The following is a 54,162-nucleotide window of genomic DNA, read 5'->3' as shown; positions in this document are numbered from 1 at the left end:
ACCCGCTTAAGAATTAGCGGTTTGAGCCGCTTTCTCTTGCTTACTTCTCTTTGCGGCGGCAAAGAGAAGTAAGTGCCTGCCCCGCACAGGGGCGACGCTAATAGACCAATAAGAAATCAAGGAAAGGCCAACACCATAAAACCGCAGACAAACAAGCGCCGCGCAGGCAAAGAAGTCAAAGAAGTCAAAGAAGTCAAAGAAAGTCCACTACCTTAGGCAAACCACAATGCCGCCGCCAAAGGCAAAAAAAACAAAAAAAAACTCCTACTTAATCCCCAAAATCCAATGCGCAAACCGCTCCGCATCAGCGGCCGAAATCGCATTAGGCGGCATCGTCGCCCCGGTATTCCACTTCCCCGAGCTCCCTTCCAACATACTCTTCTCAAGCTTCGCGACCGCATCCGAATCTCCCCGATACCGCTCGGCGATAGCTCTAAAAGCAGGCCCCACCTTCGTCGTATCGATCGAATGACAAGCGCGACAAGTCTGCTCGCTAGCCGAAATCCCACCCGTGGTAACCGCGTCACCACCCGGCGCCGCAGCAAAAGAACTCCCGCACGACCCAGCAACAGCAACAAAAAATCCAACCCGTAACATCCCTCTCACAATTTCACCCCAGAAAAAAACAAAAAACCCCACCGACGAAAACCGCCGGCAGGGCAAAGCGCTCAACAAACCAACATGAAGAAATGAAGAAACCCAAAGACGTTACCGCGGTGGCCACGGCTTGGCCGGAGCGCCAATCACAGGCTTCCCAAGCAACGGCGTCGACAACGCATAAGCCCCATTCTCCGTAAAGGCCCAAATGATATTGCGGTCGTACTCGGTATAAATCGCCAGCACACCCTTGCCGAGGGTATAGCTCGGCAGCTCGCTCTCGTCCGCCAGCGCGGGCACGAAATAGCCGGCGATGGTCGGCTTCTCCGGATTGCGCACATCGAAAATCTGCACGCCGGCGTTATAGAACGAGTACGGAATCACGCCCTGACGCGAGCCACCCGGTTGACCGATCGCGTTCGAACGCTTCGGACCGAAGTTGCCGCCACGCTGGCAGAAACTCGTGAAAGGCGCGCCTTCAGGCGGTGTCGGCTGCGGCAGCTTGCCCGCCACCTTCAGATGCGACGGATCGCGGGCATCGACGACGAAAATGTCCTTGTACGGCTCGTAGCAATCGCGGTTCATCGGATAGCCGCTCGTCAGCACGAAGCCCGTGCGTTCGTACTGGCTGACGTCGGCATTGTCGTACTCGGTGCCCGCAAAACTCGGTGCCGTGTTGACATTGCCGAGCACCTTTGGCCTGGCCGGGTTGGACAGATCGAACGAATAGAGACCCAAGCCGCCCATCGCGCCGAAGCCAATCTTGCCGCCTTCTTCCAAAGGCTTCGGCAGGAAGATTGGAATACGCGAGCCCATCCACGAGGTACGATTTCCCGCGCGCGGATTCGTCAGATAAGCTTGTTCGTCGGCTTCATTGCCGAGTTTCTGTCCCGGTACCGAGATTTGCGATACGAACTTCGGATCTGCAGGGTCCGACATGTCCCAGACCTGATAGCCCGGCGAATACAGATAGTTCGGGTACTCGGTCAAACCGTAGCTGTCGTCCGGTGCAGCCGACAGGATCATGTACTTGCCGCCGTAATATTCAGGCGCATCGAGCGAGCCCGAACCCTGTTGCTGGCCGATCGGCGCGTCGGGGTGCCGATAGTCGGTCGTGCGTGTCGCGATCAGCTTCCATTGGCTCGGCAACGGGCCGTCCATTTCAAAGACCTTGAAGCCCTTGAGCGAGTTGTAGTGGCGCTGTGCTTCAACTTTGTCAGGCTGCTCGCTCTTGTCAGTCATCAAGCCATAGCGGCCAATTTCGAACGAGGCGACCAGCACCGGTTTGCCGAGCTTCTTGCTCCACACGATGGTGGCGCCGCCGAGATAGTCATGCACATTGTTCGGGTCGAACTTCTCGGTCGGTCCCTTCGGCCCCCACGTGCCGCCCTGCGAAAATACGACCTTGCCGTTGGCGGGATCGGTAACGTCCATGATCCGCAAATAGTCGCGGTCGTGGATGTAGAGATAGCGGTGCCCGTCGAAGTCGGCAATATTGTTCCAGGCGTGGAAGGGCGAATCGACGAGGGGATAGAAAGCCAGAACCTTGACGTCCTTGGCATAGCTCTTTTTATCCCAGGTGGTCATTTCGCCGGGGAAGTGCTTGCCCTGGTGCACTTCAGGGGTGGCCTTCGGCCATACGAACTGGCCGGTTGCCGGGTCCATGCCGTAGTCGACACCCGGTTTGAGCGGGACAGGCCGGCGATCCGGCGTGAGGCGCAGCCACTGGGCGAGATAGGGATCCTTGACATTCGGTGTGCCAGGCGTCACTTGTGTCGCGGACGCCGCGTCGGCCGATGCCGCGGCATTCGATGCGGCTGTAGCCGAAGCGCCTTCCGCGGCCGCACAGGCCGCCGCGGACATGAAGGTCAACAGGACGCCTGTTGCGAGAGTTGATTTCAGATTGTGTTTGCGAAGCATTAGCTTCCTCCTTTTTATACTAGAACGCGTGACGAATCCCGAACTGGAAGCCGCTCGGATTCTGTCCGCCGTTCGGATACTCCTGGAACGTCACAGGGTAGGCGACCGGCACATCGTGCTGGCTCTTCACGTGAGCGAAAGTGGCATACAGGTCGGTTCGTTTCGACAAACCGTAGATGTAGCCGATCACGCCGCCGGTGGCGCTGGAAATGCTGGTGTTGTTGTCGTCGTGACGGTGCACGATGCTCAGATACAGGCGGTTGCGTCCGTCGATGTTCCAGCGCGCGCCGATCTGCGCATCCCAACCCTGCGAATTGAACGCGACGTACGGCGGATACGCGTAGTAGCCGTTATACGTGTGATAGATCAGCGTCGGCTCGAAGCCGCCGAACTTGTAGACAGCAGCGAAATAGTTATCGCGCGACGAATGGATCTGTGACGACTTGAAGATATCGCGCGTGTACTGCAGCTCGCTCACGGCGCCGAGGAAAATCGGCCCGTGCCGGTAGTCGATACTGGTGCTCAGGAAACGCCCGGCACGGGTGCTGTCGCCCACGCCGGTTGTCGCCATGATCCGGCCGGTGAAACCGTAGAAGGTGGGCGTCTTGTACTGGATCGCGTTATCCACGCGATACGACGCGTAGAAGAACTCCATGTTGTTGACCATACTGAAGTCGGCGGCCCAGCTCGGATCGGCATAGCCCGCAATCCAGTACGACGGCGTGAACTGGCGGCCCATCGTCACTTCACCCCAGTTGCCTTTCAGGCCTACGAACGACTGCCGGAACTGCGTCGACTGCACGCCGGTATTCGCGGAGAACATCGGCTCGACGGTGAACACCGCCTTGTTGCCGCCGCCCAGATCTTCGACGCCGCTCAAGTTGAAGCGCGAGTTGTTCAGACCGCCGCTCGACATGCGGGTCATGTTTCCGCCGGAACCGGAAGAGATCAGATGTTCGATGTTCAGGTCGACATAACCCGACAGCCAGACGCTCGACTGAGCGTGTGCCCCGGCGCATGCGAGCATGACGGCGCCTGACACGAGTGCCTTCTTTTTCATTCAATCTCCAAACAGGTCGTTGTTGTTTTCGTGTGGTAGAGAGTGCTGTCGTCGCGCGCGACAGCCGCGGTTACGTCCTTTTCTGTCGTGTATACACAAACTAGAAAAAATTATACCCACGGCAAAATTTGGATTCCGAGCTTTATTTTTTTATACAAAACAACGGTTTGGTTATAGCGGGTTGACCCTGATGGCATCGCGCTTCAAAACAGATGCCGGATTCCGGCTGCATACGTCATCGCGGTGCCATAGCCAGAGAGCTTGTCGTAGACCGTCACCAGGTACAGGTCGGTGCGTTTCGACAGGAAGTAGTCGAGCCCCGCGGAGCCCGTATTGCGGGCGCTGACGGCGTTCTTCGGCGCTGTGCGGCGCGTATACGCCCATTCCGCCAGCGCAGTGAGCTGGGAGGTCAACGGCACCGAGAGGCCGGCTTCGTAGGTATGCGCACCAATACTGGTCGAATCGGTACGCAGGCCTTGCATTGCGGCATACAGCTTGAAGAGCGAAAAATCATAGGCCGCGCCGACGATGTACGCGTTCTGTGTCGGTGACGCCACACCGGCGACCACGCGTGTGCGTTGTACGGTCGCGACAGCGGTGAGCGACCCACCTGCATAGAGTGTCGAAAGCGCGGCGTTGTACGTGCCGTCCGAGCCTGCGAAACCGCCGGGCGCATATACCGCGGTGGTGGTCAGCCCGTTCAGATTGGGGCTGGTGTACTGGATGCCGTTGTTCCAGACGGTGTCGCCCGCAATTGCACCGCCGTACGGGGCGGTGAAGGTCTGCATCACAAGCGGCGAAAACAGGATCGACGCCTGGAACGGGTTGACGGCCTGCTCGGCGAGGTAGAGGAGATTCGTGTGCCGTCCAAGCGTCACGCGCCCGAATGGCCCGGCGATGCCGACGTAGGAATTGCGTCCCCAGAACGGATCGGCGGCGGTGCGGCCGACGCCACCGTTAGTCGGCTGAAAGAAGCTCTCGAGCACGGCGATCGCGCGGTAGCCGGCGCCGAGATCTTCGTTGACACGGATGCCCCAGTACGGCGCTGTCAATCCCGGGCTCTGTTCGGCTATCGCGGCGGGGGGGCCGTTGCTGCGTTTGCTGCTGGCGACATCGACCCCGACGAGCCCATACAGCGTGACAGACGTTTGCGCTTTGACGGCATGGGACGCGAGTCCCCATGCGGCGGCGCAACTGAGCGCGAGCGCGCCCAACGATCGAACGTTCATGGCGGATCCTCTTGTGCGGTTGGGAACAGCGAGACAACGACGAAGCATCAGCGGGACATCAGCGAGGCGGCAACGGGACAGCAATGAAGCGGCAGGTGGCGGCGCGAAGCTGCGCCGCCACGTTTCAGGCGGCGCGCACCGCGAATTCGACGGGTGCTTGTGCGAAGTGCTGGGACAGACTGGCGAGCAACGCGTCGCGTTGGGCAATCGACGAAGCGGGGGAGCGTCCCGCGATGTGCGGCGTGATGAGCACGTCGGGATGATCGAGCAGCGCCGGCGGCACCGCGGGTTCGTCTTCGATGACGTCCAGTCCCGCGCCGGCGATCGCGGCGTGAGCCAGGGCGTCGATCAGCGCCTGCGTGTCGAGCACCGAACCGCGCGAGACATTCACCACATAGCCGGTTGGCCCCAAGGCTTGCAGCACCTTGCGGCCGACCAGGTGTTTCGTCGACGGGCCGCCGTTGCAGGCAATGACGAGGAAGTCGCTGTCGGCGGCAAGCTCGGTGAGATCCGCGTAGTAACGGCCTGGCGCATCGGCATGCGGCTGCCGCCCGTGATAGCCGAGCGTCATGTCGAAGCCCTGCGCACGCGTCGCAATCAGCCTGCCGATACGTCCCATCCCGACCAGCCCCAGGCGCGCGCCCGTCAGCGTCGGACGCTCGGCACGCGAGGCGCGCCAACGGCCGGCGCGTACCGCTTCGGTAAGCGGCGCGTAGCCGCGTGCGAGCGCAAGCAGCAAGCCGATGGCGTGATCGGCGACGGTTGCCGCATTCGCGCCGGGCGCATGGGTGACGACGATGCCGCGTCGCAAGGCGGCGGCCACGTCGACGTTCTCGTAGCCCGCGCCGAATGCACTGACAATCTCGAGCGCGGGCAGCGCGACCATCTGCGCGTCGGACAGACCGGTCGAGCCATTGGTCACCACCGCGCGCAGACTCACTGGATCAATGCCGGCGGGCAACGCATCGCCCCAACCGTCGGGATGATAGTGAAGCGTGTAATCGCGCCGCAGCGCGTCGAGCGTTGCGTCGGGCAACGCGATCAGCGCTAACACATGCATGCCGCTCATGCTTGTGCTCTGAACCGGACTCATGGCTGCGGATCAGCAGCTTGCGCGGCAGGCGCCACCTCCTTCACCGCGCCTTTCCAGCCGTTTTCGGTGATGTCGAACACGGTGCCGTCGGGCATCCGGTACTTGACTTCATAGAACACATTCGGATCTTTTTCGTGGCGTCCCGTCAGGTACGTGCCGCCCGCCGCGACCACGCGCGCCGCGGTGTCTTCGACGCTATCGACCCACATGCCGAAGTGAATCACGCCGCGCACATCCTTCAGCCCTGCATAGCCGGGAACGGTTTCGTCCTTGAAGTTGAGAAGCGCCACATTCATCGTGCCGTCCGTCATATAGATGCCGCGCATCGCGTTGCCCGCGCGGCGCATGCCGAATGCCTGCTCGAAGAATTGCGCGGCGGCTTCCGGATCGTCGACCGAAAGCGCGATGTGGCGGAGCTTGTCCATGAGATGTCCTTGAGTTGTCCTGGAGATGAAATGCCAATCGGCGAAATGAGGGTTGTCGTGACTGTGAATCAAGTGTGTCCGTAACTTCACCAGGTATACTACGTATAACAAATGTATACACAAAATCAAATTGATATACCAGAATGGTTCTCATACACCGGTCGCCGCCCCTCGCGCCGACTCGCCGCACTGTTTGAGGACCACCGATGCACACCTCGCAGGAACCGTTAGGTAGTCTTTGCGCCACGCTCAGGCAGCGCTTTGCGCAGATCGGGCCAGTGTGGGGGCGCGATATCAATACGCATCGCGATCTGGTGATCGACGCGTATTCGCCGTTGGTGGCTGCATCGCGGGATGTGGGGGAGTCGTTCGAAGTGGCGCGCGATATTGCCTACGGCGGGCATGAGCGGCAGCGTCTGGATGTGTTTGCCGCTCCAAAGACACGGAAGGAGGGCAATGCCGACGTCGTGCTGTTTGTCCACGGCGGCGCGTTTCTGCGCGGCAGCAAGAGCTTCAACGGACTTATTTACGACAACGTGTCGCGCTGGTTTGCGCGGCAAGGTTGCGTCGCGCTGAATGTCGAGTACCGGCTCGCGCCTGAGGCGCCGTATCCCGCGGGCGCGGACGACGTCGCCGCCGCTTTGGCGTGGGCGCTGAAACATGTCGCCGAATTCGGTGGTAATCCGCAGAGGATCTTTCTGGTCGGACATTCGGCGGGTGGCGCACATGTCGCCACGTACCTGTGCGATCCACTCTTTGCCGAGTTGCGTGAGAGCGCTTCGACAGCCGCCGGTGCCGTACTCATTAGCGCGCGGCTCGCCGCCGACGTGCTTCCCGACAACCCGAACGCAGCCGGCGTGCGCGCCTATTTCGGCGCGGATGAAACACGCTACGCCGCGCGTTCGCCATTGACTCATGCGGCGCACTTCGACGCACCGCTGATGGTGGTCGTGGCCGAATACGAAAATCCTTATCTGGACGCCTATGGTGCGGCTTTCTTCGAGCGCGTGCTGCAAGCGCGTCAACGCGCCGGTGACGCCGCGCCCAAACGCGCACCGCGTTTCATGCAGATGCTGCGGCACAACCATACATCGGTCGTCGCGCATTTCGATTCGGGCGAGACGCTGTTAGGCGACGCGATGCTCGATTTTTTCAGCGCGTGATCGTCCACGTTTATCCGTCTAGCCAATCAGGAGATCCGCATGTCCGTCAGTCGTCCGTCTGCTTTTGCAAAGCCGCGCGTATTCGCGCCGGTCGTTACACCGTTTAGCGCCGGGCTGGGCGTCGATGCACCGCGTTTCGTCGCGTTCTGTCAGTGGCTGGTCGGGCAGGGCGCCGGGCTCGCGCTGTTCGGTACGAATAGCGAAGCCAACTCGCTAAGTCTCGCAGAACGTCACGGGTTGTTGGACCAGGTCATCGATGCCGGCATCGACCCCTTGAAAATGCTACCGGGAACGGGCGCATGCGCGCTGCCTGACGCGATCGCACTGACGCGTCACGCCACCGAAGCCGGTTGCGCCGGCGCCTTGATGCTGCCGCCGTTCTTCTACCAAGGCGTTAGCGACGACGGACTGTTCGCCTACTACTCCGATGTGATTCAGGCAGTCGGCTCGGATCAGCTACGCGTGCTGCTGTATCACATCCCGCAGTTCACCGGCGTGCCGATCACGCACACGCTGATCGAACGCCTGATCGCGGCGTATCCGCACACGGTGGTGGGCGTCAAGGACAGTTCGGGGGATTGGGCCAACACCCAGGCAATGCTGGAAAAGTTTCCCGGCTTCGCGGTGTTTCCCGCATCCGAGGCGTTGCTCGGCAAAGCGCTGCCGCTCGGCGCGGCCGGCTGCATTTCGGCGACGGCGAATATTCAGCCGCATGCGATTGCGAGCCTGCTGAATGCGGCTTCGCAGGAAGAACGGGTGGTGTGGGAGGGCAAGGTCGCGACGGTTCGCCTGGCGGTGCAAGCGCAACCGATGATCCCCGCGTTGAAAAGCATCGTCGCGCACTTCGCGAACGATCCCGAATGGACCCGCGTGCGTCCGCCACTCACGCCGATGAATCCGGCGCAGTCCGGCGCGCTGTTGCAGCAGCTTCAGGCATTGGATTTTTCGATGCCGTCGATGGCGGCGGTGGCTGCGTGAGCATGCAGCCACACCGCGCGCGCAACGACTCAGGCGTTCTCGCGCTCGGTGCGTTGGCGTTTGAGCCGGCCGAGCACGACGATCGACAGCCGCGCCGTGTGGTCGCGCATCGCGTTGTACGCGCGTTCCGGTTCGGAGTTGAGGATCGCGGAGACGATCTCGCGATGCTCGTCGGTCGCGGCTTCGAAGCGCGACGGCGAAGCCGGCTGCGCGGCGCGAAAGCCCGCCAGACGCTGCCGTTGTACGGACATGATCGACGCCAGCGATTTGCTTTGCGCGCCCTTGCAGATCAGTTCGTGGAATTCGCGATTGAGCTGGAAGTACTCCGTTTCATCGCCGCGCGCGATCGCGGCGTTCATTTCGGTCTGGAGCTCTTCGAGCTGCTTCTTCTCGACGAGGCTCATACGTTGCGCGCTCAAACGGCAGCACAGCGCTTCGAGTTCACACATCGCCTCGAGCATGTCGGCCAGTTCGTCGATGCTGAACTTCGCGACCACCACGCCTTTGCGCGGGGTCAGCTCGACCATGCCACGCGCGGCGAGTTCTCGCAGTGCTTCGCGGATCGGTGTGCGCGAGGCGTTGAAGCGCTCGGCGAGCGCGGCTTCTTCGAGCTTCTGGCCCGGTTCGAGCGTGCCTTCGATGATCTCGTCGCACAGGAGTCGGTAGATCTTGGAGGAGAGCGTCGTCATCGTCATGGTGGTGGGTTGAGCGAAACCGTTAGCAAGCGGCCCCATTATGCGCCAGCGGCTCAACCGCCTCAATCGCCACTGCGCATATCCGGCCTCTGCAGGCCCATGCAGTGTACGCGTGAACGTGTTCGCTCCCCGATTGGTGTATACGATTATTCTAATAAAAATACATAGATGACTGAATGTATACGAATTATTGACTCCTCGACAACCGCTAACTAACACCCTACAAACACAAAAAGCGAGGCAATACGTGATCTGGTTTGGTATCGCAACTTATGAATTGAATGGCCGCACCGCCACCGGCCTGGCGGTCGGCGGCGAGTTGTACGACGCACACGCGGCGCTGAAACACACCGCTTCGGCGGCGCCGCTCGCCGATGTCGGTTCGCTGATCGCCGGCTGGGAGGCCGACGGCACGGCGACCGTCGAACGGCTCGAAGCCGCGGCGCGCGCAATCGAGGCGGGCACGCTCGATGTCGCGCCGCTCGCCGGCCACACACTGTGTGTGCCCTACCAGCCGCGGCGCATTTTCGCGGCGGCATCGAACTATTACGAGCACGCGCGGGAGATGGGCACCGAACTGGCGCCGCGTGAGGAAAGCACGCCGTACATGTTCATGAAAGCGGAAACAAGCGTGGTGCCGACGCTTGCCAACGTCGTCATCCCGCCGCACGCGGAACGGGTCGATTGGGAGGTTGAACTGGCCGTGGTGATCGGCAGGAGCGGCCGCCACATCGCTAAAGAAGACGCTTACGACTACATCGCCGGCTATACGATTCTCAACGACGTCAGCGCGCGCGACCTGAATCGCCGCACCGACTATCCGTTCAAACACGACTGGTTTCGCGGCAAGAGTTTCGATACCTTTGGTCCGCTCGGCCCCTGGTTTGTGCCGCGCGCGTGCATCGCCGAGCCGCAGAATCTGCGCATGCGCCTCGCGGTGAACGGCGAAATGATGCAGGACGGCAATACGTCCGGGATGATCTTCAATATCGCCGAGCAGATCGAATATTTGTCGACGATTCTCACGCTGCAGCCGGGCGATCTGATTGCGACGGGCACCCCGACCGGCGTCGGCATGGGGCGCGGCATTTATCTGAAGGCGGGCGACGTGATGGTCGCTTCGATTGATGGGATCGGCTCGATCGAGAATCCGCTGGTCGCCGGCTGAGCGCAATCAGGCTCGCGGCGCGATCCACTCACTCCACTCAAAGACGGGGAACACGACATGTTGCAGCGGGTACGGCGCGCGATACGACGGCTGGTTCAGCCATTGAAGCAGCAGGCTGCGTTGAGCGCAGTTGCATTGGCCGCTACGGCGCTCTTCACGAGCGCCCATGCGGCCGATGCGGTGCGTGTCAATCTGGCGTGGCTGCCGCAGGGCAGTACCGGCGGCATTCTGCTAGCGCAAGCGAAAGGCTACTACCGTGAGGCCGGCCTCGACGTCAGCGTGATGCGCGGTTACGGCGGTCAGCGCACCGTCAATGAAGTGGACGAGGGCCTGTTCGAATTCGGTTATGGCGACCCCGTTAGCGTGATGCTGAACCGCGCACATGGCGGACATGCCGTGATGGTCGGCGCGATCAATACGCGCTGGCCGGGGGCGATGTGCTATCTCGAGCGGCCCGGCTTCAAGGTGAACACGCTGAAGGATTTGTCGGGGATGACGCTCGGTGGCGGTGGTGCTTCGCCGGTGCAGAACATCATGCCCGCGTGGCTCAAGCAGAACGGCATGGCGCCCGACGCGATCAAGACCGTGCGTCTCGACCCGGCTGTGATCAACACCGCGCTGTTGCAGAAGCGGATCGACCTGTCCGAGTGCTGGGAAGGCGCGAGCCTGCCGGTCCAGGCAGCGTTGGCGAAGCGCGCGGGGCAGCAGCTCGGCAAGGTTTACTACCGGGATTTCGGTCTGGATATGATGGGTAACGGCATCGTGACCACCGATACATTCGTTGCTCAGCATCCCGACGTAGTCAAACGTTTTGTCGCGGCGACGTATCGCGGTTATGCGCTGATGCGCGAGCATCCGCAAGAAGCCGCCGACGCGATCGGTGGGCTTTATCCGGTGCTCGACAAGGCGATCCTGTTGCAGCAGATCGTCGAGACCAATGGCCTGATCGCCGACGATCCCGCGCAGCACAAAACCGGCTGGCTGCGTCCTGCGCGGATGGATGCAACCGCTGCTTTTGTAGCGCGTGCGTTTGGTACTGGTACGAAGGTGAAGGCGGCTGATTTGTATACGAATCAGTTTGTTGAATAGACCCGTTGGGAGTGAGCGTATCGTTTAAACGACGCACTCACTCCCGTCGACCGCCACTGCGTGGCATGGGACGGGAGTAAGCGCTAAAGCGCTAACTCTGGTCGACCGCCACTGCGTGGCATGGGACGGGAGTAAGCGCTAAAGCGCTAACTCTGGTCGACCGCCACTGCGTGGCATGGGACGGGAGTAAGCGCTAAAGCGCTAACTCCCGTCGACACAGGAGACAGGTAATGAATAGTTTGCGTCCGAAGCGGCTTGGACACATGGTGCTGATGGTGCGTGACATCAAGAAGTCGACGCAGTTTTATACCGACGTGCTAGGCCTCAAAGTGTCGGACTGGATCGGCGACCAGATGGTGTTTCTGCGCGCCGGCAGCGATCACCACGATCTCGCGCTCGCGCAGCTGCCGAAAGATTCCGCCGACTTCAACGATCTGCCGCGCTACTCGCGACCCGGCCTCGAACACTTTTCGTATCTGATCGACAGTTATGAAGAGATGGAGCGTTCGGTGAAAGTGTTGCAGGAACATGGTGTCGAGATCGTCCGCGGCATCGGCCGGCACGGACCTGGCAATAACCTGTTTCTGGTCTTCAAGGACCCGGACGGCAATAACGTCGAGGTGTACTGCGAGATGACGCAGATCGGTGAACGCGACGCGCACGAGCCGCAGGTGTGGGAGCGCACCATCGAATCGTTCGACCAGTACCGCTTCGAGCGCTTTGTCGTACCGCCACCGCCGCATCTGGTCGCGCAAAAGTCGGCACAAGCAGCGGCTCAGGTCGCAGCACAAGCAGATCCGCAGCCCACAGCCCAGGATTCAGCGAAAGCCAAGCCGTCCGATCACGAATAATTCGGAAACCTCATGAAGCGATTGATCGAAACCGTCTCGTTCTGGATCGTGATTGGCCTGATCTGGGAGTTCGGCGTGCGTTGGACGGGCACGCGCGAATATGTGCTCCCCGCGTTATCGCAGGTGTTCGCCGCCGGTTGGGAAATGCGCGGGCAGTTGCTGTCCGACACGTTGGCGACCGCCTGGGAGGTGTTCGCCGGTTTCGCGCTGGCGCTGATCGGCGGGCTGGCGATCGGTTTGCTGGCAAGCATGTCGAGCATCGCGCGGCGCACGCTGTTTCCGCTCGTCACCGCGTTGCAGAGCATGCCGAAGATCGCGCTCGCGCCGTTGCTGATCGTGTGGTTCGGCTATGGCTTTGCCTCGAAACTGGCAGCGGCCGTGCTGTTCGCCTTTTTTCCGATTGTGATTGCGACGATGGGTGGTCTCGCCGGCGTGCCGCGCAACCTGGATGAGCATTTTCGGGCGCTCGGTGCGTCGCAGGCGAAGACCTTCTGGCATTTGCGTTTGCCCGCCGCGTTGCCCGCTTTGATCGACGGTTTGAAAATCGCGATGCCATTGGCGGTGATCGGCGCGATTGTGGGTGAGTTCATCGGGTCCGAGTCGGGGCTGGGGCATCTGATCGTGTTCGCGACATCGAACGCGCAGACCGCGTTGTCGTTCGCGGCGATCCTGATGGTGACTGTACTGGCGATGCTGTTTTACTGGGCCGTCGAGCTGGTTTCGCGCGGTGTGTGGTGGAGAGGAGTGACGGTCTGATGGCACTGGTCGACAAGTTGCGTATTGTGCAGCGCGCCGCGGCAACCCGCGCACAGGTTCACCCCTTGCATCGCGACGAATTGGCGCCCGCGCTGATCTCCGTCGAGCAGGTTGGCAAGCGATTCGCCGCGCGGGGCGGGGCTGGGGCGTTCAGCGCGCTCGACGACGTCTCGATGCAGATTCGCCAAGGCGAGTTCGTGTCGATTCTCGGGCCAAGCGGTTGCGGCAAGAGCACCTTGCTGCGGATGGTGGCGGGTCTTGTTTCATGCGACGGCGGGCGGATTCTGCTGGGCGCGGAGCCCATTTCCGCGCCGGTGCCGGATATCGGGGTGGTGTTTCAGACGAGCAATATGCTGCCCTGGCTGACCGTTGGGGCGAATATCCGGTTAGGCGCGAAGTTGAGGAATGTGCCGAGGGCGCAGGTGGAGAAGAGGCTTCCTGCGTTGCTCGAGACCTTGGGGTTGACGGCATTCGCCGACCGCTACCCGCATGAATTGTCTGGTGGGATGAGGCAGCGTGCCGCAATTGGGCAGATTCTATTGCTCGAGCCGCGGGTGATGTTGATGGATGAGCCCTTTGGGGCGCTGGATGCGCTCACGCGGGATCGGTTGAATGTTGAGCTGTTGCGGATCTGGCAGCAGAGCACGCTGACGGTTTTGCTAGTGACTCATAGCATTCATGAAGCGGTGTTCCTGTCGGATCGGGTGTTGGTGATGTCTGAGCGGCCGGGGAGGGTTGTTCACGATATGAAGATCGATTTGCCGCGGCCGCGGGAGCCTGATCAGGTTAAGAGCAATCCCCTGTACGGGGAGTATGTTTCGGCGCTTTCCAGGCTGATGGGGGTGTTTTAGGCAACGAACCCAATCCCATTACAATCCATAAACCCCGAGCCAGCAGGGAAAACCCCCCCCTCACTCTTTATGTTAAAGATCCTGGTCAGCGCTTGCCTCGTCGGCCACCCCGTCCGCTATAACGGCAAAGCCAAACCCACACATGACGCGTGGCTGGCCCGCTGGCGCGACGAAGGCCGCCTCGTCACCGTCTGCCCCGAAGTGGCCGCCGGATTCCCGACCCCGCGCCCGCCGGCGGAAATACAGCTGTGCCGCTCAGGCGCCGACGTCCTGGCGAGCAACGCGACAATCGATGACAACACCGGCGCAGACGTGACCGCGCTCTTCATCGCGGGCGCTCACTACGCGCTCAGCCGCGCCAAGGCAGAAAACTGCCGCTACGCACTGCTCGCCGACGGCAGCCCCTCCTGCGGCAGCACCTTCATCTACGACGGCGCGTTCAACGGCCAAACCCATCCCGCCACCGGCGTCACTGTCGCGTTGCTGCAACAGCACGGCATCCGCGTATTCGCGGAGTCGCAGATCGCTGAACTGGCTGAGAAAATCGAACGCGAATCCAGCAAGTGAGACGCACGGTCAATTAAAACGTGTAGTTCATGATATAGCCCACATCATGTCAAATCCGCCGATAACATTTGCGCAGCCTTAATCAGCGGGCAGTTCTGCTGAGCTAATGAAGCCATAAAATTGTTAATTCAGATTTTACATTCGCAGATTTTGAAAATTTTCGATCTGAATTCAACGTTTTCCTAAATATCCGGAAAACGTTTGCGCTGGTTTAATCAGCTGGCTTCGTTGGCAAAAAAATCAGTTTCACGTCTCCGAGGTGCTGCGATGAATGCGGCACGTACGGGAAACATTGTGAGATATGCGGAAATACGCGCTAGAATGCGCGTCGATTCACCATCAAGGGCTGCTCGTTCAAACGACGCTTACGTGAATCCAGTCGGTAGTTATTGCATCCCATCGATTTGTCCCCGACGTATAGGGGGGCGCCGGCAATTATCGGCGACGGACAAATCAGATCGGTAAATAAAGGGGTGCGATATTAACGCGTGCTCCGCATTGCCTGCCGCCAATAAAACATTCAAAAAAAGATCGAGGACACATGCCAACGAGGATTCTGTCGATTTTCGGCACGCGGCCGGAAGCCATCAAAATGGCGCCGCTGGTCAAACAACTGGAAGCAGACGCCGGCATCGAGTCGGTGGTCTGCGTGACAGGACAGCATCAGCAGATGCTCGATCAGGTCCTCGATCTGTTCCAGATCAAGCCGCATCACAATCTCGCGCTGATGACCGGTAACCAGACGCTCAACGGTCTGGCGTCGCGCCTCATCGCGTCGCTCGACGATGTGCTCGCAAGCGTTCAGCCGGATCGCGTGCTGGTGCACGGCGATACAACCACCGCGTCCGCGGCGGCGCTGGCCTCGTTTCACCGGCGCATTCCAATCGGTCACGTCGAAGCAGGGCTGCGTACCGGCAATCTGATGCAACCGTGGCCGGAAGAAATGAACCGCCGCGTGGTCGACGTGATGAGCGATCTGATGTTCGCGCCTACCGCGAGCTCGAAAGCGAACCTCGCGCGCGAAGCGCTGCACGGCAAGATCATCGTGACCGGCAATACGGTGATCGACGCGCTGAACCTCACCACCACGCGCATCGACAACGACGCGGCACTACGCGCTGAGCTCGACGCGCGTCTGCCGTTCCTCGACGGCGCACTGCCGGTGTTGCTCGTCACGGGCCATCGCCGTGAGAGTTTCGGTGCGGGCTTTGCGAACATCTGCGCAGCACTCGCGGAGCTGGCCAGAACCAACCGGGTCCAGATCGTCTATCCGGTGCATTTGAATCCGAATGTGCGCGGCCCGGTGCAGGAAACCCTCGGCACGGCGCGCAACGTTCATCTGATCGATCCGCTCGATTACCTGGGTTTCGTGCGTCTGATGCAGCGCGCGTCGATCATTCTCACCGACTCGGGCGGCGTGCAGGAAGAAGCGCCCGCGCTCGGCAAACCGGTGCTGGTGATGCGCGACGTGACCGAGCGCCCGGAAGCGGTAGCGGCCGGCACGGTGCGCCTCGTCGGCACGGAGCGCGAAGCGATCGTGCGTGCGGTGACGGGCTTACTCGACGACGCGGGCGAACGCGACGATTTCGCGCATCGCGTCAACCCATACGGCGACGGCCACGCATCGCAACGGATCGTCGCCGCACTCACCGGGCGTTCGTTTGACGAGTTCGTGAGCGGCGGCGCCGGTGAGCTGGGGCAGGTTCCCGCCGTGCAGCGCGCAGAAGCCACGCGATAGCGCGGCGCGGGCCGCTTTTCTGCCGCATGGCAAATAGCGCCGCAAGCCGCCACAACGACGCCCGCCCAACGGGATCGCAGTTCCAGACAATCCATGCAGCGCGAATCAGCTTACCGTTTGCGCGCTAATTACGAGACAAGACAACGTGACCTTCGATACGCCAATGCGCCGCATGGCCCGCCCCCGCCTGCACGTCCTTGCCGCGCTACTGTTGCTCGCCGCGACGGCCCATGCTCAACAGCCGGCTGACGTTGCCGGCAGTTTCGCGCAACTCGGCAGCGGCCGTCTTGCGACGCGCACGGTGTCGCTGGCCGAACTGGGGATGCGCGACCCGGTCGTGCTGCATGCGCCGGACGGTCGGCAGGAACTGTATCTGCCGGTGCCGGCCGGCGTGCCATTAAGCGATGCGGCCTTGCAGATCGACGGCAACTATCTGCGCGGCAACGGCGGCCGCACGACCATGCTGGTGTCGCTAGACGGCGCACCGGTGCTCTCGCGCAGTCCAACGCAGGACCAGGGCGACGCGTCGGCGAGTCTCGGTGTGGATGGTGCCGCGCGGCCGGGCGGTTTCGTACGCGTGGGCCTCGACTGGTCGTCGGTGCTCAGCGATAACGTCTGTGCCGATCAGACCGCGATCGGCAACGTCTGGCGCATCGCACCGACTTCGCGTCTGACCTATCGCTACGATCCGGATGCGATCGTCGATCTGCGCAGCGCGTGGAGCGCCTTGCCGCAAAAGCCGGTGGTGATGCTGGGTGCGCGCACGCTGGCAGCACCGGCGTTCGATGCGGGTTGGCGCGTCGAGGCGCTGCTGCAACGCGAAGGCCGCACGCCGTCAACGCGGACGTGGCCGGCGGTGGGCGACACGGTCGATCTGAGCGATCTCGACGTGCCGGCGCCGCTGCGCGCGGTCCCGGCGTTTGCCGCGCTGGCTGCGGGCGGTTCGCACAAGCTGGCCAATCCGGCGGAAGCGGGCGCCTTGATCGCGCTGACGCCGCGTTCGGCTTTCGCGCCGGACGTGATCGTCGCCGACGACACGGTACGCAACACGCTGAAGACCTCGCTCGATGCCTTGCGCGAGCAGGTTGTGAGTGCCGCACCGGGCGCGAGCGCCGCGTTCGACGCATGGCGTGCCCGCGCGATCGATCCGGTCGCGAAGCCGCTGGCCTCGGGCGAAGTGCGCCTCGCTCACCTCGGCGGCCAGACTGCGATCGTGGTCGGCGATAACGACGGCGTCGCGATTCTGGCGCGCACGTGGCGCCCGATCGACGTGGCGAGTCGTCTCGTGGTCCATCAGATCGACACCGCACCGAACACGCGCGGCGACGAAATCGCACTGTCGCTGCTGGGCGGCCAGCCGCGCACGCTCGACGTGCAGGGCCGCGCCACCTGGGACGCGAGTTTCGATCTGGGCGCCGCCTCAGGCAACGGCAAGCTGCCGGGCACCGTGGTGCTCGACGTGGCCGCCTCGCCGACGCTGAACAACGCCGCGCAAACCGCCTCGATCTATTTCAACGACGTGTTGATCGGCTCGCAACTGCTGACCGCCAACGGCAAGCCGCAGCGCATCACCGCGCGCGTGCCGCACTACGCGCTCGCCCCGAACAACCTGTTGCGCGTGGTGTTCCAGCGCCAACCGGACGGCGGCTGCCAGGCACGCGGTCAGGGCCATCCGATTGCCGTACTGCCGAGCAGCCATCTGACGCTCGCCGATGCGAAAGTCGGCGACGACTTTACCGGCATGGTGGCGCGCTTCGCATCGGAAGCGAATGTGATCGTGCCGGCCTCGTATCTGAACGACGCTACGCAGGTGCTGCCGCGCCTCGCGCGACTGGCGAATGCGAGCGGCATCGCGCCGACCCGTGCGACCTTCAGCGTCGCGCGTGACGGCGAAGCGGTGGCCCCGACGGGCGCTTTCCTCGCGGCCGACGTCACGCTCGCCGATGAGAAGAGCCTCGCCCATCTGTCGAAAGACCGTCTGTCGCTCACCGATGCATCCGGCAAGATGCTGGCCGATATATCCGGTTTGAACCGCGTCGGTGTGATCGAAGCAGTCAAGTCGGGCAACGTATCGGGCGTCGTGTATCGCACGGTAGGTGACGCGGCTGCGATCCTGCCGGCGTCGTTGCAACTGTCGCGCGGCGATATCGCGATCGTCGACGAAAGCGGCACGCTGCGCCAGTTCGATTCGCGTCATCCCGGCGAAGTGGTCGATGCAGAAGACGTGCAAGCCCCGTGGCTCATGCAGAGTTGGGTGCGCTGGGGCATTCCGGCCGGCCTCGTCGGCTTGCTGATCGTGTTGTTGCTGGTGGCCAACGTGGCGCGCCGCAGGAATCGGGACAAGTCGTGAGCTTCGCTTCGCTCAAATGGGTGGTGGGCTACGCGGTGGCCCACTATTACCAGGGGCTCGAATACGTCGCTGCGCTGGTTGCGTTCATCATCCTGCTGTCCAGCCTCGACGATCTGTTCATTGACCTCTGGTACTGGACCCGCACGCTCTATCGCCGCTTCACGGTGCAGCGCGCCTACAAGCCGCTTACCAGCGCGCAGTTGTATCAGCGCGCCGAGCAGCCGATCGCGATCATGGTGCCCGCGTGGCACGAGTACGACGTGGTCGCGGCGATGATCGAAGACATGGTGCGGGTGATGGACTACCGCAACTATGTGGTGTTCGTCGGCACTTATCAGAACGACCCGCAGACCATCGCCGAAGTCGAACGGATGCGCCGCCGCTACAAGCAACTGCGTCGCGTGGAAGTGCCGCACGACGGTCCGACCTGCAAGGCCGACTGTCTGAACTGGGTGATTCAGGCGATCTTTAAGTACGAGAAAGAGGCCGGCATCGAGTTCGCGGGCGTCGTGCTGCACGATAGCGAAGACGTGCTGCATCCGGTCGAGCTGCGCTTTTTCAACTATCTGCTGCCGCGCAAGGACATGATCCAGTTGCCGGTGGCTTCGCTCGAGCGTAACTGGTTCGAACTCGTGGCCGGCACCTACATGGACGAGTTCGCCGAATGGCACGCGAAGGATCTGGTGGTGCGCGAGAGTCTGGTGGGCTCGGTGCCGTCCGCGGGGGTGGGCACGTGCTTCTCGCGGCGCGCGCTGCTCGCGCTGATTGCCGAAACCGATAGCCAGCCGTTCAACACCGAAAGCCTGACCGAGGACTACGACGTCGGCGCGCGCCTGGGCAAGATGGGCATGCAGTCGATTTTTGCGCGCTTCCCGGTGCAATTCGCGACGCGCCGCAAGTCGTGGTTCGGCTTCGGCCGCGAGCGCGACATCATCGTGACGATGCCGCTCTGCGTGCGCGAATTCTTCCCCGATACCTTCCGCACCGCCTACCGGCAGCGCGCGCGGTGGACGCTCGGCATCGGCTTGCAAGGGTGGAAGCAGACTGGCTGGAGCGGCTCGCTTGCCAATCGCTACCTGCTGTCCCGTGACCGCAAAGGCATCGTTACCGCGTTCGTCGGCATCATCGCGTATGGGCTGGTGATTCAGTTTCTGCTCTTCGCCGGCGCCGATCTGCTCGGCTGGATGCCGGAGCTGATCGCTTCGCCGTTCGCCGATTCGCCGTGGCTGCAGGCGCTGCTGTGGGCCAACGGTTGCGCGTTGCTGTTGCGCGTGGTGCAGCGGATCTATTTTGTGACCCGTTTGTACGGCTGGGAGCACGGGTTGCTGTCCGTGCCGCGCATGGTGGTGGGCAACTTCATCAACTTCATGGCGGTCTCGCGGGCATGGAAGATGTTCCTCACGCACCTCGTGACCGGTAAGCGGCTGGCATGGGACAAGACCATGCATGACTTCCCGTCCGCCGACGGCTTTAACAATCGCCGCCAGCGTCTGGGGGAGCTGCTGTTGTCGTGGCAGGCCATCGATCCGGACAAGCTCGAACAGGCGCTGGGCGAAAGCCACGCGCGTGAGGCGCCGCTTGGCCGTGTGCTGATGGCCAAGGGTTGGCTCGACGAGGAAACCCTCGCAGAAGCGATTGCCTTCCAGTCTGATTTGCCACGTGGCCGCGTGGTGCTCGAACGCATCAAGGACGACGCAGCGCGATTGCCGCTCGACGTGATCGTGCGCCACCGCGTGTTGCCGCAGGCCGACGCCGCGAGTGGCCGGACGATTCTGCTGACCGCGAGTCCGCTCGCCGAGCCGATGCTCGCGGAACTGAGCGCGCTGGTCGGGGCACCGGTTGCGCAGGAGATCGTGCGTGAGGGCGAGATCGCGGCGGGGCTGCGCGTATTGCGCGGCGTCGAGATTGCGGCGCCGGCGGGTGAGGGCGAGCAGGCGAGTCTGGCGGAAGGTGCGTCGGCGGGTGCATCGTCGGCCGGCGGCGCCGAGCCTGTACCTGTACGCAGCGTACCGCTGATCGGCGATCTGCTGATCGAGCATGGCCACGTGCGCCGCGAGGCCTTCGAAGCGGCAATGCAGGACTACCGCCCGGATCGCCATGGCCGCATCGGCGACTACATGGTGGCGCGCGGCGTGATCTCGCGTGCCGCACTCGAGAACGTAATCCAGCAACAGCGCCGCCTTCAGGGCGCTCTGGCGGCATCCGAATGAGCGATTCTTTTTTCACCCGGCGTGCGTGGATGGCGCGCGCTGCCTTGGCGGCTTCAGCTTCGACATCTGCCTCGACGGTGGCTTCCGCTTCCGCGTGCGCTGCAACTGCGGCTTCGCTTGCGGCGTTCGCATTCACGTTGCGTGGCGTCACCGCTGCCATGGTGACCGGCGCGTTGTGCTTGAGCAGCGCAGCGGCGTATGCGCAGAGTGCAGCGGCCGCACCTCAGGCGGCCCCGTCCGAACACAATGCGCTGCCGTTGAGCGGCGCCGCCTATCGGGCGGCGCAGGAAGCGTATGCCACCTATGGCCGCGGCGACTACGCCGGCGCGATCGCTCGGGCGCGCGAGGCGATTCGCCAGCGCCCCGATGTCGTGTCGCTGCGGGTACTGCTCGCCAACGGGCTCGCCGCACAGCGCCGTTATAGCGAAGCAAGCCGCTCGCTTGGCGACGCGATCGCGCAGATCGGCCGCGATCCGGCACTGGTCTCGCGTCGTAAGCAGATCGACGCGCTGAACGTGTCGACCCGCGCGGTCGCACGCGCAGGCCGCCAGCAGTCGGGCGACCCGGATGCGCTCACCGGCGCCGCGTTGAAAGCCGCGCAGCAGGCCTACAAGGCGTATGCAGCGAAGGATTTTTCGGGCACCGTCAGGTACGCGAACGAGGCGATCTCGTTGCGTCCCGACCTGCTGCGCCTGCGCTTGTTGCTGATCGACGCGGCGAGCGCGGCGGGTCAGGACGCCGATGCGTGGAACGCCGATCTCGATGCAACCCAACGCTTCGGCGACAGCGACGAATTGCGCGTGAGGCGCAGCTTCATCGGCAGCCGTCTGGCGCCGAAGTCGTCCGGTGCGTCGTTTGCGGCGCGCCAGAAGGGCGACTACGTAGAGGCCGCCGCGCTCGCGCGTGAGGCGGTCGCCTATGCGCCGGATCTGGTCGGTTACCGCATCCAGTTGATCGACGCGCTGTTCGCCGCGAACGACCTGGCGGGCGTGCAAGCGGCGGCGAGTGCGGCGATTGCCGCCGACGATACGGAAATCATGCCGCTCACGCTGCGTGGCTACACGCTGGCGGCGCAGGGCAAGACCGCCGACGCCGAGGCGGACTTCGCCAAAGCGCTGCATGCCAATGACGCAACGCAGCGCAACAAGCGCGTGGCGCGCGTGATCATCGCCGATGTGTGGATCGCCGAAGGACAGCCGCAGCGCGCGCTCGATCTGCTCGCGCCGCTGAAGACGAATGGCGACGACACCGACCCCCCCATCGCGCTGCGCCGTTATCAGGCGCGGCAATTGTTGGCGCATACGCCGGTGGCGTCGAATGCAGGCAACGCAAGCAACGCAAGCATCGCAAGCAACGTAACGGCCGCCCCGATGCCTTCGTTCGATCCGGCCCGGCGCCCGGTCATCGACTGCGTCGTCGATCAGTTCGGCGCAAGCTGCGATGTCTATGCGGTCGATCCCGGTTTCACCGCGGCGCGCGCCACGGCAACCGCCGCAGCCGCGAACGACAAAACAGGTGCGGTCGGCTATGCGCGCGAAGCGGTCAAGGCAGCCCCGGACGATCCGCAGCATCGCGTGGAACTGATCAACGCGCTGAGCACGGCCGGCGACGACGCCGCAGCGACACGCGAAGCGCAAAAGATGATCGATGCCGGCATGCTCGACGCCATGCCCGACATGGCGGCTGCCTATATCGCGCAACGTGCCGGCAACAACAAGGTCGCGTACCAGCGCTTCAGCATGGCCGACAAGGGTGGCACCCTGCCGGCCAGCGCCGCTGCCGATGCGGGCTATGCGGCGGTCCAGGCGCACCGCAATCGCGAAGCCGCGCAGTACTTCGAGAGCGCGATCGACGCGAGCGCCAAGCCGACCGACGACACGCCGCCGGCCACACCGGCGCAACTGAACGAGATGCGCAGCGCGCACGCCGAGGCCACCCGCAACTGGGGCTTCGACGCGTCGCTGAACTATCGCGGCGCGGGCATGCAGCCGGGCTATGCGTCGTCGCCGACTCCGGGCACGTCGAACAACTGGCAGGCCGGCGTGGAAGCCTACTGGCGTCCGTTCGGCAGTCTCGGCGACCGGATGTTCGAGCTCTACGCGCGCGGCTACGAAAGTTTCGGCGTGAAGAACGGCGGCGCGAGCGGCATCGACTCCTTGCAGGCCACCGTCGGCGCACGCGCCAAGCCGTTCTCGCAGATCGATGCGATTGTCGCCTTCGAACGGATCATTCCGATCGGCTCGCAGGTCAATCCCGACTGGCTCGCGCGGCTTGCGTATTCGGGTGGCTACGGCACCGAGCGCCGGGTGGACGTGCCGTCATGGTGGACCGCGCAGATCTATGCCGAAACGGGTGCGTATCTGAACGCAGGATCGGTCTACGCGACCACCAATCTCGAGCTGGGCCGCACCTTCCGCATGGACCGTTACAGCCCGAAGTGGACCGTGTTCCCGTATGCGGTGATCGGCGCGGACTACGACTCGAGCGTCGACCACAGCATTCCGCTTGGCGCGGGCGTGGGGATTTCGACGCGTTACTGGTTCCGCGACAGCAAATACGACGCGCCGCGCTCGTATGTCGATCTGTCGGTGCAGTACCGCCTGAGGATCACCGGCGACGACCGTGCGCGCGGCGTGTTCTTCGGCGCGATCTACTCGTATTGAATCCGGACGAATCAAATGAAAAAAAACTGCTTGGGCAAATCGAAGGTTGCAGTGGCAACGGCCGTGACCGCGCTGCTGTCCGCAGGCGTGGCGCATGCGGCGGCTGACGATGTCGCGAGTCTGTATGGACCGCAGCCGCCCGCCAATGCGTCGTATCTGCGCGTGCTGAACGCGTCTTCGCAGGCAGTGCGTGTCGTGCTTGCCGGCAGCGAGGCGCCGCAGACGCTCGCGCCGGGTGCGGCCACGCGCTTCAGCGTGCTGACGCAAGGCACGCCGGCACGCGTCACGGTCGACGGTAAGGCACTGGTCGATGTCACCGATTCTGCCAATGCAACGGCCAATGCAACGACCCGTGCAGGCGACGCCGCCACCGTCGCGCTGCGTCATGACGCGAAGGGTTGGCATGCGATGCGGATCGTCGGCCGCTATGAGCGCGTCGATGGATTGAAGGCGACCTTGCGTGCGTTCAATTTCGCGCCCGGGTGCAGCGCCAGGATCGGTGTGGACGGCAATGGTCCGACGGTGTTCTCGCAAGTGGCCGCCGGCGCGCAGGACGCGCGCGCGATCAATCCAGTCAGCGCGAAGCTGGTGGGGCAGTGCGGCGCGGCGGCGAGTGCGGCGCTGCCCTTGCCGGCGCTGGCCGCCGGCGACAGCTACAGCCTGTTCGTTACCGGCGATGCGGCAAAGCCGGTGTTGAGCGGTGCGCGCGACGTGCTCGCGTGGCCGCCGGCCGTCAACTGAACGGCACGCAATGGCAACACGAATTAGCAGCACGAATTAGTAGCGCGAAGTAGCGGGAACACCAAGAAAAGATCGCAACGCGGGCCACGCTTCATCGCGCGCGGCGCCGCCGTTGCTCCACTGAGAGACGCCTCAAATCAGTTACGGGGAATTCACGACATGACCCACTCCAGCCGTTCGCTCCTCCAACCGTCCGTCCAGGCCGGGCCGCTCAACAGCGCTCGTCGTCGCCTGCTGCTCGCCCTGGCCGCCGCCCCGCTCGGCGGCGCGCTATCGCTGCTGCCGCGTCGCGCGTTTGCCGCGGCGTCGACCAGTGTGATCGAAGGCCGCAATCTGTGGCTCTATCCCGGCTGGGAGAGCCTCACCGATGACGCGACGTCCGCCTGTCTGAAGGCCGTCGATCTGATCCATCAGGCGACGGACAGGCTGGCGGCGCGCGGCATCCATAGTGTGATCGTGATCGCACCGCTGAAAGCCCGTTCATGCCCGGAGAATCTGCCGGACGGCGTCGCAATGTCCGCGGGTGTCGCGAGCCGCTACGCCGCAATTCGCGCGCATGCCACCTCGCTCGGCGTGCAGATCGTCGATGGTGACGGCGCGATCGCCGCGGTCGATGCTTCACAGGAAAAGTACATTCGCGCCGACTACCATTGGAGCGGCCATTCCGCCGAAGCCGTCGCGGCGCGCGTTGCCAAACGTCTTGCCGCGGTTGGTCCGCTGAAGGGCACCGCCGGCGCGGGGAACCGGCTCGGCAAGTGGAACGAGGAAGTCCGTTACGGCGACCTCGCCACCTTGCTGCCGCCGGAGCGCAAGAAAGCGGTCGGCAAGGATCACTTCATCGTGCGTACGGTGGTGGCGTCGCCGGAGCTCGTCGACGGCGGCCCGCCAGTCGTGCAGGTGGTGGGCAACAGCATGGTCCAGCCGTACCTTGGCTTTCCGCAGAAGCTCTCGAACGCAATCGATCGCCCGGTCGGATTGACGTGGACCTTCGGCGACACGGGTCCGTGGAAGACGCTGCTCAACTATGTGGAAGCACCGGCCTTCAAGGCGAATCCGCCACAAGCGATCGTCTGGCAATTCAACGAAGGGCAGATGATGAATCTGCCGAGCGCGGGCGGGCAGTGGGACGCGGCCTCGGTCATGGCCGACGAGATGTTCCTGGCACGCCTGAGCAAGGCTATCGCCTGATGAGCGAGTCAGTCGGACGCACGCCGGCGCGCACCGCGGGTCACACAGCAGCAGGCTCAGCCGGCAACGACGCCGGCGCGGCGCACGGCCACCCTGCTGCGGCGGCAGGGCCGCTCGCCGCGCCGCCGCTCGCGCGCGCGCATCGGCGCGTCGCGTGGCTGATCGCGCTGCTGCTCGGCCTCGGTTGCGCGGGTGCGCTGGTGTCGCTTGGCATGCAGTCGCGCAACGGCGCGTCGTTCGATGCGAATGGTTGGCGCGACGGCAGCCTCGGCCGCAGTCTCGACCGCGCGATCGATGTGCCGTACGCTCGCTCGCTGCATCGCTGGCAAGCCGCGGTGCGTTACCGGTTGTTTGGCGACCTCGGGCATCAAGTGCGCGAGGGCTGTCCCGGCTGGCTGTTCTATGCGGACGGTCTGCGCGCGCCGGTGCAGGCCGGACATGATCCCGTCGAACGCGCAAATGGCGGCGATGCGCTGACCGATGCGCGCATCGCCTCGTTGCATCGTTACGCGGAGGCGTTGCGTGGCGCCGGGATTCAACTGGTGGTGGTGACGGTGCCCGACAAAGCGCGCGTGGAAAGCGAAGCGTTGTGCGGGCTGCGCCAGGACGCGCGGATGACGCAGCGTCTGAATGTATGGAATCGTGCGTTGACCGCGAGCCATGTCACGCACGTCGAACTGCTGCCGGCATTGCAAGCTGCGCGTCCGGCGTTTTTCCGTACCGACGTGCATTGGAATGCGCGCGGTGCGCAAGCGGCTGCACAGGTGGTCGGAGCCGCAGTGTTGCCTTTGCTCGGCAAACCCGGTGAGACAAAATTCACCCATGCGACGGCGCAACCCGGGCCGCGCGTCGGCGATCTGCTCACCCTTGCCAATTTGAATGACGTGCCGGATGCGTGGCGGCCGGCGCCTGACGTCGTCGCTGCCGAAACACTGCAGGCGCAACGCAGCGGCGGCCTGCTCGACGACGGCCCCGCCGCTGACGTGCTGCTCGCGGGCAGTTCGTTTTCGCGCCGCAGCGCGTTTGCCGAGCGCCTCGGCGAGCAGCTCGGCCGCGAAGTGTGGAACGTCAGCCTCGACGACGGTCAGTTCGATCGTGCGATGCAGGCTGTCTGGCGCGCGCGCGCCACGTGGCCGAAGAGCGTGCGCGTGGTGATCTGGGAAATGTCGGAGGACGCACTGTCGATGCCGCTCGATATAGCGCCACCGTTGGCTGCTGTTCAGAGCACAGCGGCAGCCGCTAACGCCAACGCCGCTGCGGCTTCGGCAACGACCCAGGCAACGGGTGGGGCCACCACTCCGGTCGGCACCGTTCCAGCCGGCACTGCGCCCGCGCCAGCCAGGCAGGACTGACCCCGATGCTATTCAATTCATTCATCTTCCTCACGCTGTTCCTGCCACCTGCGCTGGTCGGCTACTACCTGCTCGGCCAGCGTACACCGCGCGCCGCGGCGGCATGGCTATGCGGTGCGTCGATCGTGTTCTACGGCTGGTGGAATCCGGCGTTCGTCGCCTTGCTGGTGGCGTCGATCATGTTCAACTACGCGATGAGTTGCGCGATTGTCGCGGCGCCCGCGCAGTCCACACGCCGCCGCTGGTTGCTCGGCCTCGCGATCACCGCTGACCTTGCGCTGCTGGTGCGCTACAAATATCTGGCGACGCTGCTCACCGCGCTCGTGAACGCAAGCGGTATCGCGCCGGCCGACTGGCTCGCACACGGCATGCAGGACGTGATCCTGCCGCTCGGCGTGTCGTTTTTCACCTTCACGCAGATCGGCTATCTGCTCGATTGCAACGCGGGCATCGTCAAGGAGCGCGACCCGCTCGGCTACGTGCAGTTCGTCACGTTCTTTCCGCATCTGATCGCAGGGCCGATCCTGCATCACAAGGAAATGATGACGCAGTTCGCGCAGCCGGCCACGTATAAGCTGCGCGCGGAAAACCTGTCGATCGGCGCGTTCGTCTTTACGATCGGTTTGGCGAAGAAGGTGCTGTTCGCCGACACCATCGCACCGTTCGCCGACGCGGGCTTCGCCGCGCCGCACGAGTTGCAGTGGCTGGCGGCGTGGGGTACCTGCCTCGCGTACGCGCTGCAGCTTTACTTCGACTTCTCCGGCTATTCGGACATGGCCGTGGGCCTTGCGAAGATGTTCGGCGTGCGCTTTCCGCTGAACTTCAATTCGCCGTTCAAGGCGACCAGCATCATCGATTTCTGGCAGCGCTGGCATATGACGCTCACGCGCTATCTCACTGCTTACCTGTACTACCCGATGGCGATGCGGATCAACCGCAGCCGTGCGCTGCGTGGCCTGCCGATCGGCCGTCTCGCACAACGTTCGACGCGCGGATTTCTCTCGACAGTCGCCGTACCCACCTTCTACACGATGGCGTTGGCCGGCATCTGGCACGGCGCGGGCTTGCAATATCTTATTTACGGCTTGCTGCATGCGTCATATCTCGCTGTGAATCACGCTTATCGCGCGTGGCGGGCGGCGGCTGCGCCGGTGGCAGCGGGAGCAGCAGCAACGTCAGCACCGGCGATCGAAACGGCAGGGACCGCAGCGGCATTCGCAATGCGTTTCAAGGCACGCGTTCGCCATGTGGGCAACGTGTTACTGACCTTCGTGGCTGCGTTAGTCGCGTTTGCGTTTTTCCGCGCCCATGGCGTTGGCGACGCGCTTGCGTTACTGCAAGGCATGGCGGGCCTGCACGGTATCGAAGCGCTCGACTGGCCCGCGTGGGGCACGGCAAACCTAGGCCTCGGCGAGTGGTTGCATCTGGTCGCGGGCCGCTCGACGCTCGCCTTGCAGATCGTCGCGCTACTGGCGATCGTTTGGTGCACGCCGAATTCACATCAACTGATGAGCCGTTTCTCGCCGGCGCTCGACCGGGCGGCCGAAGGCTTGCCCGTTGCGCTGACATGGCGGCCTTCGCTGCCCTGGACCGTCGCGATGCTCGGCGTGCTGGTGTTCTGCGTCGCGCAGTTGCATGGCGAAGTGCGTTTTCTTTATTTCCAGTTCTGATTGCCGGAACGACGTTTGCGCAAGGACAACACAATGACTCAAAACGAAACGCTGCACGCCGACGTGGCGGCACTGGTCGAATCCGTCGTACTGCGCCTCGTGCGCGGTGATGAACTCCTGCTCGAAGCGGGGCTGGTCGATTCGGTGCTAGCCGTCGAAATCGTAATGGGCGTCGAGATGCAATTCGGCGTGCGCATTCCGCCGACCGAGATCGCCGAGCACCTGGCATCCGTGGATGCGCTTTGCGCGTTCATCGCCGCCAATCGCTAGGCGCGCCATGCGATTCGATCTGAACGCGAGCCGCTTTGCCGACACCGATGTGCGTGCCGACGCATGGGCGGTGATCGGCGCCGATCGTGCGTTGCGCTGGCACGAGTTGGCGGAACAAGCCCACGTGTGGGTCGCGCAGGCGCGTGCGCACGGTTTCGCGGCGGATGTACCGGTGATCGTCCGTGGTCACAAGGAAGCGGGTTTCCTGGTGGCGATGGCGGGGGCGCTGCTGCTCGGCGCGCCGTTCGTGCCGGTCGATACGATCTATCCGGATGAACGGATGCGGCGCATCGCAAGCGCGCTCAGTGCGCAGACGTACTTCGACGCGCAGGGCGGCCGCTTCGTGAGTTTGAACGCGCAGGGCGGGCGACCCGAAACGGGCGCGGCACAGGGATCAGCATCGCCAGCCTCAGCACCCCAGGCATTGCGCGAGAAGAATCTCGCGTACGTTCTATTCACTTCGGGCACGACCGGCGAACCCAAGGGCGTGCAGATCGGCCGCGAAAGCGTCGCCGCGCTGGCCGACTGGATGGCGGCCGACTTCGCGCTCGGCGACGTGCCGGTGTTCCTGAATCAGGCGCCATTCAGCTTCGATCTGTCGATGTACGAAGTGTTCGGCACGCTCACGCTCGGCGGCACCGTGGTGCTCGCCTCGCGCGCGCTGACGGCGCAGGGCGCAACGTTCCTCGCCACGCTCGCACGACATGCTGTAACCACCTGGGTGTCGACCCCCTCGTTTGCGCAACAGCAACTGCTCAATCCACAGTTCTCGCAAGACGGCTTGCCGACGCTCGGAACCTTCCTGTTCTGCGGCGAAGTGCTGCCGGTCGCACTCGCGCGGCAATTGCGCCAGCGCTTTCCGGCCGCGCGGCTCATCAACACGTACGGACCGACCGAGGCGACGGTGGCGACCACCTGGATCGTCGTCGACGATGCGGTGCTCGCCCATCATGCGCGCCTGCCGATTGGCTACGCCAAGCGTGACGCCGAGGTGTTCGTCGACGAGGGTGAATTGTGTATCGCCGGTGCGCACGTCATGCGTGGCTATCTCAACCGCGCAGACCTGAACGCGGCGCGCATGTTCATCCACGACGGTCAGCGTGCGTTTCGTACCGGCGATCTGGGCGCGGTCGACGGCGGCGGACTGCTGTTTTGCCACGGACGTATCGACGATCAGATCAAGATGGGTGGCTACCGGATCGAATTGATGGAGATCGACGCGGCCTTGCGCGCGCTGCCCGGCGCTGCGAGTGCTGCAAGTGTGCCGTTGCGGCGGCCGGACGGCTCGGTCGCGCGGATCGTCGGGTTCGTCGCAACCGGCAACGACGATGGCCGACTGCCCGACGCGTTGCACGACTGGAAGATGCTGCTGGCCGCGCGCCTGCCGTCGTATATGATCCCGTCAGAATTGCTCGCGTGCCGGTCCTTGCCGGTATCGGTCAACTTCAAGATCGATCGCGCGCAACTCGCTCAGGATTATCGTGACGTTCATCTCAAAGCACAGCGCCAACACAATGCGTAATTCGCAAGACGTTCAGATCCTGGAGGGACAGCCGGCTTCGCCACGCCGCCGCGCGCTGCTCGCTGCGAGCGCGTGCGCAGCGCTCGTCTACGGCTGCTCGGCGCCAGCGTCGGGCGCCGCCGGCGCGTTGGCCCAGGGCGTGGTCTGGCAGCCCGACGATGATCATGTCGACCCGCACGGCGACTGGAACCGCCTCGGCGTGACGGATCTGCTGGTGCAATGGACGTCGGTGGACGGTACGTCGTTTCTGCCCGGCACCGAGATGCAAACAGCTCAGCGTCTGCCGGACTGGACACGGATTGCCGGCGAACCGTGGGCGCGCAACGTGATCGTCGGTCTCGCCGGACGTTTCGACGAAACCACAGCCCGTGCGCAGATCGCGCAACTGGTCGAGCAATCGAAGCAACTGGCGGCCGTACGGCCCGCGGTTCACGTCGACGGCTATTATTTTCCGGTTGAAGTCGATCCGACCTGGAAGGATGCCGCCGCGCTCGCGCCTTTGCTGGACAAGCTGCCGCGGCCGCTGTGGATCAGTGTCTATGACAACTCGAATATCGGTGGCGCCGCGCTGGCCGCGTGGCTGGACGGTTGGCTGCCGCACGATGTCGGCGTGTTTCTGCAGGATGGTTGCGGTGTCTATGCGCGCGGCCCGGCGGCCGCGCGTGAGTATGCGGACGCGCTGGCGGCGCGGCTCGGCAAGGACCGGGTGCGGATCATTGCCGAGGCATTCCGTCCCGCCCAGGGTGGTGCGTTCCGCCCGGCGACGGCCGCTGAACTGTTGCCGCAACTGCGCGCGTATCGTGGCTACCGGACCTATCTGTTCGACGGGCCGCATTATGTGTCGGCGCAACTCGTGCAGGATCTGCTCGGCATGCAGCAAGTGCAGAAATAGGACGCCTGCCGGGGATCACCGCATCTGTGTCACCGCCAGCAGCAACACCATGCTGCCAATCGCGCCATCCAGCACGCGCCACGCCGTCGCCCGGCGGAACATCGGCGCCAGTGCGCGGGCGCCATAGCCCAGACCGACAAACCAGACGCCGCTTACGGCCATGGCGCCGAGCGCGAACGCCACCCGCGCGCCATCCGGTTCGCGCGCGCCGGCCGTGCCGATCAGCAGGAAAGTGTCGAGATACACGTGCGGATTGAGCCACGTGAGGGCCAAGGTCATCAGGATGATCGGCATGGCGCGTTGCGCGGGTGCCGCGTTCGTGCCCGGCGTCGCACCGCCCGCGTTGGCGTCCAGTGCCGCATGGCCAGGCCGCACCGCACGGCGCAGCGCGTTGATGCCGAACCACGCCAGATAGGCGAGCCCAACATACAGCATCGCGTGGACGAAAACCGGATAGCGTTCCACCAGAACCGACGCACCGCCCACACCCGCACCGATCAGGATGAAGTCCGACAGCGCGCACAACGCGACGATTTTGCCGACGTGCGAGCGCATGATGCCCTGACGGAGCACAAAGGCGTTTTGCGCGCCAATCGTCACGATTAGCGATGCGCACAGGGCGGCACCGTGGGAAAAAGACAGCCAATTCATAATCGATCCAGTAGACGGGGGAAGCGAACGAGGCTAGTCTGCGGTTTTGCTTCTCATAAGAGAAGCTAATTCACTTAATGCCGATTAAGGAACGCTAATGCTCGACTATGCGTTGCTCGACGCACTGGCCGCCGTGGTGCGGCACGGCTCGTTCGACCGTGCGGCCAGCGAACTGAATGTGACGCCGTCAGCCGTCTCCCAGCGGGTCAAGCTGCTGGAGGAACGGGTGGGCAGCGTGCTTGTGAAGCGCGGTCAGCCGTGCGTCGCGACCACCTCGGGCGCGTTGCTGTGCCGCCATACCGAACGCGTGCTCCTACTGGAAGCGGAGCTGAGCGGCCGGCTGCCCGCGTTGCCTGGCGCGCTGGTCGAACCGTGGCCGGCACTACGTGTGGCCGTCAACGACGACAGCGTGGGCACCTGGTTTATCGATGCAGTGGCGCAGTTCTGCGTAGAGCGGGAGATGCTGCTCGATCTGGTGATCGACGATCAGGACCACACCGCGCAACGGATTCGCGACGGCAGCGTCCAAGGCGCGGTTACCACGCAAGCAGAGCCGGTGCAGGGCTGCCGCTCGACACGTCTCGGGCGGATGCGCTATCTGGCGGTATGCACGCCGGCGTTTCGTGAGCGTCATTTTGCCGACGGCGTCACGCGCGAGTCGCTGCGGCGCGCGCCGTGCGTCGATTTCAATCCCAAGGATCAATTGCAGAAGCGCTTCATGCGCCGCATCACGCGAGCGGAACTCGATCCGCCGTTGCACTGGATTCCGCACGTCGCCGGCTTTCTGCGTGCCTGCGTGACGGGACTGGGCTGGGGCATGTGCCCCGAACGGATGATCGCACCGCATCTGGCCAGCGGCGAATTGGTGGACATGGCGCCCGGCAAGCATATCGATATCGATCTGTACTGGCAGAGCTGGCGGCTGTCGATCGACTGGCTCGACGATTTCGGCGCGGTGCTGCGCAAGCGGGCGACGGAGTTTCTCGATTGAGGCCGTCGCCTTTGCCGGCCTCGCGTTAGCGGCGCACCGGCCACTGCTTGTACTCGATGCGCACGCCGCACGTTCTCGCTCGCGCCGTGTACCGGTCGACCACCTGACGCACATCGTGATCGATATGATCGGCGTGAGTCGCATCGAGAATCAAGGTTGCGCCGGAGTGAACCTGCCCGAGATAGTGCTTCAGTTGCGGCGTGCAGAAGAAGGTCGCGCTCTTGCGCACGGTCAGCAGATAGTGGTCTCCATCGCGTGTGAAACTCAATACGCGGCGCATGTTGCGTTCGACCACCAGCGCGACGCTCAGCGCGAAGCCTATCGCGATGCCGATCAGCAGATCGGTCGCCAGTACGCCCACGATGGTGCCGATGAACGGCACGACCTGTGCGAAGCCCGCTTTACCCATCGACACGAACAATTGTGGCTTGGCGAGTTTGTAGCCGGTATGAATCAGGATCGCCGCGAGGCTTGCCAACGGAATCATATTGATCACGCGGGTCAACGCGAGACAGGCGATCAGCAGCATGACGCCGTGAGTCACGCACGACAGGCGGCCGCGTCCGCCTGCATGCACGTTGGCCGCGCTGCGTACCACCACGGCGGTGAGCGGTAAGGCGCCGAGCAGGCCGGCGAGCAGGTCGCCGACGCCCTGGGCTTTCAGTTCGCGATTGGGTGCCGGTTTTTGATGCGCCGGATCGATCTGCTCCAACGCTTCGAGACTCAGCAAGGTTTCCAGACTCGCGACGATCGCGATCACCACGGCTACGCGCCATACGTCGGGATTGAGCCACTGTGTGAAACTGGGGAAGGTGAATGCCTGGCTTAAGGCGTCCCACGAGCCAAGCGGCGGCATGGCGACACGCTGTATCGACGCAAGTGACACATTCCCCCCGAACGTGTCACCAAGCGCGGTCGCGGCGATGCCGAAGGACACGACAGCGAGCGGCGCGGGAATCGCGCGCACGAGGGCGAAGGCACGCAATGCCGGCGTTTCCCACGTGAGGAGAATCGCCAGCGAGACGAGCGCCAGCAACGGTGTTGCGGCCGATATGCCACCATTGGCGAACCCTGCCGCCAGTGGCAACTGGTTCGCGATCAGCAGAATCCCGATCGCGGCGAGCATGCCGTTGATCACCGGTGGCGGCACGTAACTGGCCAGTTTGCCGGCTCGTAAAAAACCGAACATCAATTGCAAGGTACCCGCCAGCACCAGCGCGGTCAGAAACGCGGAGAAGCTGCCCAGCGTGGCAAGCGCCTCTACGACGATCACGACGAGACCGGCCGCCGGGCCGCTTACGCTGAGCCGCGATCCACTCAGTAGCGCCACCACGAGCCCGCCGATCACACCGGCGAGAATGCCGGCGAATGGGGCTACGCCTGAGGCCGTCGCAATGCCCAGACACAGCGGCAGTGCGATCAGGAATACGCTGACACCGGCGAGCAGATCGGTGCGCCAGGCGGATGCCTGGCAAGCGGGTGGGGAAGAATCATGAGGGGGCGTGGCGTGAGCGTGGGTCATCGTGAGACTTGCCTCGAAGCTGGGGAGTCGAACTGAGGGAGGACAGCGGCGCTCGCGGAGGAGCCGGGTCGCCGCATGGAAGGCGGCGGGTTTGGGCGACGATTGCGCTGCCGTGCCGTTTGTTTCTGCCGCCCGCTTGTGCCACCGGCTTGTGCCGCTTGCACCGGCCGCAACGCGCAAGCGGCTCCGGCGTTTAGCCGACCGCCTCGCGGGCGTCGTTGGCATTGGCGAGCGCCCATTGCGGGTCGGTCAGTGCCTTCAGGCGGCCATCGTGCATTGAAAATATCCAGCCATGAATCTGTATCGGAAGCTGCGCGCTTTGAATCAGTGGCATAGCGCGCAGCGTCTGCACCTGGGCCAGCACGTTGAGCTCGGCGAGCCGGTCCGCACGGTCGTTGAAATTCTCCAGAAGACGGAGTTCAGATCTATGCAGCGCGGTCAATCGTCGAATCGGCTCGATGCGACGATTGACGTTCGGCAACGCGGCGGCTGGTGGTCGCAACGCCGCTTGCACACCGCCGCAGCAATGATGGCCGCATACGACGATGTGCTGCACGCGTAGTACGACGGTGGCATATTCCAGCACGCTCACGAGACTGTCATCGTGCTCGCAGACCAGGTTCGCGATATTTCTATGCACGAAGATCTCACCTGGCATTGCGCGTGTGACGGCTTCGGGTACACGGCTGTCGGAGCAGCCGAGCCATAACACGTTGGGCCGCTGGTCGCTGGCGAGGCGCTCGAAGTAAGCGGGGTCCCGGGTGTTGATTTCGTCGGACCATGCGAGGTTTTCGACTAGCATGCGCTGAGGGTAGGTCATCGGTGACGCTCCTTGTGTCGTTGCGTTCGCTTCAGTCCTTGCTGGCCCAATAACGCTCACTAATCTGGTAGCGGGCACGGTTCGCGTTGATGGTTCGCTGGCTCGGCGGGTAATCAGCCTCAGTGGTTGGGATGATCCCCGCGCGTTGCGCTTCGATCAGCTCCTCGCGGACTTGCGCGCGTGTTTTCCCGATCTGGCGCGGTTGCGTGGTGGGCACGTTCTTCGACCACGGCGGCGCGATCCGGTTCGGGTCGTCCGGTGCGGAGATGCGGTCGTCGTTGTAGGCCAGCGCGGATGTGGACAGTGCGCTGGCGAGAAGGGTGGCGAGAACAATTCGTTTCGATGTCATCTATCTCTCCGTGAATGATTGGCATACCGAAGTTGTATTCCGGTATGACTCATTCTGCACGGAGAGGCATGAGGCGATGGTGATGACGGGATGATAATTCCGTCATTTTTCCGGACTTTCCTGCCTTTTTCGGAGTCTTCGTCTCTGCACCTTAATCGTCGGCAAGGCGGTGGGTTGCTTCGGAAAGCGCAGACTGAATGTGGTGTGCACATGCGGGACGCTTTCGACGCTGCATTCGCCCTGGTGTTCGTTCATGATCGACCTGACAATGGCAAGGCCGAGCCCGGTGCCGCGCGCCGAGTTGTAGCGCGCCGGATCGACACGGTAGAAGCGGTCAAAAATTCTTGTCAGATGCGGCTCGGCGATGCCTGCGCCGCTGTCGGATACGGATAGTTGGGCGTAGCGGATTTGCTCGGTGCAATGCAGTTCCACCATGCTGCCGCGCGGCGCGTGCGTCAATGCATTCGAAACCAGATTGCTCAGCGCGCGCTGCACGAGCAGCACGTCGCCTTCAAAACTCGCATTGCCCGTGACGACGATCTCCACGCCGGCGTCCGCGGCCATGCTCTCGTAGTAGCCCGCGACCCGCAACGCTTCGCTACGCGCGTCCAGCTGTTGCAGCGACAAGCGGCGTTGTGCGCTATCGGTGCGGGCGAGAAACAGCATGCTGTCGATCAGGCGCGACAGGCGCTGGAATTCGTCCACGCTCGACTCGATCACCGCGCGGTAATCGTCGGCGGAACGGGGTTGTGAAAGTGCAACTTGCGCTTCAGCCAGCAAGTTGGTCAGCGGCGTGCGCATGTCGTGCGCGAGGTCGGACGAGAACTGCGTGAGACGTGTGAAGGATTCGTGCAGTCGCGCGAGCATGCGGTTGAAGGCATGGCTCAATTCCTTGAGTTCACCGGGCATGTCACTCTCGGGCAACGGCCGGGCAAGGCGGCTGCTGGAGATCTGCTCGGCGCGGGCGGTCAGACGGGCCAGCGGCCGCAAGCCGAAACGCGCGATCCACCAGGCCAGCAGTGCGTTCACCAGCGTGCCGATCACGCTCACGAACAACACATTGAGTGCGTAGGCGCTTAGCAAGGCGCCTTCGGCGCTGGCGTCGTATTGCACGACCACGCGCACGCGCGCGCCGGATAGGCCGCCGAGCGGCGCCATGGCTACCAGGAAACGCATTGGCCTGCCTTCCACCTTCACCTGTACGGGGGCAGACCCGGCGTGCACCGCCAGCGACTCGGCGTTTGGCCAGTAGCCGTTGGTGCGGGCGAGCGGCACGCCACACGCATCGAACAATCCGATGTCGAGATTCTGGTGACCGTGCAGATGGTCATACCAGATTTGGCGATCGGCGCGAACCGCGTCGAATCCGGACATCTTTTGCAGACTCAGTTGCAGGGCGGTGAGCGTCGAAGTCATTTCGCGCGCTGAGGTCGAGTCGAGACGCGTCTTCAGGCCGTGGTACAGCAATACGCCGTTGAATACGAGCAATAGCGAGGTCGATACCGCAAACAGGATCGAGAGCCGTGCCCTCAAGGTATGTGGCACGAGCGACGCTAACGGCTTTGCTAGCCATAGCGCCCGCGGTGCAAGGATAGAGCAGGGCATGCGCCATCTCATCGTGGCGCGCCGCTGCGTTCTTCGAGCACGTAGCCCATGCCGCGCACCGTGTGGATCAACTTCGGTTCGTAGTTGTCGTCGACCTTCGCGCGCACGCGTCGGATTGCGGCATCGACCACGTTGGTGTCACTGTCGAAATTCATGTCCCACACCTGCGAGGCGATAGTCGAGCGCGGCAGGATTTCACCGTGGCGGCGCATCAGCAGCCATAACAGCGCGAACTCCTTGGCGGTCAAAAGAATCGTATTGCCCTGACGTGTGGCCTTGCGGCGCGTCAGGTCGAGTGCCAGATCCGAGACGTGCAGCGAAGCGGAATCGCGCGCATGGCCACGCCGCAAGATGGAGCGGACGCGTGCCAGTAGTTCCGCAAAGTCGAAGGGTTTGACCAGGTAATCGTCGCCACCCATTTCGAGGCCGCGTACCTTGTCGTCCAGGTCGTCACGTGCGGTGAGCAGCAATACCGGTGTGGAACGTATGTGGCGCAGATTTTTCAGTACAGTCCAACCGTCCCGGCCGGGCAGCATCACGTCGAGAATGATCAGGTCGTAGTCTTCGGTCAGGGCGAGATGCTGGCCGGTCACGCCGTCTTCCACCCAATCGGCAACAAACCCCGCTTCTGTCAGACCCTTCTGGAGGTAGATACCGGTTTTCGCTTCGTCTTCGACGATCAGAATTCGCATGGTCTTTCTCTTGGTGACGCCCGCCGCGCCGCGCTAACGGTGGGCATGCGAGAGCCGGGCGGGCAGCGCCGCGTCTGGCGCCGTGAGCGGTGCTAGACGCGAGCGAGTGGGTGCGCCCTCTGCGATGACACGCGTGGATGAACGCCTGCGGTATCGAGCTGCATGTATTGATTGCGCCGATCGAGGTGGCATTGATGCGTGATGCGGTTCAGGTTGTCGCGCGTGAATCCGGCTATCGGGACTGAATCTGCCGATGCGGTTGCGCGGATACGAATGAATTTACCGTGGACTGCTAACGGCGCGATCGGCGAAAGAAGAATCGAATGGAAATCTGTTTTCATATAGTCAGGCCTGCATTGGACCGGTATCGAATCGGGGGCTATTTTTTGAGATGAACAGTCGCTGAAATCTGATAGGCACATTTGTCATGGCATCCTGAATGTATGTATTACTTATACCATGATGTTATTAAAGGCTGCTTTCATTCCGATGAGTCGAAAGAGGGGGGGATTGGCGGCCCGGCCTCATCCTGGCAGGCTGTTGGAGGTGTCAGCGTGCGCCTGGATGGTAGTTGCGTCCGTTACGCGCGCGGGCTTCGCTGGAAGTGGGCGACGTTGCTGAAGAACCCCACGGTTCGCAGCGCTCATTTGCGCCTGCGCCACGTAGGGACGTTAGTTTTGGGGAGTTGCGCTGCATGGCGGAAAACAGTTCGAGCAAAAGCAAGCCGTGCGTGAGCGACGGACTGCTCCGAGTCATTGACGTTGCGCTTGCGGCGACAGAAGGCGATGAGTTGCCGTTGAACAGGTGAGTGGGCTGGCTTAGCCAGAACGCGAAGGAGCCAATCGCGATGACCGTCAGACTTGCCGCCAGAGAGAGTGTCTCGACTTTGCACGAGGAGAGCCGTGTCTTGAACTGCGACACATAGGATCGTATGGCCGAAGCTCGCATTGTCACGTATCGCATTGGGCGCGCAGGTCGCATGGGATTCGGGTTCAAAGTCGGGAACACCATCGTATGAATGCGTCTCCGATATCAAGATGAAAAAAACATGACAATTCCGTCATGCGCCCTTAAGCGCGTATCGCGCGGATACCTGGCGCGGATGACGGATTTGTCATGCGTCGCTCATGTTTGTGCAGCAGGCCATGGCTAGCATGCAAGCTCAGTCAAACGGAGAACCGAACGTGCGAAATGCAATGTGGTTGGCAGGATTTGCGCTGAGTTGCGCCTGTGTGAGTGCAGCGGTGGCCGTCGACACTATTCCGTTGCGCGAACCGACGCCGGGGCCTTATGAGTTCTATCAATCTCACGAGCCGGTGTTGCGGAAGCCGCGGGTGCAGGGCCTGCGTGGTCCCGCAGCACCAGAGCCTCAACCGGCTTCGCAGGTGGGGCTGGCGCCGCAAGTGGCTCAGGTCCCCCAGGTGCCGCAGGTGTCACGGGGAAAAACGCGTGACGAGGTAAAGCGCGAACTCGCTGCCGCGCGCGCGTGGGGCTGCATGAATGTGCCTGACAGCCAGTACCCGCAGCCGTGTCCGGCGCCCGGCAGCACGCGCGCGATGGCGGACGCTTTTCAGATCGAGTAGCGCGACATGCAGGCCGTGATGCGCACGAGCCGAATCCCGGGCGGAGTTCGGCTCGTGCGCTATTCGAAGGTTCTCAATGCAGCCGGATCACCGGATGCACGCGTCGGCGCAACCAGTGGCTCGCCGAATCGAGCGCCATGCGTGCGAAGCCTGTCAACGTCATGACGTGGCGGCGATAGATGAGCTTGTAGACCGCGGTCGCCAGCCAGCCGTCGACGAACACCGGCTGCGTCAGCAAGCTGTTGCTCAGGCTGCCGATCGTGCCTTCGCGGCCGAAGCCGACCAACGTGCCGGCGTCGCGATAGACGAACTCAGGTAGGGGCTCTCCCGCAATCCTGCATTTCAGCGCACGCGCCAGAAACAGCGCCTGCTGGTGCGCGACCTGGGCGCGTGGCGCCAGAAACGCGTCGGCGTTCTCAGAAGAAGGGCAGGCCGCGCAATCGCCGAGTCCAAATATATTCGCGTCGTTCGTGCATTGCAGTGTGCGGCTCACCTGCACCTGTGCGTTGCGATTCACCGCGATGCCGTCCAGCGTGCGCAATACCGGCGGCCCCGCGATGCCGGCGGTCCAGATAGCGATATCGCTGGCGAGCGGCGCGCCTTCATTTGTCAGCACGGCGTCGGCGCGCACTTCGGTGACGCGCGTTGCGTTCAATACGTCGACACCAAGACTGCCGAGCATCTTTTGCGCCCGCGCCGAGATCGTTTCAGACAGTGCGGGCAACACGCGCTCGCTGCTTTCGATCAGACGGATACGGAAGTCCCGCACGGGATCGAGCGAAAAGGGGCTATACCGGTTCAGCAGGCGCACCGTATCGCGCAACGCTGCGGCGAGCTCAACGCCTGTTGCGCCAGCGCCGATGATGTTGATCGACACCGGCGTGTCCGCCTCGGCGGTCCGCGCGCGGCGCGCATGGTTCGCACGCAGACAGGCATCGAGCAGCCTGCGGCGAAACGCCTCCGCATGCGCGACCGATTCGAGCGGCAACGCGTGTTCGGCCGCGCCGGGCACGCCAAAATATTGCGTGACGCTGCCCATTGCCAGGACCAGGGTATCGAATGCAAGCTGCCGTGACGGCAGGATTTCGCGGCCGTCGGCATCGTGGAGCGCGTTCAACGTGACATGACGGTTCGTACGATCGAGCGCGGCAAGTTCGCCCTGTTCGAATTCGAAGCCATACCGTTGCGCCTGCACCGCGTATTGCAGTTGATGCGTGGCCGGATCGAGTTGGCCCGACGCGGCTTCATGCAGCAAGGGCTTCCAGAAGTGCGTCGGCCAGCGATCCACCAGGACGATCTGCGCGAGGCCGGCACGGCCGAGCGTTTCCGACAGCCGTGTCGCGAGCCCTAGCCCGCCGACACCGCCGCCGACGATCACGACGCGATGCGCCGCTTGTGCCGCTTTTTCCGCCGATGCCACTTGCTCCGCTTCTGCCTCCGCTTCTGCCGTATGCAGCATGTGCTGTGTGCATTGCGCGTCAGAGGGTGTTTGCTGATCGTTTGCGGCCATAATCCCTATCCTCCTGAAGTTATCCGTGCAGAGCCGGTGAAAGCGTTCGCGGGCTATACCCGGTATTCATCGGCCTCATCTGTCAGGGTCAGTATAGAATCGACGGAAACCGCAGCACAATTTAATGTTTATACAGAACATATAGGTTTTCACTTATGTTAAAAGCCGCCACGTTCCGTCAATTGAAAACCTTGCATACGATCGCGAAGCTCGGCAGTGTCTCGCGTGCGGCCGAAGAACTGAAGCTGACGCAGCCGGCGGTGTCGCTTCAGGTGCGCCTGCTCGAAGAGGCTGCGGGCGCGCCGCTGTTGCAGCGGGTGGGCCGTGGCGTGCAGTTGACCGCGGCGGGCGAGATCCTCGCGCGCTATGCGCTGGAAATCCTCGATCTCTGGAACGGCGCGGCGGACGATCTCGCCGCGTTGCAAGGCGAGCAGGGCGGCACGCTGCGCATCGGAGCGATCACCACTGCGGAATATCTGATCCCGCCTTTTCTGGTGCGCTTCACCGAGTTGCGCCCGCAAGTGAAGGTGCAGTTCAAGGTCGGCAATCGCGCCGACATCATCCGCATGCTGGCCACGCACGAAATCGATCTCGCGGTAATGGGCAGCGCGCCGCGCGAATTACGCACGGTGGCTACCGCATTTGCAAAGCATCCAATGGCGTTCGTTGCTTCGCCTGCCCATGCACTGATGAAGAAAAAGCGCCTGTCGCTGGACGATCTGCAAACCGCGAATCTGTTCGTGCGGGAGCGGGGTTCGGGCACACGCTCGACTGTCGAGAATCTGTTTCGACTCGCGGGCCACAAACTTCACATCGGCTCCGAGCTCTCGAGCAACGAGGCGATCAAGCAACTGGTCGAGGCGGGCCTGGGCATCGCGTTTCTGTCGCTGCACGCGTGCTCGCTGGAATTTCAGGCCGGCTTGCTGGCGTTGTTGCCCTTGCCCGCCAATCCGATCGAGCGCGACTGGTACGTGATGCATGTGTCCGATAAACGCCTGCCGCATGTCGCCGGGCTGTTCCGCGATTTTCTGATCGAGCACGGTATGTCCGGCGCGGTGCCGGTGCCGCTGCCCACTGTCGCCGCTGCGAAGCGGCGACGTCAGGCGCGCCAGACAAGTCCGGTTTGAAGCGCGCATTCTCGCGATTTGCTTCGACGTTTGCGCGGTACACGGGTCGAAGAAGGTCCCCACACGGCCTTTCGGCACATCCGGGAAGTATTATGGGACGGGCGTTTCAGGTTACATCGCCCGGGATCGAAGTAAAGGTTGGGCGGGCGATATTTTTGCCCGCGCCGATTGTCTTTACAGTGACGTCCAGACATCAGAGAAAAGTGGACGCCGCATCCCCGTGGCGAGCCATTGTGATTGACCTGGCCGTTACAGGAGTCGGAGACAATGAGCAGTAACAGCATCACCCAAGTCGAAACATTCGGTTTTGAACGCATTCCGGATCGCTCGCGTTATGCGCGGCCAATCGATCTGTTCCGCTTGCTGTTCGGCGGCTGCAATACTTTTTCCACATCGGTGCTCGGCAGTTTTCCGGTGCTGCTCGGTCTGTCATTCAAGGCAGGCGTTTATTCGATCGTGCTCGGCGTGGTGATCGGTTCGTGCATCCTTGCACCAATGGGTCTGTTCGGTCCGCGCAACGGCACGAGCGATCCGGTTTCGTCGGGTGCGCATTTCGGTATTCATGGCCGGATCGTCGGCTCTTTTCTTGCGGTGTTGACCGCGGTCGCGTTTTTCTCGCTGGCGGTATGGAGTTCGGGCGACGCGCTGGTGGGCGGCGCGAATCATCTGCTCGGCCTGCCGGTCAACTGGATGACGCTGAGCTTCGCGTACGGTCTCTTTGCGGTGCTGGTGCTGACCGTCTGCGTCTATGGTTTCCGCTTCATGCTGTGGGTCAACAAGATCGCTGTGTGGGCGGCGAGTCTGCTGTTCGTGGTCGGCATTGCGGCGTTCGCCGGGCCGTTCAATAGCGCGTACGCCGGCAAGGTGGCGCTTGGCTCGGTGGGTTTCTGGCCGGCGTTCGTGAGTGCCGTGCTGGTTGCAATGAGCAATCCGGTGTCGTTCGCCTGTACGCTCGGCGACTGGGCCCGCTATATTCCGCAGAACACGCCGAAGAAGCGCACGATCCTCGCGGTGATGCTCGCGCAACTGGCCACCTTCGTGCCGTTCTTCTTCGGTCTCGCTACCGCAACGATCATCGCCAGCAAGGCACCGGATTTCATCGCGTCGAATAACTACGTGGGCGGTCTGTTGGCGATCTCGCCGAACTGGTTCTTCCTGCCGGTGTGCCTGATTGCGATTATCGGCGGGATGTCGACGGGAACGACTGCGCTCTATGGCACCGGGCTCGATATGTCGAGCATGTTTCCCAAGTTTCTGAACCGCGTGCGCGCCACGCTGCTGATCGGCAGCCTGGCAATCGGCTTCATTTTTCTTGGCCGTTTCGCATTCAATCTGGTTGAGAGCGTGTCGACGTTTTCAGTGTTGATCAACGTCTGCAGTTGCCCGTGGATGGTGATCATGATCATTGGCTTCGTGACGCGGCGCGGTTTCTATCTGTCCGACGATCTGCAGGTGTTCAATCGCGGCGGCCGCGGCGGTCACTACTGGTTCAAGCACGGCTGGAACTGGCGCGCGATGGGCGCGTGGATTCCGAGCGCTGTAGTGGGTCTGTGTTTCGTCAATCTCCCGGATCAGTTCGTCGGTCCGCTCGGGCAGCTCGCCGGTGGTCTCGACATTAGCATGCCGGTTTCGCTGACGCTTGCCTGCGCGTTGTATATCGGCTTGCTGCAATGCTTTCCTGAACCGGACGGCGTGTATGGGCCGCGTGGGCGCCGCTGGTTGCGTAGCGGTTCGCAACGCAATGTGACCGTGCATCCGGTGGTGCCGGCGACTAAGCTTAAGGCTGACGGGCCGCAATTGGAGGCGCAAGCGAAATCGCAATCAGCGTCGCAAGCGCAAGCGCAGCGGCGCGCTGCGCAACGCGAGCGCGAACGCGAAGAAGTCCTGGACACGCAGGACGCGGGTTGAATAGTGCGTTTCGGGGCTGTCGGGTCAGGCGTAGTCAGGCGGGACCGAGGCCGCACCGGGGCAGCACTGAAGCAACACCAAAGCTGCACTGAAGCAACCGTCACGCGGTAAATGCAATGGTATTCAAGTTGAGTAGGCAAACAAGATGAGCGAGTCAGTAAAGCGCGCGTTTGAAGGTGTAAAGCTGTTTCCGTTCTGGCTGGACAATCCGCGCGCGCCGGCTGTCGAACGGGAATTGATCGGTCCGACGTCGGCGGATCTGGTGGTGGTTGGCGGTGGCTTTACCGGTTTGTGGGCAGCGATTCAGGCGAAAGAAGCCGATCCTTCGCTCGACGTCGTGCTGGTCGAAGCGGGGAAGGTGGCCTACGGCGCGTCGGGCCGTCCGGGCGGGATCATTTCCACCTCGGTGATGCATGGTCTGCCGAATGCGACGCGGGTTTTTCCGCAAGACCTCGACGTGCTGGAAAAGCTGGGCCAGGAGAACCTCGACGGCTTCAAGGAATCGTTGACGCGTTACGGCATTGAAGCGGATGTCGAATGGAATGGCGAGATGACGGTTGCCGTCGATCCGGGCCATCTCGATCATCTGAAAGGCGATTACGAATTGCACGTCGCACACGGCCATGACGTCGTGTTGCTCGATAGTAAAGGCGCACGAGAACAACTCGATTCACCGTTGTTCGCGGGCGCGATGTGGTCGCGCAATCGAAGCGGCACGATTCATCCGGCGAAACTCGCGTGGGGCCTGAAAGCGGCCGCGCTGAAACTCGGCGTGCGTTTGCATGAACACTCACCGATCACGCGTATGGAAGATCTCGGCGCGACGATGATCGTGCATACGCAGGCGGGCCGCATTGAAACGCCGCGCGTACTGCTCGGCACCGGCACGGCGGACGTCGGTGTGACCGACATCAAGCGCCGCGTGATGCAGGTGCGCGATCACATCATCGCGACCGCGCCTTTGAGCGACGAACAGATGGCGCGCATCGGCTGGAATAATCGTCAGGGCATCTACGATACGCGTACACAGCTCAATTATTTCCGTCTCACCCAAGACAACCGGATTATTTTCGGTGGCCGTGTGAGCTATCACTTCGGCGGCGATCCGAATCCGGCTGCGGATCGTGACGAGAGCACTTACTACAAGCTTGCCGAAGCGTTCTATCGCACCTTCCCGCAACTGGACGACGTGCGCTTCACGCATGCATGGGGCGGTCCGATCGACTACTGTTCCCGTGGCGCCGTGTTCGCGCGCCGTTATCACGGCGGCAAGAGCGTGTTCGTCGCGGGTTATACGGGCTTTGGCGTGGCGGGTAGCCGCTTCGGCGCGAAGATGGGTCTCGACATGCTGTGGAATCGCGATACGCTGATTACGTCGCTGGATATTTCGCGCAAAGGGCCGTCGTACATTCCGCCGGAACCGCTGCGCTGGATCGCCGCGAAGATTACCTTTAACGCATTCGACGGCGCCGACGATCGCGGTGGCTGGCGGCGTCTCTGGATCAATTCGATCAAGGCGCTGGGCTTCCCGATGTAGCCGCCGTTGTAGTTGCTGTAGTCGTGATCGATGTACCTGGCGGCTTTTTTATTCATTGCCGCCAGAATAAAAAAACCGCACCTTATGAAGGGGTGCGGTTCTTGTTGAAGCAACGGTGTGATGCAGGTTGAATCAACCGCAGTACACGATGCTGTACTTCTTGGTCGCCACCGGCATGTGCCACGTGCCCGAGAAGCCCTTGTGCAGGATGAAGGCGTCGCCGGCGGCATAACGGTCGCTGCGGCCGTCGTCGCTGGTGATGACGACTTCGCCTTCGATCAGCACGCAGACTTCGTGGATCGGCAGGTCGGCCAGCTTCAGCGTGCCCGCATCGCATTGCCATACGCCGGCGGACAGCATGTTGGTCGCATCGGAGAAGGCATTGAGGGCGTGCGGTGCCTTGGCGCCTTCCAGAATGACGTCGGCGGGATCGTGCAGGGCAGGGTTCAGGCCCGAAGCGCCGGGGCCTTTAGCGTCGATGCGGGTGAAAGTGAGGGTGCTCATGTGTCTCTCCTGGTTGATGTGATTCAAAGACGAGTGATTCAAAGACGAGTGATTCGATGACGGAATCGAAGCAGAACCGGAGTCTGAGCCAAAGCTGCGTAGCGATGAATTTCGATTTGAAGACATTCAGATTGAGCGGCGTCGATGTAAAGCATTCGATACTGCCGCGGGTGCGATTTGCGGCCCACCGTCTGACCTAACACAATTCATGTAAAGGACTAAGCCATGCAACTGCAACACGCCAGGCAGTTTTATATCGACGGCCAATGGGTCGACCCGCAAGACCCGGCCAACGCCGCCACACTCGACGTGATCGATCCGTCCACCGCCGCCGCGTTCGCGCAGATTTCCCTCGGCGGCGCGGCCGACGTCGACCGCGCCGTGGCGGCCGCGAAACGTGCCTTTGCTGCCTACAGCGAGACCACGATCGCGCAGCGAATCGATTTGCTGCAAGTGATCCTCGACGTCTACCGCAAGCGCTACGACGACATGGTGCATGCGATCAGCCGTGAGATGGGCGCACCGCTGCAATATGCGAACGACGCGCAGGCGTGGACCGGCGTTGCGCATCTGGAGGCGATGATCCGCACGCTCGATACCTTCGAGTTCGAGTACGTGAAGAGCAGCATTCTGATCCGCAAGGAAGCGGTCGGCGTGTGCGGGCTGATTACGCCATGGAACTGGCCGGCCTTGCAGATCGCCACCAAGGTCGTGCCCGCGCTCGCGGCCGGCTGCACGATGGTGCTCAAACCTTCGGAACTGGCGCCGCTTTCCGGCATCATCTTCGCCGAGATCCTCGACGAAGCGGGTGTGCCGGCCGGCGTGTTCAACCTCGTCAATGGCGAAGGCGCCACGGTAGGCGAGGCGATGTCGCGTCACCCGGACATCGACATGATGTCGTTCACCGGCTCGACGCGTGCGGGCGTGCAGGTTGCAAAGGCCGCGGCGGATACCGTCAAGCGCGTCCATCAGGAACTGGGCGGTAAATCGGCCAACCTGATTCTCGAAGATGCCGATCTGAAGCAGGCAGTGATGCGCGGTGCGCGTGCATGTTTCGACAACAGCGGCCAGTCGTGCGATGCGCCTACGCGCATGTTCGTGCCACGCGCACGCCTGGACGAAGCGTTGGTGTATGCGAAGGAAGCCGCTGAAGCCCTGGTCGTCGGTCCCGCTGACGCGAAGGGCGTCGATCTTGGGCCTGTTATCAGCGAGCAGCAGTTCGACAAGATCCAGCGGTTGATCGGCGTGGGTGTTGAAGAGGGCGCCACACTGGTGGCCGGTGGCCCGGGCCGTCCTGAAGGATTGAAGGCGGGTTATTTCGTGCGTCCGACGGTTTTCGGCAACGTTACGCCGAACATGACGATCGCGCGTGAAGAGATCTTCGGGCCGGTGCTATCGATCCTCGGCTACGACTCTGAAGATGAGGCGATCGCAATGGCCAACGACAGTCTCTATGGTCTCGCGGGCTATGTGCAATCCGCCTCGATCGAGCACGCGCATGCTGTGGCGAAGCGCCTGCGTACCGGCACGATCTATCTGAACTACGCGGACTACAGTCCCGATGCGCCGTTCGGCGGCTTCAAGCAATCGGGTAATGGCCGCGAGTACGGCGAATTCGGTCTCGAGGACTTTCTGGAGATTAAGGGCGTGGTCGGCTACGCGGCTTGAGGCTGTGTGATGACCGGGCGGCGATGCGCCTGAGTGACGGAACCTGGTGATGTGCCTTAGCCGCGCAAGCATAACGAAAGTTTTGCGGGCGGTGAGCGGTGAGGGGCATCACCGAGACGGTCGCTTTCCGATGGCTGTTCCGAACTGCGAGTGTCTGTTGAGGGCGACTATAATCCTCACCGGAATTCGCCATCGGATCTTCAACCTGTGAAAACAACTATCGCTATTACGCTTGCCGCGCTTGCCCTAAGTGGCTGCATGTCCGCCGAAAAGGAGGAGGCGCAGGCGCGCGACTTTACCCGCTCCGAGAGCCTGCTCGATACCGCGCAGCGTAACGCCTCTGTTGCGTGCGCGGATCAGACGCAGTGCGACAAGGCGTGGTCGCTCGCGAAAGACTACGTGGCGGCGCATTCTTCCACATCGATCGTTCGCGTGGATGCGGCAGCGATCGAGACCGATGTTCCGAGCCGCTCGGGCAAGGCGGTCTATTCCGCCACGCGCGTGGCCAAGGGCAGCGGGGCGACGATCACACTGTATGCGCAGTGCCGTGGCATGTATGGTCCTGATCGCGCGCAAGGCGCTGACTACGATGATTGCGTCAAGCAGATCGCACCGACGCAAAACGGCTTCGTGCCGTATCTGAACCAGCATTTATCGAGTCAATAGCCGGTAACAGGCCAGTAAGGGGCCAGCATTCAGGCCGGCGGATAACGCGACATCATCCGTTCGAATGCATCGACGATCCGTTGCACGCACGGATTTTTATGGGCGAGGGTGCCGGACTCGCGCTCGAAGTGCGCGAGCATGGTTGCGTTCGCTTCGAAGACCAGTACCTGTCCTCCGGGCAGCACCGTGAAGTCGATGCCTCCGTAGTCGAGATCGAGCCGCCTGCCGATTGCCGCAATGGCATGCATCACACGTTCGCCGAGCGCGGCATGCGGATTGTCGAGGAAGCGCCGCTCTTCCTCCAGCTTCCACGGATGCTGTTCCATATCGGCAGAGTAGTAGTGCACCATCCAGTGCGGCGAAATTGCCAGGTGGTAAGGCAACGGCTCCCGGTCGACAAAAATGACCCGATATTTGCGGTAGAAGCCGTCGGCGCTGCGATAGTCGCGAAACGCCGCCAGATAGGAACCCCCGACTTGTGCCGACCGCCACGCTTCGAGCGTGGTGAGACTCGCGCATAACGTTAGTCCCTCGCCGCCGTGCGTAGCCGCCGGACGCGCCAGAACCGGGAAGTCGATGCCAGCCTCCGCAAGCAGGGCTTCAAGCGCGGCGCGTGAAGCCGGCGCGGCATCGCTCTGCACGCAAGGCGCCACCTGCACGTCCGGCAGCCCTTCGAACAGGCTCGCGGTACGGTGCCGTTGGGTTCGGGCGACAGCGGCGGGCGGATTGAGCACGGGCCGCGCGCAGTGCGAGACGAAGCGGGCGAGCCGCGCGGCGAGCGGTGCGGCAACATCCGCATCGCCAATCGCGTTGAACACGAGGTCGTAGGCCGGCAACTGGTGGTCTTCTTCGTCGGCGGCATAGTCGATCGCGTACTTGATGCGGCAGCAGGTCGTGCCGGGCAGCAGTGCCTCGAACGGGACATTGCCGGACGTGTGTGCCGCGCAGAGGATCAACACGCGACGCTGCTGAGCGCCGGTTCCCTCGACAAAGACGCGCTGAATCCGATAGGCACGGTCCCGGTACGCGGCGGCTTCAGCCGTGTCTCCCACGCTTGCGAGAATGGCCGCCAGATTCTGGCAGGCAACCGCGACATGCGGATCGAGCGTCAGAACGAGGCGGTACCAGTATTCGGCGATCACATGGTCACCTGTCATGAAATAGCCTGTCGCGACATCGCAGAGATTCGAGGTGCCGGCGCCGGCTTCCTCAGCGGCGTAGGCGTCCAGCGTGTGGGCCGCGATCAGATGCGCGACGGCGCCCAGTTCGTCGCCATCGGCGCGTCTGGCTTTAGCGAGGGCACGATGATGGGACGGATCGAGCGGGGCGCTGTCGTTATCGCTCTCGCCAACGCGTTGCGCTGATGCGCCGGGCACCTGTAAGTCGTAGTCGGCTTCGTTGTTGGGCGGAATCTGCTTCATGGTCGGCACGGAGTGAGCGCAGGGCGGCGCGCCGCTGCGCACTCGAAGCATAGTGGGCCTGCATGCGATTCAGCTTACAGCCCGCGTATCTGGCGATGAGCGACATGCATGCATCGCCTGTCTGAACACGAGGCTGTGAGACGCGGACGACATCTCGTTCGACGAATTGCGTCATGCCACCAGGCCACATTACCGGGCACTTTATCGCGCCACGTTGCTACAGCAGCAGTTCGATCGAATGAAACAGGCGACGCAGTTCGGGGTCCTGTGAGCGCGCTCCTTCGTCGATCACTTCACGCAGGCAATCGAGAAAACACGTAGCCGCCGGACTTGTCGGCGCACCGCGGCGTGAGGTAATGCTGACGATCGTTTCATCCACTGTTTCGCGCAGCGGCAGCGCCCACAGATTTTCCTTCGCGAGGCTCACCTCGACGAGCGGCCACGGAAAAATGCTGAGCATGTCCGTCCGCGCGAGAAGGCCGAGCACGACCGCGAGCGAGTGCGCGAGATGGATCGTGTGCGGTACTTTCATGCCACGCTTGCGGAACAGATTGTCCGAGATCGACTCGCGGCTTGCCGGGTCCCAGTTCAACACCCATTCGGCGTCTTCCAGTTCGAGCAGCGTGCGGCAACCCGCCTTCGGATGATCGCGCCGCGCCACCACGGCCGAGTGCGTCGAAAACAGCGGGACGTTGTGAAACTCCGATTGCGGCGAAGCAGGCGGTGGACGGCCAATCGAAAAGTCGAGACTGCCGTCGCGCAAGCGCGGTTGAACGACGGCCAGCAGACCCTCGAAGAATTCCAACTGAACTTCCGGCATGCGCTGCCGGAAGCGCTGCACCGTTGGCGGCAGAAACGTCAACGCGACCCAGGGCGTGACGCCGATCGACAGTTTGCCGGCCGCCGCACCGCGCATTGCTTCAATCTCCGCTTCCGCGCGTTGCAACTGGCCGAGCACCAGCCGCGCATGCACGACCAGCGCGCGCCCGAACTCGGTGAACGCCACGCCGCTCGCGCCACGCACCAGCAACGGTGCGTGCAGATCCGCCTCCAGTTCGCGCATGGCCTTGGTCACGGCAGCCGGCGAAAGCTCAAGCGACCGGGCAGCGGCCCGGATACTGCCGGTATCCGCAATGGCCGCTAAGGTGCTGAGCTGATGCAGTTTCATCTGGAAAACCCGTAGAAAGGTGGCAACCGCTGGTTGCTGCCACAACGATTTTACGCCTGCCGCTGGAAAATCGGCGTCGCTATGCTGGGTCCACGCATTCATAGACGGAGACGACATCGTGAACACCATGGCTATCCCGGCGGGCATCGCCGAACTCGAAGACGAAATGATCGCGCTGCGCCATCGCATCCATGCGCAGCCAGAGCTTGCCTACGAAGAGTTCGCCACCGGCGACCTGGTCGCCGAGCGCTTGCAGGAGTGGGGCTACACGGTGCATCGCGGGCTGGGTCAAACCGGCGTCGTCGGCCAATTGAAAGTCGGCAATGGCACGCGCAAACTCGGCCTGCGCGCCGACATGGACGCATTGCCGATCCACGAAACGACCGGTCTGCCGTATGCGAGCACGGTGCCCGGCAAGATGCACGCATGCGGCCACGACGGCCACACGGCGATGCTGCTGGCTGCCGCCAAGCATCTGGCGCAGGAAAGGAATTTCGACGGCACGTTGAATCTGATTTTTCAGCCTGCCGAAGAGGGCCAGGCCGGCGCAAAAAAAATGCTCGAAGACGGCCTGTTCGACACGTTTCCGTGCGACGCCGTGTTCGCGATGCACAACATGCCGGGCTTCCCGACGGGCAAGTTCGGTTTTCTGCCGGGCTCGTTCATGGCGTCGTCCGATACGGTGATCATCAAGGTCACCGGTCGCGGCGGTCACGGCGCAGTGCCGCATAAGGCTGTCGATCCGGTGGTGGTGTGCGCGCAGATCGTGCTGGCGTTGCAGACCATCGTCTCGCGCAATATCGCACCGCTCGATATGGCGATCATCACGGTCGGCGCGATTCACGCGGGCGAAGCCCCGAACGTGATTCCCGAGACCGCGGAGATGCGCTTGTCCGTGCGTGCGCTGAGGCCCGAGGTTCGTGACCATTTGCAGGAGCGCATCACGGCGGTTGCGTGCGGGCAGGCGGCCGTGTTCGGCGCGCGGGCGCATGTGGATTATCAGCGCCGCTATCCGGTGCTCGTCAACGACGTGGACATGACCGATCTTGCCCGGCAAGTAGCGCTCGACTGGCTCGGCGAAGACGGCTTGATTGCCGGCATGCAGCCGCTGACCGGCAGCGAGGATTTCGCGTTCCTGCTCGAGCGTTGCCCCGGCAGCTACCTGATCATCGGCAATGGCGACGGCGAGGGCGGCTGCATGGTCCACAACCCGGGTTACGACTTCAACGACGACTGCCTCGCGACCGGCGCGGCTTATTGGGTGCGGCTCGCGCAGACGTTTCTTGTCTGAGGCAGGCGGAATCGGATTGAACTGACGCCGTGCCGGGCTCCAAAGGTCACGAAGGCCATTGAGGCCTTCAAGGCTATGTGGGGGCCAGTCAGGCCGCGTATTGCTTTCAGGCGCACAAAGCCGCAGAGCCGCGCATCAGCAGGAAGGACACCATGGAGACGAAGATGGACTATTCCGCTACACCGCAACCCGCGGGCGCCGACGCGTTGAACATGCAGAACGTGTCGACAGCGCATGCCGGGCGCGCGAGTCACGTCAAAGCGATTGCGGCGATCACGCTCGGCAACGGCCTCGAGTTTTTCGATTTCACGATCTACAGTTTCTTCGCGACGATCATCGGCAAGCTGTATTTCCCGGTTGAAGGGCAGCTTGCGCAACTGATGCTGGCGGTCGGCACGTTCGGCGTGGGATTCATCATGCGTCCGGTGGGTGGCATTTTCCTTGGCGCCTACGCTGACCGTGCCGGCCGCAAGGCGGCGATGAGTCTTACGCTGTGGCTGATGACGCTCGGCTCCGCGATCATCGCGTTTGCGCCGACTTACGCGGCGATTGGTGTGGCCGCGCCGCTGCTGGTGATTCTTGCGCGATTGATTCAGGGTTTTGCGCTGGGCGGCGAGATCGGTGCATCGACATCGTTGCTGCTTGAATATGGCAGCGACAAGACGCGTGGATTCTACGGAAGCTGGCAGTTCGTGAGTCAGGGGTTGAACACTGTCTGTGGCTCGCTGCTTGGCGTTGCGCTGGCGGCGGCGCTGTCCACTGCCGCGTTGGAGAGCTGGGGCTGGCGCGTGCCGTTTGTGATCGGCATGGCGATGGGGCCGATTGGGATTTATATCCGGCGTCACCTGAACGAGACCTTGCCGGGCGTTGAGGACGGCAAGGGCGGGGCGGAGCAGGTGCCGGTTGCGCAGCCGGTGCGCAAGCTGTTCCGCGACCATTCGCGTGTCATTACGACGGGCGTGTTGACGACGATTGGCGGCACGGCGGCGAACTATATCGTGCTGTTTTATCTGTCCACCTACGCAATACGGATTCTGCATTTGCCGATGTCGTCGGCGCTGTGGGCCGCGTGGACTGCGGCGGTGGTGACGGTGATCTGTTCGCCGTTCGCTGGCGCGCTGTCAGATCGTGTCGGGCGTAAGCGGGTGTTGTGGGTGTCGCGTGTTTTGCTGATTGTTGCCGTGTACCCGGCTTTCATGATCATCAATGCGTCGCCGACGGTACCTGTGCTGTTATCTGTCGTCGCCGTGCTGGCTGTTTTTGTTGCGTTTACCGCGGTGCCCAATATCGTCATGTTGCCGGAGATGTTTCCGCGCGAGATTCGCGCTACCGGGATGTCGATTGTTTATTGTTTGGGTGTTTCTATTTTTGGCGGGTTTGCGCAGTTTTTTGCTACATGGTTGATTCAGGTTTCTGGGAGTAATTTGGCTCCTGCCTGGTATTTGATTGGATGTGGGGTTGTGTCGTTGTTGCCGTTGCCGTTTATGCGGGAGACTGCTGGGAGGGCTATTGATTAAAGGGGGGGCTTGCGGGGCGCTTTGGGGCGGTGTTTGCCTGCGGCGTTGGATTTTTCTTGATTTTTTGCCTGCGTGGCGCTTTGTTTGTCTGTTCGCTTGTGGCGTTGGCCTTTCCTTGAATTGTTATTGGTTTATTAGCGTCGCCCCTGTGCGGGGCAGGCACTTACTTCTCTTTGCCGCCGCAAAGAGAAGTAAGCAAGAGAAAGCGGCTCAAACCGCTAATTCTTAAGCGGGTCCCCCGCGCAGTAGCGGCAGTGGCGCATCTGGAGTCCGTGCTCTCGCACCTTCAGCGTCAGTGACAAGGCCGTCATACTTCCAGCGACGCTACGCGCGCCGAAGCGCACTTCATAGAACCATCCACTACGTTTTCGTACCCGCGTTTCGCTCAGTGGGCGCTTCGCCGAGGCGAAGCCGATGGCTCCCGCCGTGCTCAAACGAAGCCACTGGTTTCCCGTGCATACCCATCCGCGACGCATGTAGTGCGGAGTGGGAGCTGATGAGTTCTGTGTCACTAACGCTGAATGTGCGAGGGCACGGACTCCAGATGCGCCACTGCCGCTACTGCGCGGGGGACCCGCCTAAGAATTGGCGGTT

At 62.8% G+C, this 54,162-nt stretch carries 44 protein-coding genes and 1 pseudogene; 28 read left to right on the top strand and 17 right to left on the bottom strand.

The genetic code is table 11. The features are described from left to right. Positions 1 to 264 precede the first annotated feature (264 nt). The 6 genes from PQQ52_RS32305 to PQQ52_RS32280 all read right to left on the bottom strand — a co-directional run bounded on the left by PQQ52_RS32305 (position 265) and on the right by PQQ52_RS32280 (position 6,324). On the bottom strand, positions 265 to 597 hold the full coding sequence (locus tag PQQ52_RS32305) for a c-type cytochrome (RefSeq protein WP_408220712.1): 333 nt from the start codon (positions 595 to 597) through the stop codon (positions 265 to 267). 111 nt (positions 598 to 708) lie between these two features. Then, positions 709 to 2,517, bottom strand: coding sequence for an LVIVD repeat-containing protein (locus PQQ52_RS32300; protein WP_408220699.1), 1,809 nt, complete (start codon positions 2,515 to 2,517; stop codon positions 709 to 711). A 19-nt stretch (positions 2,518 to 2,536) separates the two neighbouring features. Beyond that, entirely contained in the window at positions 2,537 to 3,577 is a 1,041-nt protein-coding gene (locus PQQ52_RS32295) for a porin (RefSeq protein WP_408220697.1), read from the bottom strand. Between the two features lie 203 nt (positions 3,578 to 3,780). Continuing rightward, positions 3,781 to 4,806: a porin gene (locus PQQ52_RS32290; RefSeq protein WP_408220695.1), complete on the bottom strand. Its 1,026-nt coding sequence runs from the start codon at positions 4,804 to 4,806 to the stop codon at positions 3,781 to 3,783. 124 nt (positions 4,807 to 4,930) lie between these two features. After that, positions 4,931 to 5,875: a 2-hydroxyacid dehydrogenase gene (locus PQQ52_RS32285; protein WP_408220693.1), complete on the bottom strand. Its 945-nt coding sequence runs from the start codon at positions 5,873 to 5,875 to the stop codon at positions 4,931 to 4,933. Between the two features lie 20 nt (positions 5,876 to 5,895). Next, entirely contained in the window at positions 5,896 to 6,324 is a 429-nt protein-coding gene (locus PQQ52_RS32280; protein ID WP_408220691.1) for a VOC family protein, read from the bottom strand. Positions 6,325 to 6,530: 206 nt separating this feature from the next. Between PQQ52_RS32280 and PQQ52_RS32275 the strand changes: the two genes are divergently transcribed. Together PQQ52_RS32275 and PQQ52_RS32270 are read left to right on the top strand one after the other, a co-directional pair. Beyond that, entirely contained in the window at positions 6,531 to 7,487 is a 957-nt protein-coding gene (locus PQQ52_RS32275) for an alpha/beta hydrolase (RefSeq protein ID WP_408220689.1), read from the top strand. A 39-nt stretch (positions 7,488 to 7,526) separates the two neighbouring features. Continuing rightward, a complete protein-coding gene (locus PQQ52_RS32270; RefSeq protein WP_408220687.1) occupies positions 7,527 to 8,465 on the top strand; it encodes a dihydrodipicolinate synthase family protein in 939 nt (312 codons plus the stop codon). 29 nt (positions 8,466 to 8,494) lie between these two features. Here the strand turns inward: PQQ52_RS32270 and PQQ52_RS32265 are convergent, their stop codons facing one another. Beyond that, positions 8,495 to 9,199 (bottom strand): GntR family transcriptional regulator, encoded by a 705-nt coding sequence (locus tag PQQ52_RS32265; RefSeq protein ID WP_408220685.1) that lies wholly within the window; start codon positions 9,197 to 9,199, stop codon positions 8,495 to 8,497. A 208-nt stretch (positions 9,200 to 9,407) separates the two neighbouring features. Here PQQ52_RS32265 and PQQ52_RS32260 point away from each other — a divergent pair, with 208 nt between their 5' ends. The 17 genes from PQQ52_RS32260 (at position 9,408) to PQQ52_RS32180 (ending at position 31,038) form a co-directional block, all read left to right on the top strand. After that, positions 9,408 to 10,328 carry a fumarylacetoacetate hydrolase family protein gene (locus PQQ52_RS32260; protein ID WP_408220683.1) on the top strand — a complete coding sequence of 307 codons (921 nt, stop codon included), beginning with the start codon at positions 9,408 to 9,410 and terminating at the stop codon, positions 10,326 to 10,328. Between the two features lie 57 nt (positions 10,329 to 10,385). Beyond that, on the top strand, positions 10,386 to 11,417 hold the full coding sequence (locus PQQ52_RS32255) for an ABC transporter substrate-binding protein (protein ID WP_408220681.1): 1,032 nt from the start codon (positions 10,386 to 10,388) through the stop codon (positions 11,415 to 11,417). A 230-nt stretch (positions 11,418 to 11,647) separates the two neighbouring features. Then, the gene (locus PQQ52_RS32250; protein ID WP_408220679.1) at positions 11,648 to 12,268 is read left to right on the top strand and encodes a VOC family protein; all 621 of its coding nucleotides are present in this window, start codon (positions 11,648 to 11,650) and stop codon (positions 12,266 to 12,268) included. Positions 12,269 to 12,280: 12 nt separating this feature from the next. Beyond that, a complete protein-coding gene (locus tag PQQ52_RS32245) occupies positions 12,281 to 13,024 on the top strand; it encodes an ABC transporter permease (protein WP_169489437.1) in 744 nt (247 codons plus the stop codon). Next, positions 13,024 to 13,875, top strand: coding sequence for an ABC transporter ATP-binding protein (locus tag PQQ52_RS32240; protein ID WP_408220677.1), 852 nt, complete (start codon positions 13,024 to 13,026; stop codon positions 13,873 to 13,875). Before PQQ52_RS32245 ends, PQQ52_RS32240 begins: the two co-directional genes overlap by 1 nt. A 69-nt stretch (positions 13,876 to 13,944) precedes the next feature. Further along, positions 13,945 to 14,442, top strand: a complete 498-nt coding sequence (locus PQQ52_RS32235; RefSeq protein ID WP_408220675.1) for a 2-thiouracil desulfurase family protein — start codon at positions 13,945 to 13,947, stop codon at positions 14,440 to 14,442. Between the two features lie 541 nt (positions 14,443 to 14,983). Further along, positions 14,984 to 16,180 (top strand): non-hydrolyzing UDP-N-acetylglucosamine 2-epimerase, encoded by a 1,197-nt coding sequence (gene wecB, locus PQQ52_RS32230; RefSeq protein WP_408220673.1) that lies wholly within the window; start codon positions 14,984 to 14,986, stop codon positions 16,178 to 16,180. A gap of 163 nt (positions 16,181 to 16,343) precedes the next feature. Then, positions 16,344 to 18,530 carry a cellulose synthase gene (locus PQQ52_RS32225; protein ID WP_408220710.1) on the top strand — a complete coding sequence of 729 codons (2,187 nt, stop codon included), beginning with the start codon at positions 16,344 to 16,346 and terminating at the stop codon, positions 18,528 to 18,530. After that, positions 18,527 to 20,740 (top strand): glycosyl transferase family protein, encoded by a 2,214-nt coding sequence (locus tag PQQ52_RS32220; RefSeq protein WP_408220671.1) that lies wholly within the window; start codon positions 18,527 to 18,529, stop codon positions 20,738 to 20,740. The genes PQQ52_RS32225 and PQQ52_RS32220 overlap by 4 nt, the downstream gene beginning before the upstream one ends. Continuing rightward, a complete protein-coding gene (locus PQQ52_RS32215) occupies positions 20,737 to 23,403 on the top strand; it encodes an NfrA family protein (RefSeq protein ID WP_408220669.1) in 2,667 nt (888 codons plus the stop codon). Before PQQ52_RS32220 ends, PQQ52_RS32215 begins: the two co-directional genes overlap by 4 nt. Positions 23,404 to 23,418: 15 nt before the next feature. Next, positions 23,419 to 24,144, top strand: coding sequence for a cell division protein FtsQ (locus PQQ52_RS32210; RefSeq protein ID WP_408220667.1), 726 nt, complete (start codon positions 23,419 to 23,421; stop codon positions 24,142 to 24,144). Positions 24,145 to 24,303: 159 nt separating this feature from the next. Next, positions 24,304 to 25,332 (top strand): alginate O-acetyltransferase AlgX-related protein, encoded by a 1,029-nt coding sequence (locus PQQ52_RS32205; protein WP_408220665.1) that lies wholly within the window; start codon positions 24,304 to 24,306, stop codon positions 25,330 to 25,332. Then, a complete protein-coding gene (locus PQQ52_RS32200) occupies positions 25,332 to 26,684 on the top strand; it encodes an alginate O-acetyltransferase AlgX-related protein (protein ID WP_408220663.1) in 1,353 nt (450 codons plus the stop codon). The genes PQQ52_RS32205 and PQQ52_RS32200 overlap by 1 nt, the downstream gene beginning before the upstream one ends. A 5-nt stretch (positions 26,685 to 26,689) precedes the next feature. Beyond that, a complete protein-coding gene (locus PQQ52_RS32195) occupies positions 26,690 to 28,354 on the top strand; it encodes an MBOAT family O-acyltransferase (protein ID WP_408220661.1) in 1,665 nt (554 codons plus the stop codon). A 33-nt stretch (positions 28,355 to 28,387) separates the two neighbouring features. Then, positions 28,388 to 28,624, top strand: a complete 237-nt coding sequence (locus PQQ52_RS32190) for an acyl carrier protein (RefSeq protein WP_408220659.1) — start codon at positions 28,388 to 28,390, stop codon at positions 28,622 to 28,624. 7 nt (positions 28,625 to 28,631) lie between these two features. Continuing rightward, positions 28,632 to 30,146 (top strand): D-alanine--poly(phosphoribitol) ligase, encoded by a 1,515-nt coding sequence (locus PQQ52_RS32185; RefSeq protein ID WP_408220657.1) that lies wholly within the window; start codon positions 28,632 to 28,634, stop codon positions 30,144 to 30,146. Next, positions 30,139 to 31,038 carry an alpha-amylase family protein gene (locus PQQ52_RS32180; protein ID WP_408220708.1) on the top strand — a complete coding sequence of 300 codons (900 nt, stop codon included), beginning with the start codon at positions 30,139 to 30,141 and terminating at the stop codon, positions 31,036 to 31,038. Before PQQ52_RS32185 ends, PQQ52_RS32180 begins: the two co-directional genes overlap by 8 nt. 15 nt (positions 31,039 to 31,053) lie before the next feature. Here PQQ52_RS32180 and PQQ52_RS32175 read toward each other — a convergent pair whose 3' ends face one another. Next, positions 31,054 to 31,689 (bottom strand): LysE/ArgO family amino acid transporter, encoded by a 636-nt coding sequence (locus PQQ52_RS32175; RefSeq protein ID WP_408220655.1) that lies wholly within the window; start codon positions 31,687 to 31,689, stop codon positions 31,054 to 31,056. A gap of 97 nt (positions 31,690 to 31,786) precedes the next feature. Here PQQ52_RS32175 and PQQ52_RS32170 point away from each other — a divergent pair, with 97 nt between their 5' ends. After that, on the top strand, positions 31,787 to 32,680 hold the full coding sequence (locus PQQ52_RS32170; protein WP_408220653.1) for a LysR family transcriptional regulator ArgP: 894 nt from the start codon (positions 31,787 to 31,789) through the stop codon (positions 32,678 to 32,680). Between the two features lie 25 nt (positions 32,681 to 32,705). On the opposite strand, the gene PQQ52_RS32165 is transcribed toward PQQ52_RS32170, so the two are convergent. The 5 genes from PQQ52_RS32165 to irlR all read right to left on the bottom strand — a co-directional run bounded on the left by PQQ52_RS32165 (position 32,706) and on the right by irlR (position 37,668). Beyond that, positions 32,706 to 34,202 (bottom strand): SulP family inorganic anion transporter, encoded by a 1,497-nt coding sequence (locus PQQ52_RS32165; protein WP_408220651.1) that lies wholly within the window; start codon positions 34,200 to 34,202, stop codon positions 32,706 to 32,708. Positions 34,203 to 34,395: 193 nt separating this feature from the next. Then, positions 34,396 to 35,022: a carbonic anhydrase gene (locus PQQ52_RS32160; protein WP_408220649.1), complete on the bottom strand. Its 627-nt coding sequence runs from the start codon at positions 35,020 to 35,022 to the stop codon at positions 34,396 to 34,398. A 31-nt stretch (positions 35,023 to 35,053) separates the two neighbouring features. After that, complete coding sequence (locus tag PQQ52_RS32155) at positions 35,054 to 35,371, bottom strand: DUF4148 domain-containing protein (RefSeq protein WP_408220647.1); 318 nt, start codon at positions 35,369 to 35,371, stop codon at positions 35,054 to 35,056. 102 nt (positions 35,372 to 35,473) lie between these two features. Next, a complete protein-coding gene (locus PQQ52_RS32150) occupies positions 35,474 to 36,976 on the bottom strand; it encodes a heavy metal sensor histidine kinase (RefSeq protein ID WP_408220645.1) in 1,503 nt (500 codons plus the stop codon). Positions 36,977 to 36,984: 8 nt separating this feature from the next. After that, positions 36,985 to 37,668 (bottom strand): heavy metal response regulator transcription factor IrlR, encoded by a 684-nt coding sequence (irlR, locus tag PQQ52_RS32145; protein ID WP_408220643.1) that lies wholly within the window; start codon positions 37,666 to 37,668, stop codon positions 36,985 to 36,987. A 1,184-nt stretch (positions 37,669 to 38,852) separates the two neighbouring features. Between irlR and PQQ52_RS32140 the strand changes: the two genes are divergently transcribed. Beyond that, positions 38,853 to 39,251: a DUF4148 domain-containing protein gene (locus tag PQQ52_RS32140; RefSeq protein ID WP_408220641.1), complete on the top strand. Its 399-nt coding sequence runs from the start codon at positions 38,853 to 38,855 to the stop codon at positions 39,249 to 39,251. A 73-nt stretch (positions 39,252 to 39,324) separates the two neighbouring features. On the opposite strand, the gene PQQ52_RS32135 is transcribed toward PQQ52_RS32140, so the two are convergent. Continuing rightward, the gene (locus tag PQQ52_RS32135) at positions 39,325 to 40,710 is read right to left on the bottom strand and encodes an NAD(P)/FAD-dependent oxidoreductase (protein WP_408220706.1); all 1,386 of its coding nucleotides are present in this window, start codon (positions 40,708 to 40,710) and stop codon (positions 39,325 to 39,327) included. 206 nt (positions 40,711 to 40,916) lie between these two features. Between PQQ52_RS32135 and PQQ52_RS32130 the strand changes: the two genes are divergently transcribed. The 3 genes and pseudogenes from PQQ52_RS32130 to PQQ52_RS32120 all read left to right on the top strand — a co-directional run bounded on the left by PQQ52_RS32130 (position 40,917) and on the right by PQQ52_RS32120 (position 45,333). Further along, a complete protein-coding gene (locus tag PQQ52_RS32130) occupies positions 40,917 to 41,888 on the top strand; it encodes a LysR family transcriptional regulator (RefSeq protein ID WP_408220639.1) in 972 nt (323 codons plus the stop codon). 267 nt (positions 41,889 to 42,155) lie between these two features. Continuing rightward, positions 42,156 to 43,622 (top strand): annotated as a pseudogene (locus PQQ52_RS32125) (purine-cytosine permease family protein); the annotation flags it as partial. Between the two features lie 319 nt (positions 43,623 to 43,941). Further along, complete coding sequence (locus tag PQQ52_RS32120; protein WP_408220636.1) at positions 43,942 to 45,333, top strand: NAD(P)/FAD-dependent oxidoreductase; 1,392 nt, start codon at positions 43,942 to 43,944, stop codon at positions 45,331 to 45,333. Between the two features lie 132 nt (positions 45,334 to 45,465). On the opposite strand, the gene PQQ52_RS32115 is transcribed toward PQQ52_RS32120, so the two are convergent. Next, a complete protein-coding gene (locus PQQ52_RS32115) occupies positions 45,466 to 45,837 on the bottom strand; it encodes a cupin domain-containing protein (protein ID WP_408220634.1) in 372 nt (123 codons plus the stop codon). A 231-nt stretch (positions 45,838 to 46,068) separates the two neighbouring features. Here PQQ52_RS32115 and PQQ52_RS32110 point away from each other — a divergent pair, with 231 nt between their 5' ends. Beyond that, entirely contained in the window at positions 46,069 to 47,505 is a 1,437-nt protein-coding gene (locus PQQ52_RS32110) for an aldehyde dehydrogenase family protein (RefSeq protein WP_408220704.1), read from the top strand. A 207-nt stretch (positions 47,506 to 47,712) separates the two neighbouring features. Beyond that, a complete protein-coding gene (locus tag PQQ52_RS32105) occupies positions 47,713 to 48,171 on the top strand; it encodes a hypothetical protein (RefSeq protein ID WP_408220632.1) in 459 nt (152 codons plus the stop codon). A gap of 29 nt (positions 48,172 to 48,200) precedes the next feature. Here the strand turns inward: PQQ52_RS32105 and PQQ52_RS32100 are convergent, their stop codons facing one another. After that, complete coding sequence (locus PQQ52_RS32100) at positions 48,201 to 49,592, bottom strand: hypothetical protein (protein WP_408220630.1); 1,392 nt, start codon at positions 49,590 to 49,592, stop codon at positions 48,201 to 48,203. 217 nt (positions 49,593 to 49,809) lie between these two features. Next, on the bottom strand, positions 49,810 to 50,760 hold the full coding sequence (locus PQQ52_RS32095) for a LysR family transcriptional regulator (protein WP_408220703.1): 951 nt from the start codon (positions 50,758 to 50,760) through the stop codon (positions 49,810 to 49,812). A gap of 118 nt (positions 50,761 to 50,878) precedes the next feature. Here PQQ52_RS32095 and PQQ52_RS32090 point away from each other — a divergent pair, with 118 nt between their 5' ends. Both PQQ52_RS32090 and PQQ52_RS32085 read left to right on the top strand, forming a co-directional pair. Next, entirely contained in the window at positions 50,879 to 52,051 is a 1,173-nt protein-coding gene (locus PQQ52_RS32090; protein WP_408220628.1) for a M20 aminoacylase family protein, read from the top strand. Between the two features lie 164 nt (positions 52,052 to 52,215). Further along, the gene (locus tag PQQ52_RS32085; protein WP_408220701.1) at positions 52,216 to 53,568 is read left to right on the top strand and encodes an MFS transporter; all 1,353 of its coding nucleotides are present in this window, start codon (positions 52,216 to 52,218) and stop codon (positions 53,566 to 53,568) included. The last annotated feature ends 594 nt before the right edge of the window (positions 53,569 to 54,162 follow it).

Source organism: Paraburkholderia sediminicola (assembly GCF_046030555.1).
Lineage (GTDB): Bacteria > Pseudomonadota > Gammaproteobacteria > Burkholderiales > Burkholderiaceae > Paraburkholderia > Paraburkholderia sediminicola_E.
This window is presented reverse-complemented; position numbering and strand designations above follow the sequence as displayed.

Coding starts and splice junctions, on each gene's coding strand:
- PQQ52_RS32265 (WP_408220685.1), bottom strand. CDS start 9,199: ATGGGGCCGCTTGCTAACGGTTTCGCTCAACCCACCACCATGACGATG.
- PQQ52_RS32280 (WP_408220691.1), bottom strand. CDS start 6,324: ATGGACAAGCTCCGCCACATCGCGCTTTCGGTCGACGATCCGGAAGCC.
- PQQ52_RS32130 (WP_408220639.1), top strand. CDS start 40,917: ATGTTAAAAGCCGCCACGTTCCGTCAATTGAAAACCTTGCATACGATC.
- PQQ52_RS32300 (WP_408220699.1), bottom strand. CDS start 2,517: ATGCTTCGCAAACACAATCTGAAATCAACTCTCGCAACAGGCGTCCTG.
- PQQ52_RS32210 (WP_408220667.1), top strand. CDS start 23,419: ATGAAAAAAAACTGCTTGGGCAAATCGAAGGTTGCAGTGGCAACGGCC.
- wecB (WP_408220673.1), top strand. CDS start 14,984: ATGCCAACGAGGATTCTGTCGATTTTCGGCACGCGGCCGGAAGCCATC.
- PQQ52_RS32270 (WP_408220687.1), top strand. CDS start 7,527: ATGTCCGTCAGTCGTCCGTCTGCTTTTGCAAAGCCGCGCGTATTCGCG.
- PQQ52_RS32205 (WP_408220665.1), top strand. CDS start 24,304: ATGACCCACTCCAGCCGTTCGCTCCTCCAACCGTCCGTCCAGGCCGGG.
- PQQ52_RS32295 (WP_408220697.1), bottom strand. CDS start 3,577: ATGAAAAAGAAGGCACTCGTGTCAGGCGCCGTCATGCTCGCATGCGCC.
- PQQ52_RS32155 (WP_408220647.1), bottom strand. CDS start 35,371: ATGACATCGAAACGAATTGTTCTCGCCACCCTTCTCGCCAGCGCACTG.
- PQQ52_RS32135 (WP_408220706.1), bottom strand. CDS start 40,710: ATGCTGCATACGGCAGAAGCGGAGGCAGAAGCGGAGCAAGTGGCATCG.
- PQQ52_RS32235 (WP_408220675.1), top strand. CDS start 13,945: ATGTTAAAGATCCTGGTCAGCGCTTGCCTCGTCGGCCACCCCGTCCGC.
- PQQ52_RS32160 (WP_408220649.1), bottom strand. CDS start 35,022: ATGACCTACCCTCAGCGCATGCTAGTCGAAAACCTCGCATGGTCCGAC.
- PQQ52_RS32225 (WP_408220710.1), top strand. CDS start 16,344: ATGCGCCGCATGGCCCGCCCCCGCCTGCACGTCCTTGCCGCGCTACTG.
- PQQ52_RS32170 (WP_408220653.1), top strand. CDS start 31,787: ATGCTCGACTATGCGTTGCTCGACGCACTGGCCGCCGTGGTGCGGCAC.
- PQQ52_RS32285 (WP_408220693.1), bottom strand. CDS start 5,875: ATGAGCGGCATGCATGTGTTAGCGCTGATCGCGTTGCCCGACGCAACG.
- PQQ52_RS32115 (WP_408220634.1), bottom strand. CDS start 45,837: ATGAGCACCCTCACTTTCACCCGCATCGACGCTAAAGGCCCCGGCGCT.
- PQQ52_RS32165 (WP_408220651.1), bottom strand. CDS start 34,202: ATGACCCACGCTCACGCCACGCCCCCTCATGATTCTTCCCCACCCGCT.
- PQQ52_RS32190 (WP_408220659.1), top strand. CDS start 28,388: ATGACTCAAAACGAAACGCTGCACGCCGACGTGGCGGCACTGGTCGAA.
- PQQ52_RS32195 (WP_408220661.1), top strand. CDS start 26,690: ATGCTATTCAATTCATTCATCTTCCTCACGCTGTTCCTGCCACCTGCG.
- PQQ52_RS32240 (WP_408220677.1), top strand. CDS start 13,024: ATGGCACTGGTCGACAAGTTGCGTATTGTGCAGCGCGCCGCGGCAACC.
- PQQ52_RS32095 (WP_408220703.1), bottom strand. CDS start 50,760: ATGAAACTGCATCAGCTCAGCACCTTAGCGGCCATTGCGGATACCGGC.
- PQQ52_RS32255 (WP_408220681.1), top strand. CDS start 10,386: ATGTTGCAGCGGGTACGGCGCGCGATACGACGGCTGGTTCAGCCATTG.
- PQQ52_RS32305 (WP_408220712.1), bottom strand. CDS start 597: ATGTTACGGGTTGGATTTTTTGTTGCTGTTGCTGGGTCGTGCGGGAGT.
- PQQ52_RS32120 (WP_408220636.1), top strand. CDS start 43,942: ATGAGCGAGTCAGTAAAGCGCGCGTTTGAAGGTGTAAAGCTGTTTCCG.
- PQQ52_RS32180 (WP_408220708.1), top strand. CDS start 30,139: ATGCGTAATTCGCAAGACGTTCAGATCCTGGAGGGACAGCCGGCTTCG.
- PQQ52_RS32100 (WP_408220630.1), bottom strand. CDS start 49,592: ATGAAGCAGATTCCGCCCAACAACGAAGCCGACTACGACTTACAGGTG.
- PQQ52_RS32290 (WP_408220695.1), bottom strand. CDS start 4,806: ATGAACGTTCGATCGTTGGGCGCGCTCGCGCTCAGTTGCGCCGCCGCA.
- PQQ52_RS32245 (WP_169489437.1), top strand. CDS start 12,281: ATGAAGCGATTGATCGAAACCGTCTCGTTCTGGATCGTGATTGGCCTG.
- PQQ52_RS32085 (WP_408220701.1), top strand. CDS start 52,216: ATGGACTATTCCGCTACACCGCAACCCGCGGGCGCCGACGCGTTGAAC.
- irlR (WP_408220643.1), bottom strand. CDS start 37,668: ATGCGAATTCTGATCGTCGAAGACGAAGCGAAAACCGGTATCTACCTC.
- PQQ52_RS32150 (WP_408220645.1), bottom strand. CDS start 36,976: ATGCCCTGCTCTATCCTTGCACCGCGGGCGCTATGGCTAGCAAAGCCG.
- PQQ52_RS32215 (WP_408220669.1), top strand. CDS start 20,737: ATGAGCGATTCTTTTTTCACCCGGCGTGCGTGGATGGCGCGCGCTGCC.
- PQQ52_RS32250 (WP_408220679.1), top strand. CDS start 11,648: ATGAATAGTTTGCGTCCGAAGCGGCTTGGACACATGGTGCTGATGGTG.
- PQQ52_RS32185 (WP_408220657.1), top strand. CDS start 28,632: ATGCGATTCGATCTGAACGCGAGCCGCTTTGCCGACACCGATGTGCGT.
- PQQ52_RS32200 (WP_408220663.1), top strand. CDS start 25,332: ATGAGCGAGTCAGTCGGACGCACGCCGGCGCGCACCGCGGGTCACACA.
- PQQ52_RS32275 (WP_408220689.1), top strand. CDS start 6,531: ATGCACACCTCGCAGGAACCGTTAGGTAGTCTTTGCGCCACGCTCAGG.
- PQQ52_RS32175 (WP_408220655.1), bottom strand. CDS start 31,689: ATGAATTGGCTGTCTTTTTCCCACGGTGCCGCCCTGTGCGCATCGCTA.